The 55,842-nt window shown below is 67.6% G+C and carries 51 protein-coding genes, 2 tRNA genes and 5 pseudogenes (1 of these 58 only partly in view); 30 read left to right on the forward strand and 28 right to left on the reverse strand.

Translation table 11 applies throughout. From position 1 onward, the window contains the following. Positions 1-82 precede the first annotated feature (82 nt). The 9 genes from sciP (at position 83) to AC1DSO_RS08755 (ending at position 9,213) form a co-directional block, all read left to right on the forward strand. Complete coding sequence (gene sciP, locus AC1DSO_RS08715) at positions 83-364, forward strand: CtrA inhibitor SciP (protein ID WP_047410412.1); 282 nt, start codon at positions 83-85, stop codon at positions 362-364. Positions 365-633: 269 nt separating this feature from the next. Beyond that, positions 634-2,295, forward strand: a complete 1,662-nt coding sequence (fliF, locus tag AC1DSO_RS08720; RefSeq protein ID WP_477068454.1) for a flagellar basal-body MS-ring/collar protein FliF — start codon at positions 634-636, stop codon at positions 2,293-2,295. Then, positions 2,295-3,317, forward strand: a complete 1,023-nt coding sequence (gene fliG, locus AC1DSO_RS08725; RefSeq protein WP_477068455.1) for a flagellar motor switch protein FliG — start codon at positions 2,295-2,297, stop codon at positions 3,315-3,317. The genes fliF and fliG overlap by 1 nt, the downstream gene beginning before the upstream one ends. Positions 3,318-3,327: 10 nt before the next feature. Then, a complete protein-coding gene (locus tag AC1DSO_RS08730) occupies positions 3,328-3,963 on the forward strand; it encodes a FliH/SctL family protein (RefSeq protein ID WP_477068456.1) in 636 nt (211 codons plus the stop codon). A gap of 28 nt (positions 3,964-3,991) precedes the next feature. After that, positions 3,992-4,324: a flagellar motor switch protein FliN gene (gene fliN / locus AC1DSO_RS08735; RefSeq protein WP_477068457.1), complete on the forward strand. Its 333-nt coding sequence runs from the start codon at positions 3,992-3,994 to the stop codon at positions 4,322-4,324. A 29-nt stretch (positions 4,325-4,353) separates the two neighbouring features. Further along, positions 4,354-5,727 carry a sigma-54-dependent transcriptional regulator FlbD gene (flbD, locus tag AC1DSO_RS08740; protein WP_477068458.1) on the forward strand — a complete coding sequence of 458 codons (1,374 nt, stop codon included), beginning with the start codon at positions 4,354-4,356 and terminating at the stop codon, positions 5,725-5,727. Between the two features lie 134 nt (positions 5,728-5,861). Continuing rightward, positions 5,862-7,964, forward strand: coding sequence for a flagellar biosynthesis protein FlhA (gene flhA, locus AC1DSO_RS08745; protein ID WP_477068459.1), 2,103 nt, complete (start codon positions 5,862-5,864; stop codon positions 7,962-7,964). 168 nt (positions 7,965-8,132) lie between these two features. Beyond that, complete coding sequence (locus tag AC1DSO_RS08750; RefSeq protein ID WP_477068460.1) at positions 8,133-8,696, forward strand: hypothetical protein; 564 nt, start codon at positions 8,133-8,135, stop codon at positions 8,694-8,696. A gap of 100 nt (positions 8,697-8,796) precedes the next feature. Then, positions 8,797-9,213 carry a DUF4282 domain-containing protein gene (locus AC1DSO_RS08755; protein ID WP_162247195.1) on the forward strand — a complete coding sequence of 139 codons (417 nt, stop codon included), beginning with the start codon at positions 8,797-8,799 and terminating at the stop codon, positions 9,211-9,213. 2 nt (positions 9,214-9,215) lie between these two features. Here the strand turns inward: AC1DSO_RS08755 and AC1DSO_RS08760 are convergent, their stop codons facing one another. The 3 genes from AC1DSO_RS08760 to AC1DSO_RS08770 form a co-directional block, all read right to left on the reverse strand. After that, complete coding sequence (locus AC1DSO_RS08760; protein WP_477068461.1) at positions 9,216-9,662, reverse strand: MarR family winged helix-turn-helix transcriptional regulator; 447 nt, start codon at positions 9,660-9,662, stop codon at positions 9,216-9,218. Between the two features lie 11 nt (positions 9,663-9,673). Next, positions 9,674-10,090, reverse strand: coding sequence for an organic hydroperoxide resistance protein (locus tag AC1DSO_RS08765; RefSeq protein WP_047410442.1), 417 nt, complete (start codon positions 10,088-10,090; stop codon positions 9,674-9,676). Positions 10,091-10,316: 226 nt separating this feature from the next. After that, complete coding sequence (locus AC1DSO_RS08770) at positions 10,317-11,018, reverse strand: DnaJ domain-containing protein (protein WP_477068462.1); 702 nt, start codon at positions 11,016-11,018, stop codon at positions 10,317-10,319. Between the two features lie 93 nt (positions 11,019-11,111). On the opposite strand from AC1DSO_RS08770, the gene pdxH reads away from it, so the two are divergent. Beyond that, positions 11,112-11,792, forward strand: coding sequence for a pyridoxamine 5'-phosphate oxidase (gene pdxH / locus AC1DSO_RS08775; protein WP_477068463.1), 681 nt, complete (start codon positions 11,112-11,114; stop codon positions 11,790-11,792). A gap of 8 nt (positions 11,793-11,800) precedes the next feature. On the opposite strand, the gene AC1DSO_RS08780 is transcribed toward pdxH, so the two are convergent. From AC1DSO_RS08780 to AC1DSO_RS08800, 5 genes are all read right to left on the reverse strand, one after another. Continuing rightward, positions 11,801-12,274, reverse strand: coding sequence for a hypothetical protein (locus AC1DSO_RS08780; protein ID WP_477068464.1), 474 nt, complete (start codon positions 12,272-12,274; stop codon positions 11,801-11,803). A 10-nt stretch (positions 12,275-12,284) separates the two neighbouring features. After that, a complete protein-coding gene (locus tag AC1DSO_RS08785) occupies positions 12,285-12,650 on the reverse strand; it encodes a DUF6152 family protein (RefSeq protein WP_477068465.1) in 366 nt (121 codons plus the stop codon). A 65-nt stretch (positions 12,651-12,715) separates the two neighbouring features. Then, positions 12,716-13,702 (reverse strand): VOC family protein, encoded by a 987-nt coding sequence (locus tag AC1DSO_RS08790; protein WP_477068466.1) that lies wholly within the window; start codon positions 13,700-13,702, stop codon positions 12,716-12,718. 308 nt (positions 13,703-14,010) lie between these two features. Continuing rightward, complete coding sequence (locus AC1DSO_RS08795) at positions 14,011-15,732, reverse strand: hypothetical protein (protein ID WP_477068467.1); 1,722 nt, start codon at positions 15,730-15,732, stop codon at positions 14,011-14,013. Between the two features lie 1,044 nt (positions 15,733-16,776). Continuing rightward, the gene (locus AC1DSO_RS08800) at positions 16,777-17,397 is read right to left on the reverse strand and encodes a TetR/AcrR family transcriptional regulator (RefSeq protein ID WP_477068468.1); all 621 of its coding nucleotides are present in this window, start codon (positions 17,395-17,397) and stop codon (positions 16,777-16,779) included. Between the two features lie 144 nt (positions 17,398-17,541). Here AC1DSO_RS08800 and AC1DSO_RS08805 point away from each other — a divergent pair, with 144 nt between their 5' ends. After that, positions 17,542-19,041, forward strand: a complete 1,500-nt coding sequence (locus AC1DSO_RS08805; protein ID WP_477068469.1) for a bifunctional aminoglycoside phosphotransferase/ATP-binding protein — start codon at positions 17,542-17,544, stop codon at positions 19,039-19,041. A 7-nt stretch (positions 19,042-19,048) separates the two neighbouring features. Next, positions 19,049-19,132: pseudogene (locus AC1DSO_RS08810) on the forward strand (hypothetical protein); the annotation flags it as partial. Positions 19,133-19,191: 59 nt separating this feature from the next. On the opposite strand, the gene AC1DSO_RS08815 reads toward AC1DSO_RS08810, so the two are convergent. Continuing rightward, complete coding sequence (locus tag AC1DSO_RS08815; RefSeq protein ID WP_477068470.1) at positions 19,192-20,943, reverse strand: response regulator; 1,752 nt, start codon at positions 20,941-20,943, stop codon at positions 19,192-19,194. Between the two features lie 243 nt (positions 20,944-21,186). On the opposite strand from AC1DSO_RS08815, the gene AC1DSO_RS08820 reads away from it, so the two are divergent. Then, positions 21,187-24,066: a long-chain-fatty-acid--CoA ligase gene (locus AC1DSO_RS08820; RefSeq protein WP_477068471.1), complete on the forward strand. Its 2,880-nt coding sequence runs from the start codon at positions 21,187-21,189 to the stop codon at positions 24,064-24,066. Between the two features lie 109 nt (positions 24,067-24,175). On the opposite strand, the gene AC1DSO_RS08825 is transcribed toward AC1DSO_RS08820, so the two are convergent. Continuing rightward, positions 24,176-25,069: an MBL fold metallo-hydrolase gene (locus AC1DSO_RS08825; RefSeq protein WP_477068472.1), complete on the reverse strand. Its 894-nt coding sequence runs from the start codon at positions 25,067-25,069 to the stop codon at positions 24,176-24,178. A gap of 86 nt (positions 25,070-25,155) precedes the next feature. Here AC1DSO_RS08825 and AC1DSO_RS08830 point away from each other — a divergent pair, with 86 nt between their 5' ends. Continuing rightward, positions 25,156-25,302, forward strand: a complete 147-nt coding sequence (locus AC1DSO_RS08830) for a hypothetical protein (protein ID WP_477068473.1) — start codon at positions 25,156-25,158, stop codon at positions 25,300-25,302. Positions 25,303-25,304: 2 nt separating this feature from the next. Here the strand turns inward: AC1DSO_RS08830 and AC1DSO_RS08835 are convergent, their stop codons facing one another. After that, positions 25,305-25,712, reverse strand: a complete 408-nt coding sequence (locus AC1DSO_RS08835; RefSeq protein ID WP_477068474.1) for a TIGR01244 family sulfur transferase — start codon at positions 25,710-25,712, stop codon at positions 25,305-25,307. A gap of 599 nt (positions 25,713-26,311) precedes the next feature. Between AC1DSO_RS08835 and AC1DSO_RS08840 the strand changes: the two genes are divergently transcribed. Continuing rightward, a complete protein-coding gene (locus tag AC1DSO_RS08840) occupies positions 26,312-29,476 on the forward strand; it encodes a TonB-dependent receptor (RefSeq protein WP_477068475.1) in 3,165 nt (1,054 codons plus the stop codon). A gap of 384 nt (positions 29,477-29,860) precedes the next feature. Here AC1DSO_RS08840 and sppA read toward each other — a convergent pair whose 3' ends face one another. Then, positions 29,861-31,648, reverse strand: coding sequence for a signal peptide peptidase SppA (gene sppA, locus AC1DSO_RS08845; protein WP_477068476.1), 1,788 nt, complete (start codon positions 31,646-31,648; stop codon positions 29,861-29,863). Between the two features lie 173 nt (positions 31,649-31,821). Next, a tRNA-Pro gene (locus AC1DSO_RS08850) sits at positions 31,822-31,898 on the reverse strand. Between the two features lie 165 nt (positions 31,899-32,063). Between AC1DSO_RS08850 and AC1DSO_RS08855 the strand changes: the two genes are divergently transcribed. Next, positions 32,064-32,137, forward strand: a tRNA-Gln gene (locus tag AC1DSO_RS08855). Positions 32,138-32,701: 564 nt separating this feature from the next. Continuing rightward, entirely contained in the window at positions 32,702-33,133 is a 432-nt protein-coding gene (locus AC1DSO_RS08860; protein ID WP_047410480.1) for a MucR family transcriptional regulator, read from the forward strand. 69 nt (positions 33,134-33,202) lie between these two features. Here the strand turns inward: AC1DSO_RS08860 and AC1DSO_RS08865 are convergent, their stop codons facing one another. The 3 genes from AC1DSO_RS08865 to AC1DSO_RS08875 form a co-directional block, all read right to left on the reverse strand. Further along, positions 33,203-34,963 (reverse strand): ATP-binding protein, encoded by a 1,761-nt coding sequence (locus AC1DSO_RS08865; RefSeq protein WP_477068477.1) that lies wholly within the window; start codon positions 34,961-34,963, stop codon positions 33,203-33,205. Positions 34,964-35,093: 130 nt separating this feature from the next. Beyond that, on the reverse strand, positions 35,094-35,645 hold the full coding sequence (locus tag AC1DSO_RS08870) for an N-acetyltransferase family protein (protein ID WP_477068478.1): 552 nt from the start codon (positions 35,643-35,645) through the stop codon (positions 35,094-35,096). Next, positions 35,642-37,846: a S9 family peptidase gene (locus tag AC1DSO_RS08875; protein WP_477068479.1), complete on the reverse strand. Its 2,205-nt coding sequence runs from the start codon at positions 37,844-37,846 to the stop codon at positions 35,642-35,644. The genes AC1DSO_RS08870 and AC1DSO_RS08875 overlap by 4 nt, the downstream gene beginning before the upstream one ends. 35 nt (positions 37,847-37,881) lie before the next feature. Between AC1DSO_RS08875 and AC1DSO_RS08880 the strand changes: the two are divergent. Together AC1DSO_RS08880 and AC1DSO_RS08885 are read left to right on the forward strand one after the other, a co-directional pair. Further along, positions 37,882-38,828 (forward strand): annotated as a pseudogene (locus AC1DSO_RS08880) (trypsin-like serine peptidase). Between the two features lie 69 nt (positions 38,829-38,897). Next, positions 38,898-39,085 (forward strand): annotated as a pseudogene (locus AC1DSO_RS08885) (CsbD family protein); the annotation flags it as partial. Between the two features lie 173 nt (positions 39,086-39,258). Here AC1DSO_RS08885 and AC1DSO_RS08890 read toward each other — a convergent pair. Further along, positions 39,259-40,191, reverse strand: a complete 933-nt coding sequence (locus tag AC1DSO_RS08890) for an alpha/beta fold hydrolase (protein ID WP_477068480.1) — start codon at positions 40,189-40,191, stop codon at positions 39,259-39,261. Positions 40,192-40,313: 122 nt separating this feature from the next. On the opposite strand from AC1DSO_RS08890, the gene AC1DSO_RS08895 reads away from it, so the two are divergent. Then, complete coding sequence (locus tag AC1DSO_RS08895) at positions 40,314-41,120, forward strand: helix-turn-helix domain-containing protein (protein WP_477068481.1); 807 nt, start codon at positions 40,314-40,316, stop codon at positions 41,118-41,120. A 42-nt stretch (positions 41,121-41,162) separates the two neighbouring features. Here the strand turns inward: AC1DSO_RS08895 and AC1DSO_RS08900 are convergent, their stop codons facing one another. Both AC1DSO_RS08900 and AC1DSO_RS08905 read right to left on the reverse strand, forming a co-directional pair. After that, positions 41,163-41,636 (reverse strand): OsmC family protein, encoded by a 474-nt coding sequence (locus tag AC1DSO_RS08900; RefSeq protein ID WP_477068482.1) that lies wholly within the window; start codon positions 41,634-41,636, stop codon positions 41,163-41,165. Positions 41,637-41,651: 15 nt separating this feature from the next. Then, positions 41,652-41,969 carry a DUF1272 domain-containing protein gene (locus AC1DSO_RS08905; protein ID WP_477068483.1) on the reverse strand — a complete coding sequence of 106 codons (318 nt, stop codon included), beginning with the start codon at positions 41,967-41,969 and terminating at the stop codon, positions 41,652-41,654. 70 nt (positions 41,970-42,039) lie between these two features. On the opposite strand from AC1DSO_RS08905, the pseudogene AC1DSO_RS08910 reads away from it, so the two are divergent. Next, positions 42,040-42,146: pseudogene (locus AC1DSO_RS08910) on the forward strand (hypothetical protein); the annotation flags it as partial. 15 nt (positions 42,147-42,161) lie between these two features. Here AC1DSO_RS08910 and AC1DSO_RS08915 read toward each other — a convergent pair. From AC1DSO_RS08915 to AC1DSO_RS08940, 6 genes and pseudogenes are all read right to left on the reverse strand, one after another. After that, the gene (locus AC1DSO_RS08915; protein ID WP_477068484.1) at positions 42,162-42,611 is read right to left on the reverse strand and encodes a MaoC family dehydratase; all 450 of its coding nucleotides are present in this window, start codon (positions 42,609-42,611) and stop codon (positions 42,162-42,164) included. A 226-nt stretch (positions 42,612-42,837) separates the two neighbouring features. Continuing rightward, positions 42,838-44,169: an Nramp family divalent metal transporter gene (locus tag AC1DSO_RS08920; protein WP_477068485.1), complete on the reverse strand. Its 1,332-nt coding sequence runs from the start codon at positions 44,167-44,169 to the stop codon at positions 42,838-42,840. Positions 44,170-44,392: 223 nt separating this feature from the next. Further along, the gene (locus tag AC1DSO_RS08925; RefSeq protein ID WP_477068486.1) at positions 44,393-44,761 is read right to left on the reverse strand and encodes a DUF4180 domain-containing protein; all 369 of its coding nucleotides are present in this window, start codon (positions 44,759-44,761) and stop codon (positions 44,393-44,395) included. 41 nt (positions 44,762-44,802) lie between these two features. Further along, positions 44,803-46,341 (reverse strand): acyl-CoA synthetase, encoded by a 1,539-nt coding sequence (locus AC1DSO_RS08930; RefSeq protein ID WP_477068487.1) that lies wholly within the window; start codon positions 46,339-46,341, stop codon positions 44,803-44,805. A 17-nt stretch (positions 46,342-46,358) separates the two neighbouring features. Then, positions 46,359-46,461: pseudogene (locus tag AC1DSO_RS08935) on the reverse strand (hypothetical protein); the annotation flags it as partial. Between the two features lie 7 nt (positions 46,462-46,468). Next, positions 46,469-48,136: a GMC family oxidoreductase gene (locus AC1DSO_RS08940; protein WP_477068488.1), complete on the reverse strand. Its 1,668-nt coding sequence runs from the start codon at positions 48,134-48,136 to the stop codon at positions 46,469-46,471. A gap of 296 nt (positions 48,137-48,432) precedes the next feature. Here AC1DSO_RS08940 and AC1DSO_RS08945 point away from each other — a divergent pair, with 296 nt between their 5' ends. The 7 genes from AC1DSO_RS08945 to AC1DSO_RS08975 all read left to right on the forward strand — a co-directional run bounded on the left by AC1DSO_RS08945 (position 48,433) and on the right by AC1DSO_RS08975 (position 52,984). After that, positions 48,433-49,317, forward strand: coding sequence for a crotonase/enoyl-CoA hydratase family protein (locus AC1DSO_RS08945; protein ID WP_477068489.1), 885 nt, complete (start codon positions 48,433-48,435; stop codon positions 49,315-49,317). An 83-nt stretch (positions 49,318-49,400) separates the two neighbouring features. After that, positions 49,401-50,624, forward strand: coding sequence for a DUF2336 domain-containing protein (locus AC1DSO_RS08950; RefSeq protein WP_477068490.1), 1,224 nt, complete (start codon positions 49,401-49,403; stop codon positions 50,622-50,624). A 225-nt stretch (positions 50,625-50,849) separates the two neighbouring features. Then, on the forward strand, positions 50,850-51,269 hold the full coding sequence (locus tag AC1DSO_RS08955; protein ID WP_047410521.1) for a Ros/MucR family transcriptional regulator: 420 nt from the start codon (positions 50,850-50,852) through the stop codon (positions 51,267-51,269). A gap of 196 nt (positions 51,270-51,465) precedes the next feature. Then, positions 51,466-51,960, forward strand: a complete 495-nt coding sequence (mopJ, locus tag AC1DSO_RS08960; RefSeq protein WP_477068503.1) for a motility/cell cycle regulatory protein MopJ — start codon at positions 51,466-51,468, stop codon at positions 51,958-51,960. A 105-nt stretch (positions 51,961-52,065) separates the two neighbouring features. Continuing rightward, on the forward strand, positions 52,066-52,452 hold the full coding sequence (locus AC1DSO_RS08965; RefSeq protein ID WP_477068491.1) for a hypothetical protein: 387 nt from the start codon (positions 52,066-52,068) through the stop codon (positions 52,450-52,452). Continuing rightward, entirely contained in the window at positions 52,449-52,712 is a 264-nt protein-coding gene (locus tag AC1DSO_RS08970) for a DUF5985 family protein (protein WP_477068492.1), read from the forward strand. Before AC1DSO_RS08965 ends, AC1DSO_RS08970 begins: the two co-directional genes overlap by 4 nt. After that, the gene (locus tag AC1DSO_RS08975) at positions 52,709-52,984 is read left to right on the forward strand and encodes a DUF5985 family protein (RefSeq protein ID WP_477068493.1); all 276 of its coding nucleotides are present in this window, start codon (positions 52,709-52,711) and stop codon (positions 52,982-52,984) included. Before AC1DSO_RS08970 ends, AC1DSO_RS08975 begins: the two co-directional genes overlap by 4 nt. Here the strand turns inward: AC1DSO_RS08975 and AC1DSO_RS08980 are convergent. Genes AC1DSO_RS08980 through AC1DSO_RS08990 form a run of 3 tightly spaced genes read right to left on the reverse strand, consistent with a single transcriptional unit; the run spans position 52,981 to position 55,036 of the window. Then, the gene (locus tag AC1DSO_RS08980; protein WP_477068494.1) at positions 52,981-53,892 is read right to left on the reverse strand and encodes a ribokinase; all 912 of its coding nucleotides are present in this window, start codon (positions 53,890-53,892) and stop codon (positions 52,981-52,983) included. The two genes, AC1DSO_RS08975 and AC1DSO_RS08980, sit on opposite strands and share 4 nt — an antisense overlap. A gap of 29 nt (positions 53,893-53,921) precedes the next feature. Next, positions 53,922-54,722 carry a flagellar type III secretion system pore protein FliP gene (gene fliP / locus AC1DSO_RS08985; RefSeq protein WP_477068504.1) on the reverse strand — a complete coding sequence of 267 codons (801 nt, stop codon included), beginning with the start codon at positions 54,720-54,722 and terminating at the stop codon, positions 53,922-53,924. Next, positions 54,719-55,036, reverse strand: coding sequence for a flagellar biosynthetic protein FliO (locus tag AC1DSO_RS08990; RefSeq protein ID WP_477068495.1), 318 nt, complete (start codon positions 55,034-55,036; stop codon positions 54,719-54,721). Before AC1DSO_RS08990 ends, fliP begins: the two co-directional genes overlap by 4 nt. 116 nt (positions 55,037-55,152) lie before the next feature. On the opposite strand from AC1DSO_RS08990, the gene flgB reads away from it, so the two are divergent. Continuing rightward, complete coding sequence (gene flgB / locus AC1DSO_RS08995) at positions 55,153-55,596, forward strand: flagellar basal body rod protein FlgB (protein ID WP_477068505.1); 444 nt, start codon at positions 55,153-55,155, stop codon at positions 55,594-55,596. An 11-nt stretch (positions 55,597-55,607) separates the two neighbouring features. Beyond that, on the forward strand, positions 55,608-55,842 hold the 5' portion of the coding sequence (gene flgC / locus AC1DSO_RS09000; protein ID WP_477068496.1) for a flagellar basal body rod protein FlgC. 185 nt of this gene lie beyond the right edge of the window; 235 of the gene's 420 nt are visible here — the first part of the coding sequence; it begins with the start codon at positions 55,608-55,610; its stop codon lies off the right edge, out of view.

Here is a 55,842-nt window from a genome sequence, read left to right on the forward strand (position 1 = left end):
TTACTATTGGAATTAAGCCGCTGTTATTAGGCGGCGCCTATAGTGGCCTTCAACAGTGATGGTTGTGGAAAGGCGTAAAGCCATGTTGCAGCAGCAGCGCACGAACAGCCGGGGTGAGAAGTACGTGATCGGTCCGACCGGCGCGCCTCTAACTCTCTCCGATTTGCCGCCTCCGGAAACCCAGCGTTGGGTGATCCGGCGCAAGGCAGAGGTCGTCGCCGCCGTCCGCGGGGGTCTCCTCTCGCTCGACGAGGCGTGCGATCGCTACAAGCTGACCAACGAGGAATTCCTCGCCTGGCAGCAGTCGATCGACCGGCACGGCCTGGCGGGTCTGCGCACGACGCGGATTCAGCAGTACCGTTAAAGGTCGCGTTTTGAAGGGTGCGTTAATGTGACCGCCCCTCATCGCGCCTAAAAACCCCGCGGGCCTTGCGCCAAAAGGGGTTGAAGACGTTCAGCGGCCGCGCCCGAAAGGGCGCGGCCGCGACGTTTTGGCGCCATCGGAAGCCCCTCCGACGGCCAAATATAAACGCCTCGTTTACCTTGAACTGGGTAAATCCTGCCTACCGACGGACGGTTTTCGTTCGGACGTCGGGCGTCCCTCCGGGGGCGTTGAGCAGGGGATGGGGCTTCGTGGAAAGCTTTCTAGGTTCAATTCAGCGTTTCGGCGTCGGGCGCTTGGCCGCGATGCTCGGCGTCGGCGCCGGTGTCGTCGCCGTGCTGGTGGCGCTGGTCATGTTCATGGGCAGGGAGCCCAATGAGCTGCTCTATTCGAACCTGGACCTGAAGGAAGCCTCGGAAGTCACTGCGGCGCTCGACCAGGCCGGCATCAAGTACGAAGCCAAGGGCGACGGCTCGACGATCATGGTGGCGCGCGACAAGGTCGCCAGCGCCCGCCTGATGGTCGCCGGCAAGGGCCTCGTGAGCTCGGGCTCGATCGGCTACGAAATCTTCGACGGCAACAACGCGCTGGGTCAGACCGACTTCGTCCAGCAGCTGAACCGTCAACGCGCCCTGCAGGGCGAGCTGGAACGCACCATCAAGGCCATGCAGGGCGTCAACAGCGTCCGCGTCCACCTGGTGCTGCCCAAGCGCCAGCTGTTCGAGGAGGACGCCGAGCAGCCGTCGGCCGCCGTCACCATCGGCGTCGGGGCCCGCGAGCCGGCTACCGACATGGTCCGCGCCATCCAGAACCTGGTGTCCTCGTCGGTCCCGAACATGAAGGCCGAGAAGGTCGCGGTCATCGACCAGCACGGCAAGACCCTGTCGGCCCCCAGCGACGAGAGCCTGGCTGGCAAGGAAGCCGCCGACCGCCGCACCGAGGCCGAGGCCCGCATCGCCAAGACCGTCAAGGACATGATCGAAGGCGTCCTCGGTCCCGGCAAGGCGAGGGTCAACGTCACCGCCGACCTGGACCTGAACCGCGTCACCACCCAGGAAGAGCGCTTCGACCCCGACGGCCAGGTGATCCGTTCGGAAAGCACCAACGAAGCCGGCAACAGCGAGACCAAGAACGACGACACCTCGGGTGTCACCGCGGCGGCCAACGTGCCCGGCGGCCAGGGCGCCAACGGCTTCCAGCAGCTGGGCTCGCGCTCGAACCAGAACGAGAGCGTCACCAACTACGAGATCTCCAAGTCGGTGAAGACCACGATCCAGGAGCCGGGCACGATCAAGAAGGTCGCCGTGGCCGTCGCCATCGACGGGATCACCGCGCCCGCCGGCAAGGACGGCAAGCCGGGCGCCTATACCCCGCGCACCGCCGAGGAGATCGCGCAGATCGAGGAACTGGTGAAGACCGCCGTCGGCTTCGACGCCGCCCGCGGCGACCAGGTCAAGGTCACCAACATCAAGTTCCCGCAGCCCGAAGACCAAGGCCTGGAAAAGCAGGGCCTGCTGGCCGGCTTCGACAAGAACGACATCATGCGCTTCGCCGAACTGGGGATCCTGGGCGTCGTGGCCCTGCTGGTCATGCTGTTCGCGGTCCGCCCGTTCATCAAGAACCTGTCCGCCCCGGCCCCCGGCCAGATGGCCCTGGCCGGCCCCACGGGGCAGACGGTCACCCGCCTGGTCACCCTGTCGGACGGCACCCAGCAGCAGGTCGTGGTCGATCAGACCGGCGAGCCGATGGCGATCGCCGGCCCGATGGGCAGCGACATCGACCAGCGCATCGACATCGCCAAGATCGAGGGTCAGGTTAAGGCCTCGTCGATCAAGCGCGTCTCCGAGTTCGTCGAGAAGCATCCCGACGAGTCGGTCGCGATCCTCCGTAACTGGCTGCACGAGTCGAACTGATGGCCATGAAAGCCGCCGTCAACGACGTGAAGAACCTGTCGGGGCCCGAAAAGGCCGCGATTGTTCTGCTCGCCCTCGGCGAGGATCACACCAAGATCTGGGAAGCCCTGGACGACGAGGAGATCAAGGAAGTCTCCCAGGCCATGGCCGGCCTGGGCACGGTGTCCGCCTCCGTCGTGGAAGAGCTGCTGGTCGAGTTCGTCTCGGGCATGAGCTCGACGGGCGCGATCATGGGCTCGTACGAACAGACCCAGCGCCTGCTGGCGGCGTTCATGCCGCAGGAGAAGGTCGACGCCCTGATGGAAGAGATCCGCGGTCCGGCGGGTCGAACCATGTGGGACAAGCTCGGCAACGTGAACGAGGCCGTGCTCGCCAACTATCTGAAGAACGAATACCCGCAGACCGTCGCGGTGGTGCTGTCGAAGGTGAAGAGCGATCACGCCGCCCGCGTGCTGGCCTGCCTGCCGGAAGACTTCGCCCTGGAATGCGTCACCCGCATGCTGCGGATGGAGCCGGTGCAGCGCGAGATCCTCGACAAGATCGAGATGACCCTGCGCACCGAATTCATGTCGAACCTGGCGCGCACGTCCAAGCGCGACAGCCACGAGATGATGGCCGAGATCTTCAACAACTTCGACCGCCAAACCGAGGCCCGCTTCATCGCCGCGCTGGAAGAGCGCAATCGCGAGGCCGCCGAGCGGATCCGCGCCCTGATGTTCGTGTTCGAGGATCTGGCCAAGCTGGACCCGGGCGGCATCCAGACCCTGCTGCGCGGCACCAGCAAGGAACAGCTGGCCCTGGCCCTGAAGGGCGCCTCGGACAAGCTGCGCGACCTGTTCTTCTCGAACATGTCGGAACGCGCCGCCAAGATCATGCGCGAGGACATGGAAAGCATGGGCCCCGTGCGCCTGAAGGACGTCGACGCCGCCCAGGTGGGCATGGTGCAGGTCGCCAAGGATCTGGCCGCCAAGGGCGAGATCATGCTGGCCGGCTCCGGCGGCGACGACGAGCTGATCTACTGAGGCGGATGGCATGAACGACACCCCTCACCGCAGATTTGGCTTCGACACGGTCTTCGACGACCGCGGCGGTTCCTACACGCCGCCGAAGGTGAAGAAGAACTTCACCCTCGAGGAGGTCGAGGCGGCCAAGGCCCAGGCCTACCAGGACGGCGAGCGCTCGGCCGTGGCCCGCGCCGAGCAGGAGGCCGCCCAGGCCCTGGGCGAAGTCGCCCACGCCGTGCAGCAGGCGTTCGAGACCCTGACTCACGTCGCCCACGAACACCGCGAAGGCTCGGCCATGCTGGCCCTGGCCTGCGGCCGCAAGATCGCCGACGCGGCCCTGACCCATTTCCCCGAGGCCCCGGTCACGGCGGCCCTCGAGGCCCTGGCCCGCGAGGTCGAGGCCCAACCGCGCATCTTCGTCCGGGTCTCGCCCGAGCTGGAGGAGCGCACCCAGCAGGCGCTGGAGCACGTGGCGGTTCAGATCGGCTTCCAAGGCCAGATCGTCGCCCGCGCCGACGGCGCTATGGCCCCCGCGGCCTTCACTTTCGACTGGGGCGAGGGCCGCGCGGCCTTCGACCCGGAAGGCGCCGCTCAGCGCGTCGCCGAAGCGCTGGAAGCGGCGATCGCCGCCGAAGGCCTCCACGCCGAACCCCTGTTCACTTAGCAAGATTACCCAGCGAAGGCTGACTAAGATGGCCGAAGACAATCTCCCGCTCGACGAATTCGGAAGCGCCATGCTGGCCTCCGAACTGCCGGTCGAGCTCAGCGACAAGACCGCCTCTGACCTGGCCCCCGTCTTCGACGTGCCGGTCAACATCTCGGCGGTGCTGGGGCGCGCCCACATGTCGGTGGCGCAGCTGCTGCAGCTTTCGCAGGGGTCGATCCTGGAGCTGGACCGCAAGGTCGGCGAGGCCATCGACATCTACGTCAACAACCGCCTGGTCGCCCGGGGCGAGGTCGTCGTCGTCGACGAACGCCTGGGCGTGACCATGACGGAAATCATCAAGGACGGCGACCAGGGCTAAGCCCTGCCGTCCGTGAGGGAGAGTAGAACATGCGGCTTCTGGTCGTCGGAAAACTGAACGGGCAGCTCTCGGTCGCCGTGAAGATGGCGATGAATGCTGGGGCAAAGGTCTCGCACGTCGAAACGACGGAGCAGGCGACCAACGCGCTGCGCGCGGGGCAGGGCGCCGACCTCTTGATGGTCGACTACGCGCTGGACATCGCCGGCCTGATCGCGGCCAACGAGGCCGAGCGGATGCGGGTGCCGGTGGTGGCCTGCGGCGTCGACGCCGACCCGATGCGCGCGGCCGCCGCCATCAAGGCCGGGGCCAAGGAATTCATCCCGCTGCCGCCGGACGCCGAGCTGATCGCCGCCGTCCTGGCCGCCGTCACCGACGACGAAAAGCCGATGGTCGTCCGCGACCCGGCCATGGAGTCGGTGATCAAGCTGGCCGACCAGGTCGCCCCGTCCGACGCCTCGATCCTGATCACCGGCGAAAGCGGTTCGGGTAAGGAGGTCATGGCCCGCTACGTCCACGGCAAATCGCGCCGGGCCAAGGCGCCGTTCATCTCGGTCAACTGCGCCGCCATCCCCGAGAACCTGCTGGAAAGCGAGCTGTTCGGCCACGAGAAGGGCGCCTTCACCGGCGCCATGGCCCGCCGCATCGGCAAGTTCGAGGAAGCCGACGGCGGCACCCTGCTGCTGGACGAAATCAGCGAAATGGACGTCCGCCTGCAGGCCAAGCTGCTGCGCGCCATCCAGGAACGCGAGATCGACCGCGTCGGCGGCTCCAAGCCGGTCAAGGTCAACATCCGCATCCTGGCCACCAGCAACCGCGACCTCGCCCAGTCCGTGAAGGACGGCGTGTTCCGCGAAGACCTGCTCTACCGCCTGAACGTCGTGAACCTGCGCCTGCCGCCGCTGCGCGAGCGTCCGGGCGACGTGTTCAGCCTGTGCGAGTTCTTCGTCAAGAAGTACTCGGCCGCCAATGGCGTGGCGGAAAAGCCGATCTCGGCCGAGGCCAAGCGTCGCCTGATCGCCCACCGCTGGCCCGGCAACGTCCGCGAGCTGGAAAACGCCATGCACCGCGCGGTGCTGCTGTCGACCGGTCCGGAGATCGAGGAGTTCGCCATCCGCCTGCCCGACGGCCAGCAGCTGGCCCCCGCGCCGGCGCCGGACGTCGCGGTGGCCCGCGGCGCCCAGATGGCCGCCGACGCCGTCTCGCGCACCTTCGTCGGCTCGACCGTCGCCGAGGTCGAGCAGCAGCTGATCATCGACACCCTGGAGCACTGCCTGGGCAACCGCACCCACGCCGCCAACATCCTGGGCATCTCGATCCGCACGTTGCGCAACAAGCTGAAGGAATATTCGGACGCCGGCGTCCCGGTGCCGCCGCCGCAAGGGGGCATCGGCGCGGCCGCTTAAGGTCGGTCAACATGTCGCGGCGCCGCGACCATCCGTCCGGCGCCGAACATGGCTAATTTTGGTTAAGGAGATGGCGGCGGGCCGCAAATCGCTTCAAGCGCTGGTCTAGCTCCATCCACGGTTCAAGGTTCCGAATGGCCGACGCCGCCGCCCCGACCGCCAGATCCATGCCCAGCGCCAAGTCGCTGCTGGACGGATTCCTGCGCGGCGAAATGGGCCTGGCCCTGGGCGTGGTCGGCATCATCGTCCTGCTGATCCTGCCCGTCCCGCCGGTCCTGCTGGACCTGCTGCTGGCGATCTCGCTGACGGGGTCGGTGCTGATCCTGATGACGGCGGTGCTGATCAAGAAGCCGCTGGAATTCACCTCGTTCCCGACCGTCCTGCTGGTCGCGACCCTGTATCGCCTGGGCCTGAACGTCGCCTCGACCCGCCTGATCCTCGGCCACGGCCAGGAAGGCACCGGCGGGGCCGGCGCGGTCATCGAGGCCTTCGGTCACCTGATGATGCAGGGCAACTTCGTCATCGGGGTGATCATCTTCATCATCCTGGTGGTGGTGAACTTCATGGTCGTCACCAAGGGTTCGGGCCGGATCGCCGAAGTGGCGGCCCGCTTCACCCTGGACTCCATGCCCGGCAAGCAGATGGCGATCGACGCCGACCTGTCGACGGGCCTGATCGACCAGGAAAGCGCCAAGATCCGCCGCAAGGAGCTGGAGCAGGAAAGCACGTTCTTCGGGGCCATGGACGGCGCCAGCAAGTTCGTGAAGGGCGACGCGATCGCCGGCCTGATCATCACCGGCATCAACATCGTCGGCGGCATCATCATCGGTGTCGTGCAGCACAAGATCCCGATCGGCGAGGCCGCGTCCTCGTACACGATCATGACCATCGGCGACGGCCTGGTCAGCCAGATCCCGGCCCTGGTCATCTCGATCGCCGCCGGCATGGTCGTCTCCAAGGCCGGCGTCGAAGGCTCGGCCGACAAGGCCCTGGTCACCCAGCTGGCCATGAACCCGGCCGCCCTGGGCATGGTCTCGGCCTCGTCCGGCGTCATCGCCCTGATCCCGGGCATGCCGATCATCCCGTTCGCGGCCCTGTCGCTGGGCGCGGGGGCCCTGGCCTACAAGCGCATCCAGGACGCCAAGAAACCCAAGCCCATCGATCCGTCCCTGCTGGAATCGGCGGCCCCGGCCGAGGCCGAGGAAGAGCCGATCAGCGCCTCGCTGGCCATCGACGACGTCAAGATCGAGCTGGGCTACGGCCTGCTGACCCTGATCAACGACCTGGACGGCCGCAAGCTGACCGACCAGATCCGCGCCCTGCGCAAGACCCTGGCCGGTGAGTTCGGCTTCGTCATGCCGCCGGTGCGGATCCTCGACAACATGCGCCTGGCCAACCAGGGCTACGCCATCCGCATCAAGGAAATGGAAGCCGGGGCCGGCGAGGTGCGCCTGGGCTGCCTGATGGCCATGGACCCGCGCGGCGGCCAGGTCGAGCTGCCCGGCGAGCACGTGCGCGAGCCCGCCTTCGGCCTGCCGGCCACCTGGATCGCCGACGACCTGCGCGAGGAAGCCACCTTCCGCGGCTATACGGTCGTCGACCCGGCCACGGTGCTGACCACGCACCTGACCGAGATCCTCAAGGAGAACATGGCCGATCTGCTGTCGTACTCCGAGGTCCAGAAGCTCCTGAAGGAGCTGCCCGAGACGCAGCGCAAGCTGGTCGACGATCTGATCCCGGGCACCGCCACGGCCACCACGGTCCAGCGCGTGCTGCAGTCGCTGCTGCGCGAGCGGGTCTCGATCCGCGACCTGCCGCAGATCCTGGAAGGCATCGGCGAGGCCGCTCCGCACACCGCCTCGGTCACCCAGCTGGTCGAGCAGGTCCGCGCCCGCCTGGCCCGCCAGCTGTGCTGGGCCAACCGCGGCGACGACGGCGCCCTGCCGATCATCACCCTGTCGGCCGAATGGGAGCAGGCCTTCGCCGAAGCCCTGATCGGTCCCGGCGACGACAAGCAGCTGGCCCTGCCGCCCTCGCGCCTGCAGGACTTCATCCGCGGGGTCCGCGACGCCTTCGAGCGCGCCGCCTTGGCCGGCGAGGCCGCCGTGCTGCTGACCAGCCCCGGCGTGCGCCCCTATGTCCGCTCGATCATCGAGCGCTTCCGCGGCCAGACCGTGGTGATGAGCCAGAACGAGATCCACCCCCGCGCCCGTTTGAAGACGGTGGGAATGGTCTAAAGAGCGCGGCCCTAGAGGCGGCCGCAGCGATCGGGCCGACCGCCATTTTTGTCGTCGCCGTCACATAAAACCCGCGCCGATCGCGACATGCGTCGACTCTCCGACGGAACCGTCACGGCAAGGTCACGTTGTTTCCGCCGGGAGGGGCCCCGACGGAGAGTAACAGAGATGACCCATAAGCTTGCCCTGCTCGCCGCCGCCGCGTCCCTGACGTTTGCCGGCGCCGCCTTCGCACAGAGCACCAATTCGGCCGGCCACGCCTCGCCCAGCGCGGCGTCGGCTCCAGGCCAGACGATGGCGTCGGCTCCAGGCCAGACGATGACGGCGCCCGGTCTATCGACCGCTCCGGGCCAGTCGACGACCACGCCCGGCGCGACGCCCGCCGATCCGGCCACGCCGGCGAATCCTGGCGTGAGCCCGGCCCAGCCGGCGACCCCGGCCACGCCGCCCTCGGCCAGCACCGCCGATAGCGCCGCCACCCCCAGCTCGGCCAATGTCGCCAGCTTCAAGACGGGCTCGTCCGTGAAGGACGCCCAAGGCGTCGCCGTGGGCCAGATCACCGGCACCAGCACGGGCGCCGACGGCTCGACCAACGTCATCGTCACCAACGGCGGCGTGAAGTTCGCCCTGCCGGCCAACAGCCTCAGCGCTGGGGCGGACGGCAGCGTCTCGACCACGGCCACCAAGGCCCAGATCGACGCGACGGTCGCGGGCGCCAAGCCGCAACAATAAGGTCTACGCACAAGACGTTACGACCGCGAGCCCGCTCGGCATTGCCGAGCGGGCTCGTCACTGATAGCGATGGCCCCATAAGCGGGCGTTTTTCGCCGACTTGGGGTTCCGTATGCCTCCGGCCAATAAGACCAAGCGTGGGTCCAACTCACTGCTGTGGGATTTGCTGACGTTCGATCGCCTGGTCACCGGGCCGGTGATTCACTTCATCTATTGGGCAGGCCTTGGGGTCGTGGCCCTGTTCGGCTTTTCCGTGGTCGGCGCCGCCGTCGGCCTGGCCCTGAAGGAGCCCGGCGTCGGCTCGCTGCTGCTGGCCTTCCCGGTGCTGATCGCCGGCCTGCTGGTCGCCGGAGCGCTGGTGCTGCTGTGGCGCGCCTTCTGCGAGTTCTACGTCGCCATCTTCCGGATCAGCGAGGACCTGCGGGCCCTGCGCCAGACCAGCGACGCCGACCACGCCGTCTTCCGCGCCCGGCAGACGCCGCCGCCGCAAGGCCAACCGCCCCGGCAGCAGGTCTAGCTTTATTTCGCGAGCGTCTTGAGGCGCTCGCGCAGCGTCCCCACCGCTTCCAGCGGCATGTCGAGGGCGCAGAGCAGCTTTTCGGGAATCGTCACGGCCTGATCGCGCAAGGCTTGGCCCTTGTCGGTCAGGGCCACGATGACCCGCCGCTCGTCGTCCGGATCGCGGCGGCGCTCGACCAGGCCGCCAGCTTCCAGGCGCTTGAGCAGCGGGGTCAGGGTGCTGGAGTCGAGATCCAGGGCGTCGCCCAGGGCCCCGACGGTCCGGGGGCTGGCCTCCCACAGCACCAGCATGGCCAGGTACTGCGGATAGGTCAGGCCCAGGGCGTCCAGCATCGGCCGATACAGCCGCGTCATCCGATTGGCCGCGCCGTAGAGGGCGAAGCACAGCTGGTTGTCCAGGCGCAGGGCCTCGGGCGGACGATCGGACGACGCGGGTTTCTGGCTCATCGCACTACTGATTAGGCCGCCTTGACGGTGATGGCCACGTCGACATTGCCGCGCGTGGCGTTGGAATAGGGGCAGACCTGGTGGGCGGTGGCGACCAAGGCCTCGGCGTCGGCTTGCGACAGGCCCTGGGTCTCGACCTCCAGCGCGACTTCGAGCTTGAAGCCGACCTCCTGGGTGGCGAGGCCGACCTGGCCGGTCACGGTCGAGCCCGTCAGGGCGATCTTCTGGGTACGGGCGACGTGGGCCATGGCGCTCTGGAAACAGGCGGCGTAGCCGGCGGCGAACAGTTGCTCGGGATTGGTCCCGGTCTCCTTGCCGCCGAGCGCCTTGGGCATCGACAGCTGCACGTCCAGCAGGCCGTCCTCGCTGCGGGCGTGGCCGTCACGGCCGCCGACGACGGTGGCGCGGGTGGTGTAGAGGGTGGTCATCGGAGAGGTCCTTGGCTTGAATGATGTGAACGATTTAATCGCGCACGATTTAATATCAAGAGCGGCGGGGTGAAAAAGATCGCGCGCGATTGAGTTTTATGCTTCTCCCCCGCGATGCGGGGGAGGTGGCCCGGAGGGCCGGAGGGGGCAAGCTGGCCGCTGGCCGCGCTAGCCCCCTCAGTCGCTCCGCGACAGCTCCCCCGCTCGCGGGGGAGCATCTTAAAAGTTAAGCCGCCCAGGCCGCCGCGAAGCGCTTCAGCAGGGACCGCGCCGGGCTTTCGGCGCCGGCTTCGGCGGCTTCCAGGCGCAGGAACAGGTCGCCGGCCTTGTGGGCGGCGCGGGCCGGCAGGCCCTGGCCGGGCAGGCGGACCAGGCCGCGGGCGGCGGCCTTGGTCGAGATCCAGGCCGGGCGGGGGCCCAGCGGGGTGTCGGCGTCGACCCGGCCGCCCTCGGCCAGGACGCGCGGGTCGACCTTGCCGGTCAGCCAGATGTCGTCGCCGCGCACCAGGGCGCCGTCCTGCGACCGCAGGCGGACCTCGAACGTCACGCCCTCGACGCGGACCTTGTCGCCCTCGCGCAGGCCGGCCGGCAGCTTCAGCCGCAGGCGGCGGCCGTCGATGGCCAGGTCCTCGGCGCCGCCGGCCACGGCCGTGGCGATGTCGATCTCCAGGAAGACGCGGTCCACGACCGGGATGGCGTTGGTCACGGCCGGCGGGAAGGTCGTCGGCTGGAACGGGTGGTCCTGCAGCAGGCGATAGGCCGCCAACACGTCGCGGAACAGGGCCGCGTCGCCGGTCGGGCGGTCCGGGTGGGCCCGCTTGGCGGCTTCGCGATAGGCGGTGCGCAGCTCGCGCTCGTCCGCGTCCGGCGCCACGCCCAGCAGGGCGCGGGCGGCCGAAAGGGTCAGGGCGGAGGCGCGGGCAGTCATGCGGCGACCCTGGCGCGGGGATGGTCAACGGCGCGTTAAGTTAAGACTTTCGCGGATGTGGCCCCTCGCGCGCTGGCGGCCTATATCAGGCGCATGAGCGCCGACCCGACCCTGATCCCCGCCTCGCCCAGCGAGGACGACTATGTCCGCCAGGTGACCGAGGCGACGCCGCCGGCCCTGCTGTCGGAGGAGGATCCGTTCGCCCTGTTCGCCGAATGGCTGGAGGAGGCGGGCAAGAAAGAGCCCAGCGACCCCAACGCCATGGCCGTCTCGACCGTCGACGCCGACGGCATGCCGGACTCGCGGATGGTGCTGCTGAAGGGCTTCGATCCGCGCGGCTTCGTCTTCTACACCAATACCCACAGCGCCAAGGGCCGCGAGCTGGCGGGCCAGCCCAAGGCGGCGCTGCTGTTCCATTGGAAGTCGCTGCGCCGTCAGGTGCGGATTCGCGGCGTGGTCGAGCCGGTCACCCAGGCCGAGGCCGACGCCTATTTCGCCAGCCGCGCGCGGCACAGCCAGCTGGGGGCCTGGGCCAGCGACCAGTCGGCGCCGCTGCCCGACCGTCTGGCCCTGGAAAAGCGGGTCGCCGAGATGGGCCTGAAGTTTGGCCTGGGCAAGGTGCCGCGCCCGCCGCACTGGTCGGGCTATCGCGTTGCCCCGGTCAGCATCGAGTTCTGGCGCGACCGCCCGTTCCGCCTGCACGAGCGGCTGGTGTTCGATCGCGCAGGAAAGGGTACGGGCGGCGGCTGGACGACCAAGCGGCTGTTCCCGTGAGCGTGCGCTCAGGCGTAGGCGATCAGCCGGCCCAGGGCGCCGACCACCAGCCAAAGGGCCAGGGACGCGGCGGCCATCGCCCGCGCGGCCGGCGGCGGCTCGCCGCCCCAGCGGTCGAGGCGTCGGCCCCAGGCGCGTCGGAAAACCACGGCGTTGGTCACGGCCAGCGCGATTAGCGCCAGCTTCCAGCGGAACAGCGGCGAGGCCGCCAGCGCCTTGGCGTCGGCCGCGAACATCGTGAAGCCGCTGGGCAGCATCAGGATCAGCCCCGTCACCGCGAGCGGCGTCAGGGCCCGTGACAGCGGCGCGACCGGGATCATCCGGAACAGGCCCGCCACCCTCAGGTCGAGCACGCCGATGCCGCCGACCAGCAGCAACAGGCCCAGCAGGTGCGCCAGGTTGGCGGCCGGATAGGCATAGGCCGATCCTCGCGCCCAGGCGCCGAACGGCGAGGCCTGCAGCGCGGCGATGGCGTCGGCCAACGGCCCCAATCTAGCGCAGCTCGACGGTCTTGCCGTCGACCGTGACCCGCTCGATGCGCATCTCGGCCACGCCGTCCTTGCGCGGATAGCCTTCCAGGGTCACGGCCTTGCCGGGCGCGAGCATGGCCTGGGTGAGGCCGCGCGCCTCCATCCGCGCCACCGGGGCCAGGACCACGTCCCAGACCTTGCCCTGGTAGCGCACCTTGGCGCCGCCGTGGGGATTGCCCCACGAGACGTCGGTCACGGGCGCGGTGACCTTGATGACCTTCTCGGGGTCGTAGGAGCTCCAGCCGTGATGGGCCAGCGCCAAGCCGGGGGTAAGGCTGGAGAGGGCGATGGCGACGACGGCCGCCGCCATGGGCAAGGGCTTGAACATGGTCTCACCTCTGTCTGTCCCCGACGCCCCAGAGGGCCACGAAGGCGAGGCGAGCTCAAGGGGCCTCAGCGGACCGCCGCGCCTCCACACGGATTCGCGCCGGCCTTCGGCGCGGCGTGGAACTCGATCAGCATGCCCAGGTCGCCTTGCGTCGGGGCCAGGAACGCCTCGCCCGACAGGCCGGCATAGCGGGTCAGCTTGCGCTCGTAGCCGCGCTCGACCCAGCGCTGGGCGCGGCCGAGGTCGGCGGCGGCCAGGCTGACGCCCAGGATGCGCGGGCCCAGCGCCAGCGCATCCGCCGCCGCGCCCGGGCCGTCCGGGGCCAGGGTCACCAGGGCGGTCGGCCCGACCGGCACGCAGTAGCCCTTGGCGCCCAGCGCCGGCAGGCTGACCGGGACCGCGCCGCCGTGGCCCATGCGCTCCAGCGCCTTGCGGTCGGCCTCGGGATCGCTCGACACCAGCCAGATCGCCGACAGGGCGCGCGCGCTGTTGGGATGCTCGCGCGTCACCCTCCAGTCGTCCTTATTGGCCGGGTCGGCCTGGTCCGGCGCATAGGCGGGATTGTAGTCGATGTAGAAGGTGTTGCTGGACAGCGGAGCCTTGTCGAAGGCGAACAGGCGCCAGCCGGGCTTACTGCTGTCGGGGCCTGCGAACATCTGAGTGACCGGATAGCCCAGGCCCTTCAGCGAGGCCTGGACCGCGCCGACATTCGACGAGCGGAAGCCGAAGGTGCGCGCGCCGGGCTGTTCCTTCAGGGCGATCCGATCGTCCTTCATGCCCGGGTCGTAGTCGGGATTGGCGCTGGTGACGCCCAGCAGTTCGATGAAGCTGGTGTCGGAAAAGCGGATGTAGCGGTTGGCGACCCCGCCGGGATTGCGCCCGGCGCGCACCTGGAACCCCAGCTTCACGGCCATGATCGCGGTCGCCTCGTCGATGCCGCGCCCCCACAGCAGCACGTGGTCGAGCCGGGTCGTGGGTGCGACCGGCGCGGCGGTCGCCGGCGCCGCCGCCGACAGGGCCAGCATCAGGCCGATGGTCAGAAAGGATTTCACGCGAGGTCTCCCACGGCTAGATCGCCGCGCCGGCAAGCTAGGGCGTGGCGTGAACGCGGATCAATGACCTGGGAGGTCATTGGCGGTGTGCTGTGACGCTGAAGGAGCCGCGGGATCGAGTGCTGTTTCCCGACGACCCGCGCACCTACCGATAGTCTCCGTGTGGCGCCGAATAGCGGACAGGCGGACCGGCAGAGAAGGGTGGTTAGCAGACGTTTCGAACAGACCTCAGGGTTAGATTGCTGATACCCGTTCACTCGTGCATGTCCGCTGCGTGGGAGAGCGGCTTGAAAGAATGCGAAATATGATCAGCGGCTCAGGCGTCGGATCCGCTTTTTTGAAAACTCGGCGTTGGTTCTACAGGTTTCGTAGCGTCCGCCGCCGTCGCCCTTCGGACTTGCCCTCATGCAATCTTCGGAGTGGGCTATAGCTAAGCGGTAGTAGGGCTTGGCGTTGAGGTCGTTATTCTCGTTATAAATGCCGATCGTCATATAGATGTAGCCAAGCCGCCAGTTTGCACGAGCTCTAAGGTCGGGGTGATCCTTCTCGTTGAAAATCTCCAAGGCTGCGACTAGTCTTTTGGACGCTTCGATGAGATCGTCCAGGTGTCCGGTTTTAGCCAAAAGGCCGGCGAAGCCATTTTGTTCGTTGGCCCAGTCCAGCGGATAGGCTTGTCGGCTGATGATTGTCTCGGATTCGCGGATGGCATCGAGCGCGCTTTGAAGCGTCGCCGGATCTTCACTCGCTTTTTCGACTAGATCGTCGGCCAACGTCTTTTTGACCTTCGCCCAGCCAACTGGATCGTCAAGGCGAAGTCTATCCTGATCAATCGATCTTAGAAGGGTCAATCGCTCCTCAGTCGTTGGCTCGCCGTTCCATTGCGACCGGGTTTGGTAAGCGGCATGGAGGCTCATCGTGACATTGAACCAAGTCTTGCTTTCGGCTTCAGGGTCCAACCTATCGCGCGTGTCCTTCAAGATTTCGACCGCGCGTATGCGAGAGCCTTCCGCGTCCTTCCGTCCCGATCCCACCATTCGCAAGGCATCGCCGAGGCTTTGCCGGGTCTCCAGCCAATACAGGCGTTGGGAAGGGCTGATATAGGTCAGAGCGCCTTCGAGGGCAGTGACGGCATTGGCGGCATTGGTTTGATCTGCGCCGCCATCCATCCAGGCGAGGATCATGTAGATCGAAGCCAACTTAATCTCTGCTCGCACCCACTGTTCCTGATCCCCCGTCTCAATCGGGGCAAATTGTGAGCGGCGATAATATTTCAACGCCTCAGTCGCGTACTGGCCCGGATAGCGGAAAGCGAGGCCCTTATAGGCGTCGCCGATCTGCAGGTCTGTCTCGCGCCGTTGATAAATGGACGCATCCGGCGAACCTTCAACGCTCCGCAATATCTCTAGCGCTTCGGCGTAGGCGTCGAACCCACCCTTGGCTTGCGCGTAGCGATTGAGCTGCTGGCCCTGAGCTAGGGCATAGTAAATTTTATACGCCTTGGACGGCGCGCGGGCGGCGGCGACACCGTAAAAATGCGCGGCCTGCTGAAAATCACCCTCGGCGCTGGTTAACTGCGCCTGCAAGCTGGCTGACAAGGCCGCCTTGTTCAGCGCATCCACGGCGCGCGTGTCAGAGATCTCAAAGGCGCGTGCGAGTGTCGATTTGGCTTTAGGCAGGTCGCCCGCCAACGCCGCTGCCTCTGCAGCCTTCCAAAGTTCAGCGACATCCGCGCTGACTTCGGCCTTTGACCGGTCCAACTCGAGACGAAACGCTTTCAGCTCTTTGAGGCTGTCGTCGAGCGCGCCCAGAATGCGCGCGACGTCCGGGCGCCCGTTGGCGCGAAAGGTGACGCCGAGGGTGGCGGCGATGGCGAGCAGGGCCTGCCGGTACTGGCGGTCCGATTGCGTCAGCCGGTCAATTTTGACAACAAAGCTGTCCCAGTCAGCCACCGTTATGCCGGCGCTGATGACGTCCCGGGGCGCCTCTTGAGACTGGGCAGGCGAATGGACAAGCGCTGCTAGCAGCGCCATCGCGACAGCGCGGGAGGCTAGCCGCATCGCACCAGTTCCGTGGCGGTTCCCGTACTGCTGGTGATGGTCATTCGATAGGGCTCTGGCCGAAACTCCCAGCGAGACCCGGCCTTCTCCTTCGGCGTGAGTGTCTGGGAGACCACGACGCCTTTGGACACGTACACAACACGTCCTTCGGAGGTTGCGGACTCATCGACGGCGGTAAGGGCCGTTGAGCCGTCGCCCTGGGCTTTGACGACGTAGTTGAAGGCGTGCTTGCAGCCCGGCGGGCCCCATCTCCCAGCGATGCTATTGATGAGCACCGCCTCATTGACCTTTCGGTCGTCCAAAGGCGGGGCTTGCGGCGGGGTGGTTAGCCGATGACGGATGCAGAAATCCTGCAGCAGATCCGGGGCGCAGACGGTCTCTCGAAGACCCCCGACGTCAGCGACGAATCCCACGCCCGTTATCAATACCGATAAAGCGCCCCCAACAGCGGCCCAGCGGCCGCCCGACGTCCCCATGCCCAAAGCGTTCCCCCGAATGCTTACGTGATTGGTGTCTCACGCAACACAATCTGAAGGCGCGACGGTTTTCAATGCAATTTTACCAATCCGATTGGTCGACGGTTTTCTCGCTCGCAGGGCTAGCGTCGATGAGGGCGCTAAAACCTCATCGGATGTGGCCCCGCGCACGACCTAATTTGAAGGAGCCCAGGTTCGTGTCTGCAGGCAGACGAGACTTTGGCGGCCGTTTGGCATCTGACCAGCCGCTACCGCCTTGGAGAGATGGGTCCGGTATATCTGCTCAGCGGCCTACCTGAAGGTCCGACTTGGGTCGTTGGGCGACTTTGACCCTGTCCCTAATCCGACCTCCCCGGCGAAAGCCGGGGTCCAGATCGAACCCACTGTCGCCTACGCCCCGGGTCGGCTTTCGATCGCGAACACCCAGACCGCTCAGGCTGAATCTGGGCCCCGGCTTTCGCCGGGGAGGTCGGAGGAAGAGTGCTGGGGCGAACCGCGCGAACGTTCGCGAATAGGCCCGCTCGCGGATCGGACGTCGATCTCACCGCGCCCCGTAGCGCGCCAGGAAGGTCTCCACCGCGTCCTCGGCGATGGCCCTTATCGGCCGCCTGGGTTGGACGTCGTCACCGGCCGCCAGGCCCAGGACCAGGGTCACGTGGTCCAGCATGCCCAACAACTGGCCGGCGGCCCACGAGGGTTTCTCGACCTTGAGCTCGCCGGTCTTGACCAGGTCGTTGATCACCGAGATCGCTGCGCCCCCAAGCTCGTCACGGGCGCTCTGCAGGAAGTATTCGGCGACGTCCTCGAAGCGGCGGCGCTCGGCCGTGACCATGCGGAACATGGCCCGGGTGTCGGGACGCGAGAAGAAGGTGGCGTAGGCCACGGCCAGGGCGGTCAGCCGCGTACGGGCGTCGCCCTTGGTCCGCACGGCCTCGCGCACCGGGGCGGCGATGCCGCTGACCGTCTCCAGCACGATGGCCTTGAACAGGTCGGCCTTGCTGGGGAAGTAGGCGTACAGCGTCGCCGTCGAGACCCCGGCCGCGCGCGCCACAACCTCCATGCCGGCGTCGGCGTAGCCTTGTCGCAAGAACAGGTTCCTGGCCGAGCCGAGGATTTCCTCGCGCTTGTGCCCCGATCGCTTCAGACCTGCGCCGACAAGCATGTGAGACTCGCACTGTTAGGCTTCGATGCAATCTAGCCGCGAAAATGGACCCTAAGCAAGGGTTGCGCGAGAGGACTCGTCTGCTGGTTTCGGCTATGCAGCCCCGGCGCCGATTTTCGCGCGGGCACTGATGGGATCGAAGGCGTGATCAAGGACGCGGAAGCCGCGCGCGAGCAGGAAGTGGCCGCCTGGTTCGAAGGCCGGGCCGAGAGCACGATCGAGACCTCGTGCGCCCGGGTCTTCCTGATCGGCGGCTCGGCCTTCAAGGTGAAGCGGCCGGTCGACTTCGGCTTTCTGGACTATTCGACCCTGGAGCTGCGCCGCTGGGCGCTGGAGCGCGAGCTGACCTTCAATCGCGCCGCCGCCCCGGACATCTATCGCGAGGTGCGCTGCCTGACGCGCGCGACCGACGGCGGCCTGGAGCTCGAGGGTTCGGGCGAGATCGTCGAGTACCTGCTGGAGATGCGCCGCTTCGACCAGAACGGGGTGCTGGCCACCCAGCCCTGGGCGATCGACGACGCGCTGGAGGATTCGCTGGGCCGCACGGTGGCCCGCTTCCACGCCGGCGCGGCCCTGCGCCCGCAGGGCGGCGGGGTCTCGGCCCTGGGCTACACGATCCGCTCAAACGCCAACTTGCTGCGCGGCCTGTCGGGACGGCTGGGCAAGCAGGCGGTCGAACGCCTGGTGCACGAGACCGACATCGCCCTGGAACGCCTGGGCCCCCTGCTGGACGGCCGCGCCAAGGACGGCTTCGCCCGCCACTGCCACGGCGACCTGCACCTCGGAAACATCCTGATCGAGAACGGTCAGCCGATCCTGTTCGACTGCATCGAGTTCAACGACACCCTGTCGGACATCGACGTGCAGTACGACCTGGCCTTCCTGCTGATGGACCTGGACTTCCGCCGTCGCCGCGACGCGGCCGGCCGGGTGCTGAACGCCTATCTGGACGAGGCCGCCCGCACGTTCGGCGAAGGGCTGTGGACCGGCCTGGCCGCCCTGCCGCTGATGCTCAGCGTCCGCGCCGCCGTGCGCACCCACGTCTGGGCCTATACCGGCGACGACGAGGCCGCGCGGGCCTATCTTGCCACCGCCCTGGAGCACCTGGCGCCGCGCCCGGTCAGCCTGGTGGCGGCCGGCGGCCTGTCGGGCTCGGGCAAGTCGACCTTCTCGCGGGTCTGCGCCCCCGGTCTGGGCTCGGCCCCCGGCGCGGTGGTCCTGCGCACCGACGAGATCCGCAAGCGCCTGTGGGGCGTCCCCTCGCTGCAGCGCCTGCCGCGCGAGGCCTATACGCCGGAGATGAGCACGCGGGTCTACGACCAGCTGTTCGGCGACGCGACCTTGTGCCTGAAGGCCGGCCGCTCGGTGGTGCTGGACGCGGTGTTCCTCAAGCCCGAGGAGCGCGCCCGGGCCGAGGCGCTGGCGGGCAGTGTCGACGTCGCCTTCCAGGGCGTCTGGCTGGAGGCCCCGCCCGAGGTGCTGCGCGCCCGCGTCGCCGCCCGCGTCAACGACGCCTCGGACGCCGACGTGGCGGTGCTGGAAAGCCAACTGGCCCGCGACACCGGCGAGATCGCCTGGCGCAAGGTCGACACGGTCAGCGCGTTCGAGGACGAGGCCCGGGCCCTGGCGGACGCGATGGGGTAGGGACTGTAAGCGCCCCCTCCGTCACGATGCGTATCCGCATCGCGCCACCTCCCCCGTTTCACGGGTGAGGAGGAAACCCACCTCCCCTGCGTAGCGGGGGAGGAGGCGCGGCGCCGATAGGCGACGTGACGGAGGGGGCGCTCTACGGTCTCAAGCCGCCTGCAGCCCCTCGTCGGGGGGCTCGGGGTTCACCGCGCGGATGATGGCGGTGATCAGGTCGATCGGCTTGACCGGCTTGCCCAGGTGGTCGTCGAAGCCCAGGCCCAGGAACCGCTCGCGGTCGCCGGCCATGGCCGAGGCGGTCAGGGCGATGACCGGCAGGCCCGGATCGCCGGCCCGGCCGGCGCGGATGGCCGCCAGGGCGGTGATGCCGTCCATTACCGGCATGTTGATGTCCATCAGCACGCAGTCGTAGTGCTCCTGCGACATCGCCTCGAGCGCCTCCTGGCCGTTCTCGACCACGGTCAGGGCCACGCCGGCCGGCTCCAGCATGGTGCGCACCACCAGTTGGTTGACGGCGTTGTCCTCGGCCATCAGCACATGGATCTGGCCAAGCGCCTCGTCGTCGACCTCTGGTTCGGGCTTGGTCGGCGCCAGCGCCAACGGCGCGCGGATGCTCAGCACGAAACAGGCGCCGACAGCGCTGGGCGCCAGCACCAGGTCGCCGCCCAGCTGGCGGGCCACGGCGCGCGAGATGGCCAGGCCCAGCCCGGCGCCGCCATAGCCGCGCGAGATGGTCTCGTCGGCCTGGGTGAAGCTGTCGAACACCCGGTCGGCCGCCTCGGCCGGCACGCCGGGACCGGTGTCGGACACGGCGAAGCGGATCAAGCGCTCGCCGTCCGCCGGCTCCGCGGCGACCGAGACGCTCACCTCGCCCCGCGCCGTGAACTTGACCGCGTTGGAGACGAGGTTGGTCAGCACCTGGCGGATACGCAGCGGGTCGGCCGCGATACAGGCGGGGACCTCGTCGTCGAAGCGGACGACCAGCGACAGGCCCTTGGCCTGGGCCGCGGCGCGCCAGGCGTCGACCACGTCGGCGACGACGTCGCGCGGATCGACCGGCTCCGGCGTCAGCTCGACCTTGCCGGCCTCGACCCGCGACAGGTCCAGCACGTCGTTGAGCAGCCGCATCAGGCTGTCGCCCGACTTGATCATCAGCTCCACCTGCTGGCGCTGTCCCGGCGCGAGGTCGGAACGCTCGAGCGCGTGGGCCATGCCCAGCAGGCCGTTCATTGGCGTGCGCAGTTCGTGACCGGCGACGGCGACGAAGGTCGACTTGGCGCGGGCGGCGGCCAGGGCGCGTTCGCGTTCCTCGCGCAGGCCCCGGGTCAGCTCGTCCATGCGCTGGGCCGCGGCGCGGTTGCGCAAGGCCACGTTGACGGTGACGCCGATCAGCAGCACCAGCGACCAGCGGGTGGCCTGGGTCACGGGGTCGGAACCCGCCAGGAAGAAGAAGGGAAAGATGATCAGGCACAGCACCGGGGCCATGCCGCTGATGATCAGCAGGGCCAGGGGCTGGTGGCGATATTGCTGGGTGAAGACCAGCTGGCCGCACCAGATGGCGACGGCCGCGATCTTCAGCTTGTCCGACCCTTGGGTCCACAGCAGCGCCGCCAGCACCGCCCAGCTGCCGTTGACGGGGATGGCGGCCAGCATGAACGCCGCCCGCTCGTGATGCTTGCCCGGACGGCCGCGCCCGAAGGTCCGCGTCGCCAGGAACGCCAGGCCCTCGGCGGTGAGAAAGCTGGCCAGCCAGGCGAGGGCGATCGCATAGCCCAGCCCCAGGCCGACCACCGCGGCGCCCAGGCAGCCGGAGATGATGCGCGAGGGCCCCAGCCGCCGGATGTCGGCCGCGACCTCGTCCAGCCGCTCGTCGGCCAGTGTCTCCGCCAGCCAGCTCAAGAAGCGCTCTCCCAGCGAGCGAACCGCGTTCGCCCAGACGATGACTATCCCGCGATCGCAACCAAGAGTCTCTGAAGGCGACCTGCGACCGATTAACGCGGATCGTCGGCTAGTCGACCAACGTGTTCGCGCCCTCTCTAGTTCGCGCCTGGAGGGCTGCGCGTTGCGTGCGGCGCCGCGCACCGGTAGCCTTGCCTGAACAACGATAAGCGAAAACGACAAGCCACCGGGAGAGCGTGTTCGATGCAGGGGCTGATGCAGCATGGGGCGCTGACCCTCGACAAGATCATCGACCATGCCGCCCAATGGCATGGTGGCCGCGAGGTGGTCAGCCGTTCGGTCGAGGGGCCGATCGTGCGCACGACCTACGCCCAGATCCACGAGCGGGCCAAGCGCGTCTCCAACGCCCTGCTGGCCCTGGGGATCAAGCCCGGCGATCGGGTCGGGACCCTGGCCTGGAACACCGGCCGCCACATGGAGGCCTGGTACGGCATCATGGGCATCGGGGCTGTGTGCCACACCCTGAACCCGCGCCTGTTCCCCGAGCAGATCGCCTGGATCGCCGACCACGCCGGCGACCGGGTGATCTTCACCGACCTGACCTTCCTGCCGATCCTCCAAGCGGTCCTGCCGCGCCTGCCGCATGTCGAGCAGGTGGTGGTGTTCACCGATCGTGAGCATATGCCGGCCGAGTTTCCGCTGGCCGGCGAGGCGCCGCACTTCAAGGGCCTGCTGGCCTATGAGGACCTGATCGAGCAGCACCACGCCGACTGCGCCTGGGGCGGGTTCGACGAGGGTACGGCCGCGGGCCTGTGCTACACCTCGGGCACGACCGGCGATCCCAAGGGCGTGCTGTATTCGCACCGCTCGAACTTCCTGCACACCTTCATCACCTTGCAGCCCGACGTGATGGGCCTGTCGCAGAACGACGTGGTCCTGCCGGTGGTGCCGATGTTCCACGCCAATGCGTGGGGCGTGGCGTTCTCGGCTCCGGGGACCGGCGCCAAGATGGTGATGCCGGGCGCCAGGATGGACGGCGCCTCGATCTATGAATTGCTGGATACCGAGGGCGTGACCTTCTCGGCCGCCGTGCCCACCGTCTGGCAGATGCTGCTGCAGCACCTGAAGAGCACCGGCGCCAAGCTGCCGACCCTGAAGAAGGTGGTGATCGGCGGGGCGGCCTGTCCCGAGAGCATCATCCGCGCCTTCCAGGAGGATTACGACGTCGAGGTGGTCCACGCCTGGGGGATGACCGAGACCTCGCCCGTCGGGACGCTGTCGGTGATGACCGACGAGCTGGCCAAGCTGCCCTACGACCAGCAGATGCCGTATCGCCTGAAGCAGGGCCGGCCGCCGCTGGGCGTCGAGCTGTGCCTGACTGACGACGAGGGCAAGCTGCTGCCGCACGACGGCCACGCCTTCGGCCACCTGAAGATCCGGGGTCCGATCATCGCCGCCGAGTACTTCCGGGGCGCGGGCGGCAAGATCCTGGACGACGACGGCTTCTTCGACACCGGCGACATCGCCACGATCGACGACCACGGCTTCATGCAGATCACCGACCGCGCCAAGGACGTGGTGAAATCCGGTGGCGAGTGGATCAGCACGATCGAGATCGAGAACATCGCCGTCGGCCATCCCAAGGTCGCCCTGGCCGCGGTGGTCGGCGCGGCCCATCCCAAGTGGGACGAGCGTCCGGTGCTGCTGATCAAGCTGAAGGACGGCGAGACGGCCACGAAAGAGGAGTTCATCGACTACCTCCAGGGCAAGATCGCCAAGTGGTGGATGCCCGACGACGTGCTGTTCGTCGACGAGATCCCGCTGGGGGCGACCGGCAAGATCGACAAGAAGCTGATCCGCAAGCGCCTGGCCGACGAGGGCTACAAGCTGCCGGAGACGCCGGTGCAGCCGACCCCGGCCCCCGAGCCGGCCGTGGCCCTCGAGACCGTGGCCCCGACCCTGGCGGCCGCCGACGGGGCTCATGCCTCGGTGATCTACGCGCCGGACCCGCCACAGGAGGTCGAGCCCAAGCCTGAAGACCTGGAGGCCCAGCCCCTTTCGGCTACGGACACGATCATCGCCGAAGCCGCCGCGATCGCCGCCGCTGGGGCGCTAGCCAAGTCCGCCGAGCCGGCGCCCGAGGCCGAAGCCACCATCATCGCGTCGCCGCCCATCCCGCCACAGCCCGAGCCGCCGCTGCGCCTGCACGAACCGTCCAAGGCCGAGCCGGCGACGATCAAGCCGGTAACGGGTGAGACCTCCGAGCCCTTGCCGTTCGCCATGCCCATCACGCCGGGCAAGCGCGGCAAGGCGAAGGCCGCGAAGAGCTCCGGCAAGGCCTCGGGCAAGCCGCCGGCCTGGGCTCGACTTTATCTGGACCTGGCGATCTTGGTCGCCTTGGCGCCCGCCATCCTGGCCGGCGGCGGCGCGCTGGGCGTCAAGCTGGGCTTGATCGGCCTGCCGCTGGGCTACACGGCCATGACCCTGGACTGGGCGCCGAAGCTGGCCTTCGTCAGTGTCGCCACCAGCCTGCTGGGCTTGGTCATCGGCCTGGTCGGCGGCTTCGCCCGCCTATGGAAGGCGGCGGCCCTGGCCCTGGTGATCACGGCCGCCACCTTCGCGGTGATGTACGGGGCCAAGGCGCTGGTGGGCCAGTCGCCGCCCATCCACGACGTCTCGACCGACTGGAAGACGCCGCTGGCGTTCTCGGACGCGGCCATGGCGGCGCGCGGCGGTTCGGCCGAACAGGTCGATGACGATCCCAGCCTACCGGTCGGCTCGGCCGCCTATGCGGGCCGGCGCCTGGCCGAGATCAATGCCGAGACCTGTCCGGCGGCCCGTCCCCTGGTCAGCGCGCGCGCGCCGGGCGACGCCTATGAAGCGGTGAAGGCGGCGGTGATGGCCTCGGGCATGACCCTGGTCACCGACGATCCGGTGGACGGGCGCCTGGAAGCCACGGCCCGCAGCTTCTGGTACGGACTGACCGACGACCTGATCGTGCGGGTGCGCCCCGACGCCGAGGGCTCGCGCCTGGACATGCGCTCGATCGGCCGCGACGCGGGCCCCGACCAGGGCCGCAACTGCGCGCGGATCGGCGAGCTGATCAAGGCGGTGAGGGGGTAGGCCAAACTGTCATCCCGGGCGTAGCGCAGCGAAGACCCGGGACCGCAACAAACTCAGAGCTTCCGGCGGTCCCGGCTCGGCGCGCTTCGCGCTTGGCCGGGATGACAGGTTATTTGAGCCGATACGCCGTATCGATCCCCGGCGCCCCCTCCGCCACGACCCGCCCTTCCCGGACCAGCTGGATCATGTGGGCCAGCACCGAGTGGGCGGCGGCCGGGTGCAGGCGGGGGTCCACGGCGGCGTAGAGGCTGGGCACCATGGCCTTGATGGTCGTGAAGCCCGCGCCAAGGGCCTCCAGGATCTGGGCCTCGCGCGCCCGGCGGTGGGCGATATAGGCGTCGACGAACGGCGCGACCTGGCGCACCGGGGCGCCGTGGGTCGGCCACAGGGTGTCGAAGTTCCGCGCCCGCACCTTTTCCAGGCTGGCGAAGTAGTCGCCCATGTCGCCGTCGGGCGGCGTGATCACCGTGGTCGACCAGCCCATGATGTGGTCGCCGCTGAACAGGGCGTTTTCTTCCCGCAGCGCGAAACAGACGTGGTTGGAGGTGTGGCCGGGCGTGGTCACCGCCTCCAACGTCCAGCCGGGACCCGACAGCACGTCGCCGTCGGCGAGCTCGACGTGGGGCCGGAAGCGGCCGTCGGCGCCTTCCTCCAGGCCTGGAGACGCGGCCTCGCAACGGTCCGGCGGCGCCGCCCGGCCATAGACCTTGGCGCCGAACGCCTCGGCCAGGGGGTGGGCGAGGGGAGAGTGGTCCAGGTGATGGTGGGTGACCAGCACGTGGGTCACCCGTTCGCCGTCCAGGGCGTTCTTCAGCGCCTCGAAATGCTCGGGCTGGTCCGGACCCGGGTCGATCACCGCCACCTCGCCCCGACCGACGATGTAGACGCCGGTGCCGGTATAGGTGAACGGGCCCGGATTGCGGGCGATCACCCGCCGGATCAACGGCGAGACCCGATCGCGGCGCCCGTATTCGAAGTCCAGCTCGCGGACGAAGGGGATCATCGGAACGCTCCTTCCCGGATTGGTGGCCGCCGCGTACGGCGCCGGTCTTGCGCTGGAGCCCTCCAGTAACCCTGGAAGGACTGGCCATGACGGCGGACGCGGCGATTTTTGTCTCGAAACGGCTCCAGCGCGCGGCCTTCGCCATCCTGTGTATCATTCTGGCCCAGTTCGTCCTGGCCAGCTGCCAGGCCGAACCCACACCGATGGCGGCCCGCGAGTCGGTCGCCTTTTAAGCCTAGCCGGGCAGCACGCCCGATAAGTCGTAGCCCGCTTCACGGCCCTGGTTGACCAGGGTCTCGCGATCCTCGCCCGCCAACGCCTGGCCGATCGACCAGGTGATGATCGAGCGCGTGCCCGAGCGGCAGAAGGCCAGGACCGGCCCATTCGCCGCCTCGACCGCGGCGCGCACGGCGTCGACCTGGTCCTGGGTCGGTCCACCGCGCACCGGCACATGCAGATAGTCCAGGCCCGCCGCCCGCGCCGCCGCCTCGATCGCCGCGCCGGACGGCTGGCTGGGGTCCTCGCCATCGGGGCGGTTGTTGATCACCAGCACGAATCCCTCGGCCGCGGCCCGGGCCATGTCGGCCTCGGTGACCTGCGGGCTGACGGAGAGGGAGTCGGTGACGCGTCGGAAATCGCTCATGGGTTCGCCGGAACAAGATTGCGCGGCGCACGCCGCCGCCGCCGCATCTTCGCGACCGGCGGGCGCCTAGGCAATGGTCACTGCTGTCTATGCGCGTGCGCGCGAAACGAGCTTTGCTGAAAGGAATGTGCCCGTTTCACGCCAAAGATTAAAAAACTTTTATTCTTGCCGCGTTGGTCGTGGAACGAATTAGCGGTTGTCAACCAGGTCTGGGTATGTTGTCGCAAAGAATTCTTCGAAATACGAATTCCGAAAACAGCGTTCTGATTAGGCGAAATTACCCCGAAAAAACAAGTGCGTGATCAATATCATCCACGCTTTTGCGTGGGCGGAGTATCTACAGTGAGCGCTGATCTTTCGAAAAGCGGCGACCCTGTGGCGATTTTGCGACAGGGAGTGGCGATGTGGATTACAAATTTGCAATGACAATTGACCCTCGGTGGCGCGCCCCCCTAACGTCGCCCTAACCGGGGAAATGTTTCCGGGACACCAGTGATCTCGTGGCGCCGTTAGGCGGATTTCCGCTCCAGGTCGGACAAAGTTTCTAGAGGGGTTTTTGTCCGGTCTGCCGCCCAGCGCCACGCTCAGAGGGGATTTTTATGAGCAACCATTCCACCAAGGGTAGCGCGCGCGCGCGTCTGCTAACATCGACGCTGCTCGCGGGTCTCGCGATCGCGGCGCCGATCGCGGTCACGACGATCGCGACCACGATCCCGACCATGGCTTTGGCGCAGGACTATACGAGCGGCACGCTGAACGGCCGCGTCCTGGACTCGGCCGGCGCTCCCGTCGCCGGCGCGGCGGTGACCGTCAAGTCGCAGCAGACGGGCGTTACGCAGAACTCGACGACCGACGGCAACGGCGCCTTCCGCGCGCCGCTGATCCCGACCGGCGCCTATACGGTGACGGTCTCGAAGGACGGCTTCCAGCCCAGCAACAACGCCGGCCTCGCGGTCCGCGCTGGCGGTGAGTCGAACTACACCTTCACCATGGCCGCGACCGGCGAGGTGTCCGAGGTGGTGATCACGGCCACGGCTCGGCCGGAGCTGGACTTCTCGCAAACCACGACCGGCCTGGCCGTGGACGTCGAACAACTCGTGAAGTCGGTCCCGGTGGTTCGCAGCGCCCAGGGTCTGGCCCTGCTCGCGCCCGGCGCGATCCAAGGCGCGGCTGGCAACTATGCGGGCCAAGTCGCCGTCGGCGGCGCCTCGGTGTCGGAGAATGCCTTCTTCATCAACGGCCTGAACATCACCAACTTCAACACCTACCTCGGCGGCGCGAACGTGCCGTTCGACTTCTACAAGACGTTTGAAGTGAAGACCGGCGGCTATCCCGCCGAGTTCGGCCGCGCGACCGGCGGTGTCATCACGGCCACGACCAAGTCGGGCACCAACGATTTCATGTTCGCCGTTCACGGCAACTATGAGCCGAACAAGTGGCGGTCCGACCAGAAGGACAGCTACCTGAACGCGGGCAACCACCTGAAGCGCAGCTCCAAGGACCTGATCTTCGAAGCCGGCGGCCCGATCATCAAGGACCACCTGTTCCTCTATGCGATGACGCAACTGCGCAGCCTGGAAACCAACCCGACCGCGGCCACCCGCTCGACCGCCGCCACCACGGCTAGAGAGACGGCGAACCCGAACGGCGCCGAGAACCTCACCGTCGACAATTCGGGCCAGGCTTTCTACGGGGCCAAGCTCGACGCCTATCTCACGTCGCGTCAGCACCTGGAAGCCACCTACTTCCGCACCAACGACGTCACCAAGCGYCGCGTCTACGGCTACAACCAGTTCACCGATAAGGTCGGCACCCTGAAGTCGGGCTCGAACTTCCCGACGGGCGGCGAGAACTTCGTGTTCAAGTACACGGGCTCGTTCACCGACTGGTTCACCCTGTCGGCCGCCTACGGCCGCAACCAGGACAACCTTGCGGTCCTGCCGCTGAACACCACCGACCCGCTCGTGCAAGACCAACGCAGCGGCACCGCGTCGACGATCAGCCAACAGTCGGTCTCGGCCATCCAGCAGCCCTACAAGACCAAGCGCAACTTCTATCGCGTCGACGCCGACCTCTATTTCGATCTCGTGGGCACGCACCACATCCGGGGCGGCTACGACCACGAAGACGACTATCTGACCCACTTCTCGAAATACACCGGCAACGCATCGTACCTCTACAAGACCGCGGTCGCGGGTAACGCCCTCGGCCTCGCCGCAGGGACGCAGTTCATCGAAGCCCGTACCTTCATCTCGGGCGGCAACTTCGACGGCGAGAACAAGGCTTGGTACGTCCAGGATTCCTGGACGCCCGTTCGTGGCCTGACGTTCAACCTCGGGGTTCGCAGCGACAGCTTCAAGCAGGCGGGTTCGAACGGCGTCATCTTCGCCAACCTGAAGAACAACATCGCCCCGCGCATCGGCGTCACCTGGGATCCCACCGGCGAAGGTCGCGACAAGCTGTTCGTGAACTACGGCAAGTACTTCCTGCCGATCGCCGGCAACACGGCCTACCGCCAGGCGGCGGGCACCTACGACTTCACCTCGCGCTACTACAATACCGCGGGTTATACGCCGAACCCGACGACCGGTCTGCCGACCGGCGGGCTCGGAACCCAACTCGTCGGCTACACGGGCGCTCGCGCCTGTATCGCCGGCGGCGCCTCGGCCGCGGGCGTGATCGGCTGTACCTACCAGAACGATGGTTCGTTCTACGCCGCCGACCAGCAGCACAGCAAAGAGCTGAAGGCGACGGAAGAAGACGAGTACATCATCGGCTACAGCCACAAGTTCGATAACCTGTGGACCGTCGGCGTGAGCTTGACCTATCGGAACCTGCTCGAGGGCGCCGACGACGTGGCCATCGACTACGCCGTGCGCGCCTACTGCAAGCAAAAGGGTCTTTCCCTGGCGCCGGGCGGCGGCTGCGACAACTACGACGGTACGCTGAACGACTACGCGATCATCAACCCGGGCTCGGCCGCGACCGTTCGCCTGCAGAACCCGCTGTCCTCGACGGGCACCGATCTGCCGACGATCACCTTCACGGCCGATCAGCTCGGCTACCCGAAGGCCAAGCGTGAATACACCGCGCTCGACTTCACCTTCGATCGCGCCTTCGACGGGAAGTGGGGCTTCCACGGCACCTACACCCTGTCGGAGCTGAAGGGGAACTACGAAGGCTCGTCGTACAGCGACTACGCCAGCGGCCAGGCGGACTCGGGCATCACCCTGCAATTCGACACGCCCACCCTGGTCGAAGGCGCCTACGGCCTGCTGCCGAACCACCACGCCCACGTCTTCAAGGGCTATGGTTCGTACCAGCTGTTCGAGGGCCTGCTGCTCGGCGCCAGCGGCACGATCATCTCGCCCCGCCGGGTGGGCTGCATCGGCTACGACCCGAACGACCCGATCCTGGAAAACAACTACGGTCCGTCGTTCGCCCACTACTGCGGTGGGAAACTGGTGCCGCAAGGCAAGGGCGTCAGCACGCCTTGGACGAGCTCGATCGACGCCTCGCTGCGCTACACAGTGCCGAAGTTCGTCCCCTACCAGGGCGACCTTGTCCTGCGCGTAGACGTCTTCAACGTCTTCAACTCGCGCAAGGCGGTGAACGTCCAGAACGTCGCCGAGAACGGCACCGTGCTCTACACGGCGCCCGCCTCCGGCAGCCCCCTCTCGGCGAGCCGCACCCCGGTGTTCGGCCAGCCGATCACCTTCCAGACGCCGCGTTATGTTCGCGTCGGCTTCGACCTGACCTTCTAAGAAGCGACGGACTAGACCTGAAGATGGCGGCGGGCTCCGAAAGGGGCCCGCCGTTTTCTTTTGGGCGGACATTCGAAACCCCTCTCTCTGAGAGAGAGGGGGGGTGAGAGGTTATAATCTTGCCGAATGAAGCTCCGACCAAGTCTGCGTTCGGTCTTGTCGCCACAGCGAAGGCTTAAATTCGCCCGTCTGCATGCCTGCTGAAGGCGCTGGGTTCTTTCCGGTGAGGGTGAAACCTCTCACCCTCCCACCGCCTGCGGCGGCGGGCCCCTCCCTCTCTCTATGAGAGAGGGGTTTTGCGTACGCTCTCCACCCCAGAACCAGACGCGAAAAAGGCCGCCCGGCGAACCGGGCGGCCTTCGTCGTTTCGAGACCGCTACGGGTCTAGCGCAGCGGCGTATCCGCCAGCACCGAAGCGCCGCCCGGGGCCGCGCGCAGGCGGGCATGCGCCATCTCGTCCAGGATCGCCTGCGAGCGCGGATCGCCCAGCACCCAGGCGGCGGCCGCCAGGGTCTTGGCCGAGGTCTCGCTGACGCCCAGGAAGCGCTCGAACGCTTCGAACGGCGACTTGCCGCCGTCCATCCGCTTCAGGCGGACGTCGCCGTCCAGCTTGGCCAGGGCCTTGGCCTTGTCGACGGCCTGGTAGAAGCCGCCCAGCTCGTCGACCAGGCCCAGCTGCTTGGCCTGCTCGCCGGTCCAGACGCGGCCCTTGGCGATCTCGCGCACCCGCTCGGGCGGCAGCTTGCGCCCCTCGGCCACGCGGCTGATGAAGCCGGCATAGATGCGGTCCATCCAGCCGGCGAACTTGGCGCGCTGGTCCGGCGTGAAGCCCTCGGCCGAGCCGAAGGCCTCGGAATAGGCGCCGCCGACGTGCAGGTCCTTGGTGTCGACGCCGAAGCGCGACAGGGCGCCGCCCAGGGCGAACTTGCCGCCATAGACGCCGATCGACCCGGTCAGGGTCGAGGGCTGGGCGACGATCGCATTGGCCTGGCTGGAGATCCAGTAGCCGCCCGAGGCCGCGTAGGTGCCCATGCTGACCACGACGGGCTTGCCGGCCGCCTTGGCGTTCTTCATGGCCGCCAGGATCTGTTCGGAGGCCGTGTCCGAGCCGCCAGGCGAGGAGACCCGGAAGACGATCGCCTTGACGTCCTTGTCCTCGGTCGCGTCGCGGAAGGCCTTGGCCACGTCGTCGGAATAGACGTTGCTGTCGCCGCCGAACGGGCCGCCGCCGCCGCCCGCGCCGGTGACGATCGCGCCCTCGGCCCCGATCACGGCGATGGCCGGGCCGGTCTTCACCGTCGGCGGCTTGGAGCGGCTGGCATAGTCGTCGAAGTCGACCAGCTTGGCGCCCTTGCCCGCCTTGTCGAGGGCGAAGGCCTGGATGTCGCTGACCTGGCCGACCTTGTCGATCAGGCCCTTGGCCTGCGCCTCCTGGGCGCTGTAGGGGCCGTCTTCCATGGTCTTGGTCAGCAGGGCCGGGTCCTTGTGGCGGTCGACGGCGGCGCTGGTCAGGGCCGTGCGATAGACCGAGCCCATCCACGACAGCGTCGATTCCCGGTGGGCCGGAGTGTAGTCGCTATAGAGGTACGGGTTCACCGCGTTCTTGTACTCGTAGCGCTGCTCGTACTCGGCCTTGACGCCGTACTTGTCGAAGAAGCGCTTGAAGAACATCGACTCCGACGAGACGCCGACGGCCTGGAAGCTCGAATCGGGCTGCATCCAGAACTCGCTGGTCGCCGCGCCCAGCATGTAGGTCGAGGTGATCATGCCCGAGGGATAGAGCCCCTGACTGTGGGCGTAGATTGGCTTTTTGCCGACTTCGCGGAAGTGCTTGAAGGCCAGGCGCAGCTCGTCGGCGGCGGCCGGGGCGACGCCGCCCTCGGGCAGGCGCACCAGGATCGCCTCGACCTTGTCGTCCTTCTCGGCGCGACGCAGCGTCTCGATGATCGACATCACCGAGTCGCCGCCGCCGCCGCTGAGGGCCGCGAACGGGCTCTTGGGCGCCTGGTCCGACAGGCCGCCGCGCAGGTCCAGCTGCAGCACGGTGTGGGTGGGAACGGGCGCGGGCCGCGCGGCGCCGGCGGCCATCACGATCAGCAGGAAAGGCACTCCGACCACGAACAACAAAAGGCCGACGAAGACGCCGGCGACGGTCAGGAAGAACTGCTTCATCGGAGGTCCTGCTTGCGAAAACGCCGACAAGCTAACCGCTGTTCTGGTTGCGACCAAATGAAGAGCGCGCAACGAAACGGGTCTTGGCCGGCGCACAGGCCAAACGCCGCTTTCGCGGCGTTTAAGCTTCTGTTTCTTGGCAGGTTTCCCGCTTCTGGCTAGCGGGGGAGAAATGGTCGGAGTGGCAGGATTCGAACCTGCGACCCCTGCGTCCCGAACGCAGTGCTCTACCAGACTGAGCCACACTCCGACTTGGAGGCCGGCCTTATAGGAGGGCGTTCCGGAGGGCGCAAGCGCCTTTTTCGCGGTTCGTGTGACGGCTGGAAAAAACTTCTGAAAAGTCCCGTTGCATCCGTCCGACTCGTGCGCTATCTCCACCGCCTCGCCGGGCCCTGACGGGTCTCGCCGTTCCTGCTGGGGAATGGTGTAATGGTAACACTGCGGTTTTTGGTACCGTCATTCTAGGTTCGAGTCCTAGTTCCCCAGCCACTTCTCCCCGCCAATAGTCCGCTCTTCTTGCCGCCGCCAGGATATCCGGGGAGCTCGACGAGCATGATCGCCCCGCGCGGGATCCGTCGCGCTTTCTCGATACCGCGGTCTGGTCGGTCAAGCTTGATCGGATGACCAGTCATATGGTCACGAACCGCCCCCGATCCCGGCCTGGTGACGATCGAACATTCCGGCTGATAGGTGCAGATGCGCAATTGTCGAGTCGCCAAGGCGACGGGTGAAGACGACAGGCGTGTCCGTGGTCTTTCGTGCCGCCGCCAGCTGGTCGCGCGCCGGTATTTGTCCGGTAAAGCCTCCGATGGTCTCAAGTCGAGTTCGCAGTTGCGAGATAGAGCAGCGCACGCAAGGGTTTAGCTTCCGGTTTCGCGTTCAAGAACGACGTTGTCATCCGTATAGTTGACGAAAATTCGCCTCGTTGAACCCGCTGGTCGATAGTCGATTGTTACGAGAATTCACGAAGTCAGATGAGAATCTGGCCTCGAACTACTTGTGTTTCTGATGCTAGGGTGTATTTGCGGATAAAAGGGGAATGGAGTTATAATCGTGGAAGACAAAGCTACCCTGATCGAGCTTACGGCTGAAATCGTGGCCAACTATGTGGCCAATAACGTCACGCCAGTTTCGGAACTTCCGGCGTTGATCCGCGCTACGCATGACGCTCTGGCTGGTATTGGCGCGCCGCCCGCGCCGACCGTCGAAGCCGTAAGCAAGGCGACGCCGGCTCAAATCCGCAAGAGCATCACACCAGAGGCCCTGATCAGCTTCGAGGACGGCAAGCCGTACAAGACGCTGAAGCGCCACCTGACCACCCACGGCATGACCGTGGCCGAGTACAAGGCCAAGTGGGGCCTGCCGAACGACTATCCCACGACCGCGCCCGCCTATAGCGAAGCGCGCTCGAAGATGGCCAAGGCCCTGGGCCTGGGCCAGGGTGGTCGCAAGGGCAAGGCGGCGCCGCGCGGCCGCAAGGGCTGATCGGCTTCCAAAGCCTTCCAGACACGGAAAAGGGGACGCGGCGGGCGTCCCCTTTTTTATTGCCTGAAGCTAAGCCGCGCCGCGCGCTTCCGCCTCGCCTTCGCCGTCCAGCGACAGCACCTTGGCCAGGGCCTCGACCAGGCGCGGAATCTCGACCGGTTTGGCCACGAGGGCGTCCATGCCGGCCTCGGCATAGAGCGTCCGCTCGTGGGTCAGGACGCTGGCGGTGACGGCGATGATCGGGGTGCGGGGGCGGCCCGTGCGGCGCTCGCCTTCGCGGATCGCCTGGCTGGCCTGAACGCCGTCCATGACCGGCATATGCACGTCCATCAGGATGGCGTCCCAGCGGTCCTTCTCCCACATGGCCACGGCGTCGCGTCCGTCGACCGCGAAATGGCCGTCGACGCCCAGATGGCTCAGCAGGGTCAGCAGCACTGCGCGGTTGGTCTGGTTGTCGTCGACCACCAGGACCTTCGGCGCGGCCATGTCGTCGATCTCGGCCGGCGCGATGTCCAGGACGGGGGCGGCCGGCGCGGCGGCGACCTGGGGCATGGGAATGGTGATCGAGAAGCAGGCGCCGCCTTGGTCGGGGGCCGAGAAGCCGATGGTTCCTTCCATCAGCTCGACCAGCGTCTTGCAGATGGCCAGGCCCAGGCCCGAACCGCCGGCCCGGCGGGTGCTGGAGCTGTCCAGCTGGGCGAACTTGGTGAAGAGGCGGTCGCGCTGGTCTTCCGGGATGCCGACGCCGGTGTCGACGACCCGCGCCGACAGCGTTCGGTCGTCGCCCTCGATGATGATCCGGACTGAGCCGGCCTCGGTGAACTTCACGGCGTTGGAGATCAGGTTCGACAGCACCTGGCGCAGGCGCTCGGCGTCGCCGAGGCGCCAGCCGGCCGCCTCGGGGGCGATCTCCAGGCTGAACTCCAGGTCCTTGTCGCGGGCCAGACCGCCATAGAGCTGGCGCAGGGCGTCGAGCTGAGCGTTCAGGTCGAACGGCGCGGCGACGATCTCCATCTTGCCCGCCTCGATCTTGGAGATGTCGAGGATGGCGTTGATGACGCTGAGCAGCGACTGGCCCGAGGCGCTGATCGTGTCGAGCCGCCGGCGCTGATCGGCGTCCAGCGCGCCCGTACCCATGATCTGGGCCATGCCGAGCACACCGTTCAGCGGGGTGCGGATCTCGTGGCTCATGGTGGCCAGGAACTCGGTCTTGGCTCGATTGGCGGTCTCGGCGGCCAGGGCCAGGTCCTGGGCGGCGGTCTTGAGGCGGCGGTTCTCGGCCAGCTCATGCGCCAGCTCGGCGTTCAAGGCCTCACTGGCCAGGCGCGCGCGGACCTCGCGACCGACCACGCCGCGCATCAGGGCCGACATGCCGACCGCCGAGAAGGTGGCGGCGAAGCCCACGAACATGAACTGGTCGATGGTCTCCCGCGAGGCGTGGCGAGCGACCCAGGCCAGGCTGGCGATGGCGGCGGCCACACTGACCAGCGACACTCGCCGGCTGGGAGCCGAGGTCGCGAAGACCAGGGCCATCAGCACGAAATAGACCAGCTTCTGCGGTTCGAAATGCAGGGTCTGGTAGGCCAGGACATTGCTCAGGAACAGGGCGTTCATGCCCAGGACCACCGCCTCGAGCGGCCGACCCATGATGTGGCCGCGTCGTACGGCGATCCAGCTCCAGAACGCGTAGAGCGCCGAAGCCGCCGCCAGGCCTTCCAGCACCACCAGCGCCAGGCGCTGCTCGTAGAACGGGTGGGATAGACTGATCAGAACATAGTAAATCGCCGCGGCGATCAGGTAGCCGCGGGCGATCGGCACGTAGGCCTGCATCAGCGCGACCCTCGTCCGCTGGCGCTCATCAGTCTTCGAAACCGCCAAGACCTGTCCCCGACTTTCCTCAGCTGAGTAGTCTAGGGGTGGGTTGGTTAAGCCTTGTTTCGGAGGGACAAAATTTTACAATTCAAACGCCGCTGAGACTCATCCCGGGCGCGTCGGGAGGGGTGTCGCCGCCGCCGTTCAGCGAGCGCTGCATCCAGACCAGATCGACCCAGCGGCCGAACTTGTGGCCCATGGCTGGGAAGACGCCTTTCTTTTCAAAGCCCAGCGACGCGTGCAGGCCGATCGAGGCGGTGTTGCCGCTGTCGCCGATCACCGCGCATATCTGGCGCAGACCCAGGTCCTCGCAGGCCCGGATCAGCGCCGCCAGCAGGGCCTTGCCGACGCCGGCCCCGACCGCCTTGGGCGAGACATAGACGCTGTCCTCGACCGTGTAGCGATAGGCCGCCCGCAGGCGGAACGGGCCGGCATAGCAATAGCCGACCACCTCGCCGTCCAGCTCGGCCACCAGATAGGGCAGGCCGCGATCCAGGAAGGCCGCCCGGCGACGGCCCATCTCGGCCTCGTCCGGCGGGATTTCCTCGAAGGTGCCCAGGCCGTTCAGCACGTTCCAGGCGTAGATGCCGGCGATCGCCGGCACGTCGGCGTCGGTGGACGCCCTGATCAACAGACTCACGCCTTGGTCCAGCCCTGTTCCACCGCCCACACCGCGAAGGCGTAGTCCAAGGCGATCTCCTTGAGGAAGTCAAAGCGTCCCGACGCGCCGCCGTGGCCGGCGTCCATGTTGATCTTCAACAGCACAGGTTTGCCGCTGGTGGTGTGGTCGCGCAGCTTGGCCGCCCATTTCTCGGGCTCCCAATAGGTGACGCGCGGGTCCGACAGGCCGCCGGTGGCCAGCACCGCCGGATAGGGCTTGGCCGCCACGTTGTCGTACGGCGAGTAGCTGGCGATGTAGTCGTAGGCCTCCTTGTCCTCCAGCGGATTGCCCCATTCGGGCCATTCGGGCGGGGTCAGGGGCAGGGTGGTGTCGCTCATGGTGTTGACCACGTCGACGAACGGCACGGCGGCGATGATCCCGGCGAACAGGTCCGGCCGCATGTTGGAGATGGCGCCCATCAAGAGGCCGCCGGCCGAGCCGCCATAGGCCACGGTGTTGGCCGGCTTGCCGTAGCCGGCCGCGTGCAGGTGCTCGGCGCAGGCGATGAAGTCGGTGAAGGTGTTCTTCTTCTTGAACTTCTTGCCGTCCAGGAACCAGCCCCAGCCCTTTTCCGAGCCGCCGCGCGGGCAGGCCGTGGCCCAGATCCAGCCGCGGTCGACCAGGGATAGGTTCCGGATCGAGAAGCTGGGCTCCATGGCGATGCCGTAGCTGCCATAGCCGTACAGCAGCAGCGGGGCCGAGCCGTCCAGCTTGGTCCCCTTCTTCATCAGGATGAAGATCGGCACGTCGGTCCCGTCCGAGGCCTTGGCGTTCAGGCGGCGGGTCTCGTACCGGGCCGGGTCGTGGCCCGAGGGGATCTCCTGCGTCTTGCGCAACGTCCGCTGGCGCGAGCCCATGTCGTAGTCGAACCACTGCCGGGGCGTGGTCATCGAGTTGTAGACGAAGCGCAGGGTGTCGGTGTCGTACTCGTAGCCGCCTTCAAGGCTCAGCGCGTAGGCGGCCTCGTCGAAGCCGATCGTGTGCTCCTCGCCGTTTACAGCCGTGACGACCGCCTGGTTCAGGGCGTCGACCTTCTCCAGCCGCACGAACCAGCGCTTGAAGGCCATGCTCCCGGAGATCAGGCGGCCGGGCTGGTGGGCGATCCAGTCCTTCCAGTGAGCCTTGCCGGTGGCGGTCTCGGGGCAGGCAGCCAGCTTCCAGTCGACCGCGCCGTCGGCGTTGGTGCGGACCACGAAGTGGTCGTTCCAGTGCTCGACCTCGTAGCGCAGCCCGACCTCGCGGGGATGGAAGACGACCGGCGCGGCGGTCGGGGTCGCGGCCGGGATCAGCAGGGCCTCGCTGGTCTCCTGGTTGCCGCACGAGATGACGACGAACTTTTCCGACGACGTGACGCCGACGCCGATGAAGAAGCCCTCGTCGGGCTCGTCATAGATCAGCGCGTCGTCCTGGGCCGTTCCGCGCGCCGGGCGGCGATAGATCTTGGCCGGGCGGCCGTTGTCGTCGCGGAAGGTCCAGTACAGCCACTGGCTGTCGGGTGAGAAGCAGAAGTCGCCGGTGGTGCTCTCGACCGGGCTTTCCAGCACCTTGCCAGAGGCGAGGTCCTTCACCTGGACGCGGTAGACCTCCGAGCCCTGCTCGTCGACGGCCCAGGCGTAAAGCTTGTGGTCCGGCGAGTGGCTGGCCGCCCCGACCTGGTAAAAAGCCTTGCCTTTCGACTCGGCTTCCTCGTTCAGCAGAATCTCCTCGGGCCCGCCGCCCATTCCCGCTTTGGGGGCGGCTTTCCGAGCATGGATCGGGTGCTGCGCGCCCTTCTCGAAGCGGGTGTAGTACTCGAACGGGCCGTCCTTGGCGGGCACCGAGGCGTCATCCTCCTTGATGCGACCTTTCATCTCTTCGAACATCCGCGCCTGCAGCGCTTCGGTCGGGGCCAGCATCGCCTTGGTATAGGCGTTCTCGGCGGTCAGGTGCTCCTTGACGTCGGCCTTGATCAGGCTGGGGTCGCGCAGGACCTTTTGCCAATTGTCGTCCTTCATCCAGGCATAGTCGTCGGTCCGGGTGCGACCCAGCTGTTCGATGGTCTTGGGGACCTTTCGCGCGACCGGGGGAGCAGGGCGAGCGGCGTCTGGGGACATGGCGGTTCCGAAAGCTATTCCAGGGAGGACTGCGGGGGATGACGTAAGCGTCGCGGCGGCGCGCGTCATCATCTGTCGCCGGTTCATGGCCAGAATTTTCCCCAACAAGCTCTAACGCGCGACTGCGGCAGAACGACAACTTGCGGTGCGAGATTCCTGTGGTCAAACTCTCTCAATAGTCGGGCGACTAGCAGTAGCTAAGCGTAACAAGGGGGCGTCAATGCCGTTGGATCTGTCCGTCGACCTGATCAAGGCGACGGTCCAGCTTGAGCAGCCGTTGGGTGACGGGTCTCGGACCGTCGGCACCGGCTTTCTCATTTCCGATCCGACCCCGGACGGCAAGCCGCGGACCATCCTGATCACCGCCGCCCACGTGTTCGAGAAGATGCCCTCGATGTCGGCCAAGATCGGCTATCGCATCCAGGGCGCCGAAGGCGTCTGGCGCTACGATCCCGAGACCTTGAAGATCCGCGACGGCGACCATCCGCTGTGGGTCAAGCACCCGACCCGCGACGTCGCGGCCATGGTGGTCGAGGCGCCCGAGGAGTTCGTCAAGGCGGCCATCCCGATCAACTACCTGGCCCAGGACGACACCTTCAACAAGTTCAACCTCGGCCCCGGCGACGAGATGATGGCGCTGGGTTTCCCGCGCGGTCTGGCCGCCAATCCGGCCGGCTTCCCGATCCTGCGCTCGGGCCGCGTGGCCTCGTACCCGCTGGCCCCGGCGACCAACTTCCCGACCTTCCTGATGGATTTCTCGGTGTTCCCCGGCAACTCGGGCGGACCGGTGTTCATGGCCGAGGGCGCGCGTCGCCGGCCGGGCGCCAGCGAAAGCCAGGAGGTCCAGTTCGTGGCCGGCCTGCTGACCCAGCAGGTCGAGCTGTCGGGCGAGCGCCTCGAGATCGGCATCGTCACCCACGCCAAGTTCATCCGCGAGACCCTGGCCATTCTGGACAAGGTCCCCGGCGCGACCGTGACCCAGGCCAAGGTCTCCAAGCCTGAACCGACCATGCCGGGCGCGACGCCGGCGGCGGCGGTTTCAGCCATGGCGATGGGCGCCTCCCACTAGGGGTTTTTCGGAACGAGAGGTCCGCCGCGCCCGTTCTTGTTGGGACTTCAACACCAACAGGAGCGAGTTATGAGCACCAATCGTGTCGAAGGCGCTATCGACAAGGGCGCCGGCGCCGTCAAGGAAGCCGTCGGCAAGGCCACCGACAACGAACGCCTCGAAGCCGAGGGCGCGGCCCAGAAGGCCAAGGGCGACGTGCAGAACAAGGTCGGCAAGGTCCAGGACAAGATCGGCGACGCGATCAAGCACTGACCGCCGGCCCAAGACTGACGAAGCGGCCGCCGGAGCGATCCGGCGGCCGTTTTGCCGTTAAAACTGTCATCCCGGCCAAGCGCGTAGCGCGCCGAGCCGGGACCGCCGCAAGCGCTGAGTTTGTGGCGGTCCCGGCTCTCCGCTTCGCTGCGGCCGGGATGACACGCATTTTGAGGGATCAGCTCTTGGCAAAGGCCAAGATATCCCCGTTCAGCCGCTCGATATGGGTGAACATCAGCCCGTGGGGCCCGCCTTCATAGACGATCAGCTCGGCGTTCGGGGCCAGGGCCGCATAGCGCCGGCCGCTGGTCTCCAGCGGGGTCGAGGCGTCCTTGTCGCCCTGGATCACCAGCACCGGGACCGGCACGTTCGGGATCTCGGGGCGAAGGTCGGCGGTGGTGGCGGCGCGGTTGCACTCGACCAGGGCCTTGGTCGTGGTCCCCAGCATCAGGCCGCGCACCCAGTCGACCATCTCGGCCGAGGTGTCCGGCGTCACGAACGGGCGGGCGTTCTCCTCCAGCCAGCGCGGATAGTCGCGCATCAGTACGTGCGTGCGGAACTGCTCGAACATCTCGGGCGGCAGGCCGGTCGGGTTGTCGGCCTTGCGGGCGGGGCAGGGGTCCAGCGGGGCCAGGAACAGCACCTTSCCGATCCGCGCGCCGCCATGGCGGCTTAAGTAGCGGACGATCTCGCCGCCGGCCATCGAATGGCCGACCAGCACCACGTCGCGCAGATCCAGCTGCTCCAGCACCGCGGCCAGGTCGTCGGCCAGGGTGTCGTAGTCATAGCCCCTCCACGGCGCGTCCGAGCGGCCGTGGCCGCGCCGGTCGTACGCGACGCAGCGCAGGCCCTCCTCGGACAGGGCGGCGGCCTGATAGGCCCAGCACTCCGACGGCAGTCCCCAGCCGGCCAGAAACACCACCGGCCGGCCCTCGCCCCAGTCGCGGTGGTAGAGGCGGGTCCCGTCACGGGCGACGATCGAGGCTAGGCGTTTCGGAGCCTGAGCGAGCTTGGGCGCGGCGGTCGCCGGCAGGCTGGCGACGATGGCCCCGATGCCGGTCATCACGGTGATCGCGCGGCGGCGGGGCAGGGGAGCGAGGGCGGCGGTCATGGCGGTCTCCGGCGAGGTGTCGCTCGTCGTTCGAGCCTCGCCAGGATCTGGCCGGTCACGCCGGCCGTCGATTACGCGGCAGGTAATGGCGGAGCCGCGCGGCTGGCCCTAGCTTCCGGATCATGAACACCGTGACCACCCCCGCCCCGACCAAGGTCCCCACGATTGGCGAGCGCCTGCGCGACTGGCGCCAGAAGCGCCGACTGAGCCAGCTGGACCTGGCGCTCGACGCCGAGATCTCGACCCGTCACCTGTCGTTCCTGGAGACCGGCCGCGCCGCGCCCAGCCGCGACATGGTCCTGCGCCTGGCCGAGTGCCTGGAGGTTCCCTTGCGCGAACGCAACGCCCTGATGCTGGCCGCCGGCTACGCGCCGGTCTTTCCCGACCGGTCGTTCGAGGACCCGGGCCTGGCTGCCGTCCGCGCCGCGGTCGAGGCGGTGCTGCACGCCCACATGCCGTTCCCGGCCCTGGCCATCGACCGCCGCTGGATCATGCTGGCCAGCAACGCCGCCCTTGCGCCGCTGCTGGAGGGCGTGTCGCCGAAGCTGCTGGAGGGGCCGGTCAACGTGTTGCGGATCAGCCTGCATCCCGACGGCGTCGCCCCGCGCATCGCCAACCTGGCCGAATGGCGCGGCCACATCCTCTCGCGCCTGCGCCGACAGCTGGCCGACAGCGGCGACGCCGAGCTGGCCGACCTGATCAAGGAGCTGTCGGCCTATCCCGGCGGCGAGGCTCATCCCCGGGCCGGCGAAGGCCTGATCGCCGCGCCGCTGCGGCTGAAGACGCCGGGCGGGGAGCTGTCGTTCCTGTCCGCCACCATGACCTTCGGCTCGCCCCTGGACGTCATGGTCTCGGAGCTGGCGATCGAGACCTTCCTGCCGGCGGACGCGGCGACGGCGGCGGCCCTACACGCTTTTGCTGGCGCGTGACAGGCGCCGAAACCGGCGTCCACTTTCGGCTGCCACGCTTGCTCAGTCGACCTCTTCGTAGGTCGCCGCGTAGTCGACCGGGAAGTTCACCGAGCGGGCGATGAAGCAGACCTTGTGGATCTCGTGGTGGATGGCGTCGGCCTTGGCCAGGTCCGCGCCGCGCTGGACCCGGATGTGCGGCTTCAAGGTCGCGCTCAGGAAGCGGCCGGCGCCGTCGGGCGTGCTTTCGCCCACGCCGATCGGCTGGTCCTGATAGCCGCGTACGACGATCCCGGCGTTCGAGGCCAGGTGCAGGTACCACAGCATGTGGCAGGCGCTCAGCGACGACAGCAGCAGGTCCTCGGGATTGTGCAGGGTCGGGTCGCCGCCCAGCAGCGGGTCGTTGGAGCATCTTAAGATCGATTTTCCCGGGGTGGCGATGTTCCAGGTGCGGTCATAGCCGCGATAGGTGCGCGTGCCTTCGCCCCGGTCGCCGGTCCACTCGATCAGGCAGGTGTAGTCGTGCTGCTTGGCCATCTATCGCTCCTCGCTTCACCGGTCCTGGGGCGGGACATCCTTCAGTCGCGCGGTCATGGCGGCGATCTGGTCTCGACTCCAGCGCGTGTACTTGCGGACGTCGCTGGCCGGATGGAAGCCCAGGCCGAGTGAAATATGCGGATGGTGGTAGGCTTGCCGCGGTCGGATCGGGCGAGGCGCGAAGCCGCCGCCGCAGGTCGGGCAGACGTTTTGCAGCACGGTCTCGGCGCAGTCGGCGCAGTAGGTGCACTCGTAGCTGCAGATCCGGGCGTTCGGCGCGTGCGGGGCCAGGTCGACGTCGCAGAGTTCGCAGTTGGGGCGGAGCTGGAGCATGGGGTTCGCGTAGCGCGTCCGGTGCTCGGCGAAAATGACGGGAAGTCCTCGTTTACTGCCAACCCCTCCGTGTCATCCCGGCCGCGGCGAAGCGGAGAGCCGGGACCCAGGGGCAACCGCACTGCGCTTGGCCCCTGGGTCCCGGGTCGGCCTACGGCCGCCCGGGATGACACGTGAAAGGAGGCGGTGCGCTCAAGCCCCGTAGATCACCGAGATGGTCTCGGCCACGCACGCGGGGCGTTCCTCGCCCTCGATCTCGATGGTGCACTCGTTCTTCATCTGCAGGCCGCCGGCCTTTGGCTCCACCGAGACCAGCTTCTGGCGCATGCGCACGCGCTTGCCGACCCGGACCATGCCGGTGAAGCGGACCTTGTCGCAGCCGTAGTTGATGCCGCGCGTGACGCCGGTGACGCGCAGGATGCCCGCGCCCAGCATCGGGATCAGCGACAGGGTGAGGAAGCCGTGCGCGATCGGGCCGCCGATCTCGCGGGTGGCGCGCTCGACGTCGACATGGATCCACTGGTGGTCGCCGGTGGCTTCGGCGAACAGGTTGACGCGCTCCTGGGTGACCTCGACCCAGTCGGAGACCCCGATCTCCTGGCCGACCAGGCCGGCGATGTCGGCATAGGCGACTTCCTTCATGGCGTTTCTCTCCCCACTCACTCTTGGCAAACAGTTGTTTGGATTGGTGGCATGGGGGGCGGGCGAGGGCAAGGTCGCATACCCTCTTCGCCCGACCTTCCCGGCGAAGGCCGGGATCCAGATTCAGCCTGAGCCTTTGGGGTGTTCGCGCCCAGCGCCGAGAGTTACGCTCTCTGCTTCGTGGGTTCGATCTGGGCCCCGGCTTTCGCCGGGGAGGTCGGAAATTCTAGGAAAAGGTCGAAACCACCAGCCAGACGTTCGCCGCCGAAATCACCACGAACAGGAACCAGGCCACGACCTTCGTGACCCAGCCGTTGGCGAACGGTCCCATCAGGCCCTTGTCGTCGGTGAAGCGCAGCAGCGGCCAGATGGCGAACGGCAGCTGGGCGCTCAGCACCACCTGGGTCAGGACCAGCAGCTTGCCGACCGAATGCTCGCCCATCGTCAACACCCCGATCAGGGCCGGGACGATGGCCAGGCCCCGGGTGATCAGCCGCCGCTGCCAGCAGGGGATCTTCAGGTCGAGAAAGCCCTCCAGGATCACCTGGCCGGCGATGGTGCCGGTGAAGGTCGAGCTCTGGCCTGAGGCGAACAGGGCGATGGCGAACAGCGCGCCGGCCAGCACCCCGCCGGTGACGGGCGCCAGCAGCTGGTGCGCCTCCTCGATGCCCGCCACTTCTGTCAGGCCGGAGCGGTGGAAGGCCGAGGCGGCCAGGATCAGGATGGCGGCGTTGATGAACAGGGCCAGGAACAGCGACACGACGGTGTCGATGGTCGAGAGGCGGATGGCGGCCCGCTTGCCGGGCTCGTCGGCCGGGGTCACCCGCGTCTGCACGATCGACGAGTGCAGATAGAGGTTATGCGGCATGATCGTCGCGCCCAGGATGCCGATCGCCAGATAGAGGGCGTTGCCCTGCTGCAGGGCGCTCAACGACGGCACGAGCCCGCGCGCCACGTCCGCGGCGTTCGGCGGGGCCAGAATCAGCTGGACCAGGAAACAGGCCCCGACCGTCAGGATCAGGCCCAGGATGATCGCCTCCAGCTGCCGGAAGCCCTTGCCCTTCAGGCCCAGCACGATGACCGTGTCCAGGGCGGTCAGCAGCACGCCGACCCAGAGCGGTATGCCCAGCAGCAGCTTGAAGGCCAGGGCGCTGCCCAGCACCTCGGCGATGTCGCAGGCGATGATGGCCAGCTCGGCCAGCAGCCATTGTATTCGGACCGCGCGCGGCCCGAACCGCTCGCGCGACATCCGGGCCAGGTCCTTGCCGGTGACCAGGCCCAGCCGCATGGCCAGGGTCTGCAGCACGATGGCGGCCAGGCTGGACAGCACGACGACGAACAGCAGGCTGGTTCCGTAGCGCGACCCCGCCTCGATGTCGGTCGCCCAGTTGCCGGGATCCATGTAGCCGACGCTGACCAGCAGGCCGGGGCCCGCCACCCGCAGCATCCGCTTCCAGGTCGGCATGCCGTCCGGAACGGTGACGGCGCCGCGCACCTCGGCCGGGCAGAACGGCGCGGTGGCGGTTTTGGGCAGACGGTCGAGCAGGGCGGCGAGCATACGGCCAAGGTGGCGAGTGTCGGCCCCGTTGTCAGCCCCGGCGCCGCGAAGTTGAGCGCCGTTGATCAACCCGTAGGCGAAGCACGATGATTTCGCGCTGCCGCGTCCTGGTTCCGGAACGTTCGCGTCGTCCAGCCTTTCCCGGGAAGCTCGCCCCGCGTCTCCCCGATCCCAGGCGAGCCCGCAAATCCCAGCGGCGGCCCCGGCGACAGCGGCGCCGGGGCTAGCGGGACGCTCCGGACAGCCGCGCTTCCAACTCGGTCCGATCCTTCACGAACCAGACCTGCCGGCCTTGGTTCGACTCGTGGACGAAGTCGCGCAGGCTGCGGCTGGCTTCGGTTCGGGCCGAGATGTCGCCGACGAAGGCCAGGCGGATGCGATAGTTGGTGAACTTCTGGACCACCTCGCCGGCGATGCGGGTGGAAAGGTCCAGGAAGCCTTCGGCGAGGCGCGTGACCGGCGCCGCCACCAGGTCGGCCTCGACGCCCCAGGCCTCGCCCAGCAGGTCGCCTACGGTGGTCGCGTCCAGAGGCGCGCCGTCGGCGGCGACGAACAGGACCTTGATTCCGGCGATGGTGGCGATCTCGGTCATGGCGGCCAGATAGGGCGCGCCCCTGAATCCCGCAATCGCGGTTAGACGATGCGGCTCTCGCGCTTGCCCCAATAGGCGTCGCGGATCAGCCGCTTGTAGAGCTTGCCGGTCGGATGCCTCGGCAGCTCGACCATGAAGTCGATCCGCCGCGGCGCCTTCACATGGCTGAGATTGGCGCGGGCGAAGGCCATCAGTTCGGCGGCCAGGGCGGTCTGGTCGTCGGTGTGGTCCATCGGCTGGATCACCGCCACCACCTGTTCGCCCATCTCGTCGCACGGCGCGCCGACCACGGCGGCGTCGGCGACCTTGGGGTGGGTGATCAGCAGGTTCTCGATCTCCTGCGGATAGATGTTCACCCCGCCCGAGATGATCATGAAGCTCTTGCGGTCGGTCAGGTAGAGATAGCCGTCCTCGTCGGCCCAGCCGACATCGCCCAAGGTCGTCCAGCCGTGCTTGTTGTAGCTCTCGGCGGTCTTCTCAGGGGCGTTGTGGTAGTTCACGGCCGGGCCATTGGCGAAATAGACCGCGCCCTCGCTACGTGGGGGCAGCGGGTCGCCGGCCTCGTCGCAGATCCGCAGCTCGCCCAGCACGGCCTGGCCGACGCTGCCCTTGCGCGCGAGCCAGTTGTCGGAATTGATCCAGCAGAAGCCGTTGCCCTCGGTGCCGGCGTAGTACTCGTAGATCACCGGCCCCCACCAGGCGATCATCTGCTCCTTGACCGGGACGGGGCAGGGGGCGGCGGCGTGGACGGCCGACCGCATCGACGAGACGTCATACCGGGCGCGCACCGCCTCAGGCAGTTTCAGCATCCGCACGAAATGGGTCGGGACGAACTGGCCGCAGTTGATCTGGCGCTCCTGGATCAGGGCCAGCGCCGCCTCGGGCTCGAACTTCTCCATCACCACCACCGTGCCGCCCAGCTTGTGGACGGTCATGCACCAGCGCAGCGGGGCGGCGTGGTACAGCGGCGCCGGCGAGAGATAGATGCTGTCGCCCGAGAAGCCGAACAGGCCCTGGGCGATCGCCTGCAAGGCGTTGGGCGCGTCGATCGGCCCGCCGCCCAGAACCGGCTTGACGCCCTTGGGCCGACCGGTGGTGCCGGACGAATAGAGCATGTCCGAGCCGGCGGTCTCGTCGGCGATCGGCGTGGTCGGCTCGCGGGCGCGGGCGTCCTCGTAGCTTTTGTAGGCGCCGTGCGGCCCGCCGACGGCGAATAGGGTGAGATCCGGGACCAGCCGGGCGACCTCGTCGATCAGCGGGCCCATGGCCGTCGAGGTGACGAACACCTTGGCCCCGCAGTCCTTCAGGATGTACTCGACCTCGCCGGCCGTCAGCTTGGTCGAGATGCAGACGAAGTAGAGGCCCGCCCGCTGCGCCGCCCAGGCGACCTCGAACAGGCGGGCGTTGTTCTCCATCAGCATGGCGATGACCTCGCCGGCGAACAGACCCAGCGACCGGAACAGATGCGCCCCCTGGTTCGATCGCGCGTCCAGCTGGGCGTAGGTGACCACCTCGCCCGAGCCGGCCATCACATAGGCGGGCTTGTCCGGTTGGGTCTGGGCGTGGCGGTAGGGGTGCATGATGGGGCCTCTTCTTCTCATTTGTCATCCCGGACGGCCGAAGGCCGATCCGGGACCGCCGGAAGCGCGGAGCTTGCCGCGGTCCCGGCTCTCCGCTGCGCTACGGCCGGGATGACAGGAAAGGGTGCTAGGCGGCGGCCATTTCCCGCGCCGCCGCGCGGATCATGTCGCTGGCCTTCTCGGCGATCATGATCGTGGGGGCGTTGGTGTTGCCTGAGACCAGGCGTGGCATGACCGAGGCGTCGACCACCCGCAGGCCGTCGATCCCGCGCACCCGCAGCTGGGCGTCGACCACGGCCATCGGACCCTGGCCCATCTGGCAGGTGCCGACGGGGTGATAGATGGTCGAACCGCTGAGGCGGGCATAGGCCAGCAGCTGTTCGTCGGTGGCGAACGCGCCGCCGGGATTGAGCTCGCTCTCGACATAGGGCGACAGTGCAGGCGCCGCGCCGATCTTGCGGGCCCACTTGAGGCCGGCCACCGCCACCTCCTGGTCTAGCGGGTCGGCCAGATAGTTGGCGAAGATGGTCGGATAGGTCGACGGATCGGCCGACTTGATCCGCACATGGCCCCGGCTTTCGGGGCGCAGCTGGCAGGGGGCGATAGTCAGGCCGGGGGCGTCCTCCAGCACCATCTTCTGCTCGTTGTTCAGCTTGGCCAGGTCCATGGTCGCGGGCAGGATGTGGAACTGGATGTCCGGCCCCGCCAAATCCGGACGAGATTTACAGAAGGCGGCGATGTGGGCGGCCGACAGGGTCAGCAAGCCCTTGCGCTGGAACAGGTAGCGCAGCGCCTCGCTGGCCAGGCGCCCGCCCTTAGACTGCTCGTTGACCGAGACGACGCCGGGCTTCAGCCGATAGCGCACGCTCATCACATAGTGGTCCTGCAGGTTCTCGCCGACACCCGGCAGGTCGGCCACGACGTCGACCCCATAGCGGCGCAGAAGGTCCCCGTCGCCGACGCCCGACAGTTGCAGCAGCTGCGGCGAGTTGATCGCCCCGCCGGCCAGGATCACCTCGCCCCGCGCCTTGGCGACGCGCTTGGCGCCGTTCTGGGTGAATTCGACGCCGACCGCGCGCTTGCCCTCGAACAGGATCTTGCCGGCCAGGGCGTTGGTCTCGACCTGGAGGTTCGGCCGGGTCATGGCCGGGTGCAGATAGGCCACCGCCGCCGAGCAGCGCTGGCCGTTCTTGACGGTCAGCTGGTAGTAGGTCGCGCCCTCCTGGGCCGAGCCGTTGACGTCGTCGTTGCGCGGGATGCCGGCCTGCTCGCAGGCCTCGATCACCGCGTCCGACACGGGGTGCTTGGTGGTGACGTCCGAGACGTTTAGCGGACCGCCCGTGGCGTGCCAGTCGCAATCGCCGCGCTCCTGGTGCTCGGCGCGGCGGAAGTAGGGAGCGACGTCGTCCCAGCCCCAGCCCTCGCAACCCAGCTGCCGCCAGCCGTCATAGTCGGCGTGCTGGCCGCGGATGTAGAGCAGGCCGTTGATCGAGGACGAACCGCCCAGCACCTTGCCGCGCGGCCAGACGTGGGTGCGGCCGCCGGTGCCGGGGTCCGGCTCGGTGGTGTAGAGCCAGTTGACCTTGGGATCCTTCAAGGTCGACGAATAGCCGACCGGGATGTGGATCATCAGGTTCGAGGCGAACTGTCCGAGGTTCTTGGACGGGCGGTCGTCGCCGCCGGCCTCCAGCAGCAGGACCTTGAAGCGTCCGCCTTCCGACAGCCGCGCGGCCAGCACGCAGCCGGCCGAACCGGCGCCGACGATCACATAGTCGGCCTCGAGGGTCCCGGTCATCGCTCTCTCCCTTTTGCCGTCCGCGTGTGCCCCGCGTTATCGGCGTTCAGTTGAGAGGATGCGCCCAGGTTTCCAGATCGCGCAAGGCGCCGTTGCGGAGAGGTGAACTTCCTTCTCCCCTTGCGGGAGAAGGTGGCCGCGAAGCGGACGGATGAGGGGTTGAAAGTCCTGTCCGGAGCGGCCTGTGCGACCCTTCATCCGTCGCCTGACGGCGACACCTTCTCCCGCAAGGGGAGAAGGGATGTTGCGCCTGATTCATACGCATGTTTGATTGCTCGTGAGGAGAATCCCAACCCATGTCGCAACCCACCTTCGAGACCCTGCTGTACACCGTCGAGGACGGGGTCGCGACGGTCACCCTGAACCGGCCGGAGCGGATGAACGCCTTCACCGCCCGGATGATGAAGGACCTGATCGAGGTGTTCGACCTCACCGACGCCGACGACGCGGTGAAGGTGGTGATCATCACCGGCGCGGGACGGGCGTTCTGCGCGGGGGCCGACCTGGGCGCCGGCGGGGCAACCTTCGACCGCACCTCGCCCCAGGCTCTGGAGCGCGAGGAGGGCAAGGTCGGCGACGTCTATCGCGACGGCGGCGGCCGCGTGGTCCTGCGGATGTTCGACAGCCTGAAACCGATCATCGGCGCGATCAACGGCGCGGCCGTCGGGGTTGGCGTCACCATGCAGCTGCCGATGGACATCCGCATGGCCTCGACCGAGGCCAAGTTCGGCTTCGTCTTCGCCCGCCGCGGCATCAATCCCGAGGCGGCCTCGTCCTGGTTCCTGTCGCGGCTGGTCGGTCTGCAGACGGCGCTGGAGTGGTGCTACACCGGCCGCGTGTTCCCGGCCCAGGAAGCGCTGGACAAGGGCCTCGTCCGCTCGCTGCACGCCCCCGAGGACCTGCTGCCCGCCGCCCGCGCCCTGGCGCGTGAGATCGCCGACAACACCGCCCCGGTCTCGGTCGCCCTGACCCGCCAGCTGCTGTGGCGCATGGCCGGCGCGGCCCACCCGATGGAGGCGCATAAGGCCGACAGCCGCGCCATCCAGTCGCGCGGTTCGTCCGGTGACGCCAAGGAGGGCGTGACCTCGTTCCTGGAGAAGCGCGCGCCGGTCTATCCGAACAAGGTCTCGACCGACTTGCCGGACATCTGGCCGGAGTGGGAAGAGCCGGCGTTTCGGTGAGGACGGCTTAGCGCCCCCTCTCGGGCGCTTTGCCGCGCCAACCGCTCATCACCCGTTAAGCACGTCATGCTCTTGTCGATCCGATGAGCGAAGCCGCGCTGACATCGTCGTTCGGAGAGCCCGAGGCCCCCAGGCCCGCGCCGCGCTCGCGCACGACCCTGCTCAAGCGCCTGGCCGACGTGGTCTGCCTGCCAACCAGCCGGATCAACGCGTTCGAGCGGTCGATGACCGCCGACCTGCTGGTCGAGATGCTGCGCGACGCCAATGTCATCGAGCGCGAGAAGGTCGCCCGGCGCCTGGCCATGCTCAACGAGATGCCCGGCGTGCTGGTCCGCCTGTTGCTGCGCGACGAACTGCCGGTGGCGCGCGCCTTGCTGGTCGACGCCGAGAAACTGTCGGACGCCGACCTGATCAGCTGCCTCTACCACGCCACGATGGAGCACCGCCGCCTGATCGCCCAAAGGCGCGGCGTCAGCGAGGTGGTGGCCGACGCCCTGATCGACATGGGCGAGTCGCCGGTGATCGAGGCCCTGCTGCGCAACGAACTGGTCAAGATCAGCCACCAGGGCGTCGAGAACATCGTCGCCGCGACGCGCGACGCCCAATACCTGATCCCGATGCTGCTGCGCCGCGCCGAGCTGCGGCCCAGCCACGCCTATGTGATGTTCTGGTGGGCCGACGCCGAGGCGCGGCGGACCATCCTCCAGCGCTTCGCGGTGTCGCGCGAGATCCTGCAGGACGCGGTCGCCGACGTCTTCGCCCTGGCCTCGGCCGAGGGCTGGCAGGACCCGCTGTCACGCAAGGCCCTGCAGTTCATCGAGCGCCGCCAGCGCAACCGCGCCGCCATCGCCAAGAGCCCGTACGACAGCCTGGACGCGGCGGTCGCCGCCGGCGAGGCCGGCCTCACGCGCGAGATCTGCGAGGAGATATCCTATCTCTCGGGACTGAAGCCGATGACCGGCGCCAAGATCTTCACCGATCCCGGCGGCGAGCCCCTGGCCATCCTCTGCAAGGCCACCGGCCTGCCGCGCGCGGCGCTCCGCTCGTTGTGGCGCGGCCTGCGCCGGCAGGAGGTCGACCGCAGCGGGGCCGTTGACCACGCGCTGGAACGGGTGCTGCGCGTCTATGACGCCATCGCCGTCGATCGGGCCCAGACGGTGCTGCGCTACTGGAACTGGTCGCTGACCTCGGCCCTGACCCCGGCCCTGCTGAAGGCCATCCGTGAGGGCGACGAGGCCGCCGTCGACGAATACTCGGCGCCGCAGCGCGCGGCGATGTTGGCGCTGTCCCGCGATTTCGGGCGCTAACGCCCGAATATCGTTGGTCTGCCACTCCGGCTGCTTGTGTGGTTCAGGAACTCAACCGGACTTACTCATTTTGTGACCGGTTGAGCCAAAGGCCTGAACACTGGTCTATTACGGATAATCTCTTGGCGAGATCGTATTGCCGGCCGTCGGCAATCTTTGTATGCAGCCCTCGACTGGTTCGGGAATCAGCCGGATCAACAAAAAGTTGGCGTCGAGCGAGGCCTTATGGAAGATCAATCCGACCTGATCGAGATGACGGCGGGCATCGTCTCCGCCTATGTCGGCAACAACGTGGTCTCGACCGCGGACCTGCCGGCCTTGATCAAGCAAGTCCACGCCGCCTTGGCCACCGTCGGGTCTCCGGCCGCCGAGCCGGCGCCGGCGCCGAAGGAGCCGGCCGTGCCGGTCAAGCGCTCGATCACGCCGGACTATCTGATCTGCCTCGAGGACGGTCGGAAGTTCAAATCGCTGAAGCGTCACCTGCGCACCAAGTACGATCTGACCCCCGAGGACTACCGTTCGAAGTGGGGTCTGCCCAAGGATTACCCGATGGTGGCGCCGAACTACGCCGAGGCGCGTTCGAACCTCGCCAAGCAGATGGGCCTCGGCCAAGGCGGCCGCAAACCGGCCCGCAAGGCGAAATAGCCGAGTCGGAACAAAAGCTTGGCCGTAACCGGCCGAAAATAACGCAGCGCCCGTCGTCCAGTTTTGGACGGCGGGCGTTTCTCTTGGTGGTTGACTCATCTCGGGAATCTTGTCGCGCGACATGTTTTTCACTTGCCGCCGATTCGTTCCTTAAGCGATAGTGAATCGAAGTGATTCCAATAGCTTGTTAAGGACTCTGAAGATGTCCGCGCAATTGAGCGCATCGGCCTCGGCGGCCCGCGCTCATCAGGAGATGTTCGCCTACTGGGCGTCCCTCCGTCGGGGGGCTAGCCTTCCCGCGCGCGTCGACCTGCATCCCTCGAGCATGAAACGGCTACTGCCGACGGTGTCGTTGATCGACGTCGTCAACGCGCCGCGCGACTACCGCCTGCGCCTGGCCGGCACCGGTCTCTACGGCGTCTACGGTCGCGAGATCACCGGCCGCATGATCGGCGACGTCTACAACACCGCCGCCTTCGACTATTGGCGCAAGGAGCTGGACAAGGTGGTCGACGAGCGCCGTCCCGGCGTCGGCGTCCACAGCCTGGCCTGGCGCGGCGCCCCGCACACCTCGATCCTGTGGCTGCGCCTGCCGCTGGCCAGCAACGGCAAGGACGTCGACATGATCCTCGGCTACGACGCCGTGGTCGGCTCGCAAGCCGAGGGCTTCTCGGGCATCCGCGCGGCCTGATCCGGGCGAAGCCCGTCCCGACCGAGAAAACGCTACAGCTCAGCTTGCTCGCCCGGGCTCGCCCCTTAAAGTCGCCGCCTTCCGAGGGGCTGCTTTCGAGATCGTGTGACCGGGGATCCAGACGTCCTGAGCTTCATCCGCGAACACATCCGTTCGGTGTGGGCGCTCGAACTGCTGTTGAAGCTGAAGGCCGATCCCGAGCGCTGCTGGACGGCCGACGAACTGGTCGAGGCCATGCGCGCCAGTCACGCCCTGGTGGACGACAATCTGGCGGCCCTGATGAGCGCCGGCCTGGTCGTCCCCGACGATCTCGGCTGCTTCCGCTACCGTCCCGCCGCCCCGGCCTTGGCGACGCTGTGCGACGAGCTGGAAGAGACCTATCGCGTGCGCCCGGTCACGGTGATCCGCTGGATCTCGGCCCCGGTGGCGCGCCTGAAGTCGCTGGCCGACGCGTTCAAGTTCTCAGGCAAGCCCAAGGGAGGGGACAAGTGACGCCCGCTGTCGTCTACGGCCTCTGCCTGCTGGCCAGCCTGCTGTGCGCCGGCTTGCTAGCCCGCGCCTGGGCCAAGGCCCGCACCCGTCTGCTGCTCTGGACCGCCGTCTCGTTCGGCTTCCTGGCGCTGAACAATCTGCTGCTGGTCGTCGATCTCGTCCTGTTGCCCCATCAGGCGCTGTGGTGGCCGCGCCAGGCCGCCCTGGCCGCGGCGATCGGCGTGCTGATCTACGCCTTCATCTGGGAGGTGGACCAATGAGCCCCTTGGAGGGACTGGTCGCCGGCGGCCTGGCCGCGGGCTTCCTGGTGCTGGCGGCGTTCTTCCTGCGCTTCTGGGGGCGAACGCGCGAGGGACTGTTCCTGGTCTTCTCGGCGGCCTTCGCCCTGATGGCGCTGAACCAGGCGCTGCCGGTGATCCTGGGCATCCCCCAGGAGGAGCGCGGCGGCATCTACCTGATCCGGCTGGTCGCCTTCCTGCTGATCATCGTGGCGGTGGTCGGCAAGAACCTGAAGCGGGATCCGGAAGGCTAGCTCTCCAGAAACACCTCGACCTCGCGGCGCGACGGCATCGACGGCGCGGCGCCGGCCTTCTGCACCGAGAGGGCGGCGGCGGCGTTGGCCATCTCGACGGCTTCGCGCAGGTCGATGTTGCTGGCCAGGGCCGCGGCCAGGGCGCCGCAGAAGCAGTCGCCGGCCCCGACGGTGTCGATCGCCTTGACCTTCTTGCCTTCGATCAGGAAGGCCTCGTCGCGGCGCACGGCGGCGACGCCGGCCGAGCCCAGGGTGACGATGATGATCTGGTCCGGGCGGCTCATCAGCTTGCGGGCGGCGATCGAGACCTCTTCCAGGCGCACGGGCTCGCGGTCCAGCTTGGCGTAGGTCGCCAGCTCGGTCTGGTTCAGGATCAGGATGTCGGTCAGCGGGAACAGGGCCGCGCCCTGGGGCAGGGCGGGGGCGGCATTCAGCACGCGCAGGGCGCCCTTGGACGCGCCGGTGCGGAACAGGGCCTCGATGGCGGTGGGCGGGGTCTCCAGCTGGCAGAGCAGCACGCGTTGGCCCTCCAGGGGAGTCGCCAAGACCTGCTGCGGGGTGACCAGGGCGTTGGCGCCGGCGGTGACCACGATCATGTTCTCGGCGCTGGCGGCGACCCAGACGTGGGCCTGGCCGGTGGCCACGCCCTCCAGCTCCATGACGTCGGCCACCTGCACGCCGTAGCCGGCCAGTTTGGTCTTCAGGTTGCGGCCGCTTTCGTCGACGCCGACCGCGCCCATCAGGCGGGTGGGGGCGCCCATGCGCGCGGCGGCGACCGCCTGGTTGGCGCCCTTGCCGCCGAGGAACAGCTCCAGCGACCGGCCGGCCACGGTTTCACCCGGGCGAGGCAGGTCGTCCACCCGCGCCACGGCGTCCAGATTGATCGAGCCGAGAACGAAAACAGTCATGGTCTTGGTCTTCTAGGTCTTCTTGTTGGCTATCCGCCGCCCCCGCGCTGGAAGCTCTCGACGAGACTTCCGGCCACGAGTCGCCACCCGTCCACTAGCACGAAGAAGATCAGCTTGAACGGGAGACTGATCGTCGCTGGCGGCAACATCATCATGCCCATGCTCATCAGCACGCTGGCGACGACCAGGTCGATGACCAGGAACGGGATGAACAGCAGGAAGCCGATCTCGAAGGCGCGCTTCAGTTCCGAGATCATGAAGGCCGGGGTGACGACCTGCAGCGGGGTGTCCTGGGCGGTCTTGGGCTGCGGGATCTTCGACAGGCGGACGAACAGGGCCAGGTCGTCGCGGTCGACCTGGCGCAGCATGAAGCCCTTGACCGGGCCGCCGGCGGCCTCGAAGGCCTCGGGCAGCTCCATCTGGTGGTCCAGCAGCGGCTTGATGCCGGCGTCGTAGGACTTCTCGAACGTCGGACCCATGACGATGGCGGTCAGGAATAGAGCCAGGCTGATGATCACCGGGTTCGGCGGGCTCTGCTGCACGCCGATGGCGGTGCGCAGCAGGCCCAGCACCACCACGATCCGCACGAACGAGGTGGTCATGATCACGATCGACGGGGCCAGCGACAGCACCGTCATCAGGCCGACCAGCTGCACCACCCGATCGGTCAGGCCTGCGCCCGTGCCCAGGTTGATGTTCACGGCCGACTGGGCCATGGCCGCGGCCGGCATCACCGCGAAGGCGATCGCCGCCAGCGCCGAGATGATCGCGGCGCGGCGCAGGTCCTCGGCCTTGGCGCCGGTCACCGATTTGATCAGGTCGCGCATCAGGCCACGGGCTCCGGTGTGGAAACGGTGGGGGCGAGGGCGGGCTTGGCGAGCCCGGGCTGGGGAATCCAGTCCAGCAGCTTGCCGTCGCCCAGCAGCACCATGCGCTCCTCGCCGTCCAGGCTGACGACCACGAGGCGGCGGGTTGGGTCGAGCGCCAGGCTCTCGACGATCTTCAGCCGGCGGTCCTGGCGCGCGGCGATCAGCCGGCCCACGGCGTCTGGGCCGAACTTGCGCAAGGCCCAGGCGGCCAGGCCGATCAGGCCCAGGGTGACCGCCAGCGCCGCCAGGGCGCGGATGAATTCGATGACGTCCATGGGGCGAAAGGGCCGCCTAAGCGAGACAAGATGGCGCAGGGCGAATGCCCCACATACCCTGGTGTGCCTGACGCTTCTTAATGCCGGATTAACCCTGTTTCTTCACCATGATCGCCATGGGTCCGGACGACATTCCCCTCTTTGGCATGCTCAAGAGCCGCCTCGGTTATCTGACCGAGCGCCAGAAGGTCGTCGCCCAGAACGTCGCCAACGCCGACACGCCGGGTTATCGTCCCAGCGACCTGAAGCCCTACAGCTTCCAGGCCTCGCTGATGAACCAGGCGTCCGGCGCGGTCTATCGCGGCGGGCCCAGCGCGCCGACCTCGAACGTCCAGATGATGGCGACCTCGACGGCGCACATGGCCCCCTCGAACGCTCCCAGCGCCTGGCGGGCGACCTCGGGCGCCGATTCGGAGACCACCCTCGACGGCAACGCGGTCTCGCTCGAGGACCAGATGCTCAAGATGACCGACGCGCGGATGAACTACGACGCGGCGATCACCTTCTACCAGAAGTCCATGAACATGCTGCGCATGGCCGCGCGCAAGCCGAACGGCTGAGGATTTAGGCGATGCCCGAGATCAAATCCAACTCGCTGGCGACCATGGCCGTGGCCTCGTCGGCCCTTCGCGCCCAGCAGGGCCGCATGCGGGTCATCGCCGAGAACCTGGCCAACGCCAATTCGACCGCGCGCACCGCCGGCGGCGACCCCTACCGTCGCCAGGTCCCGGTGTTCCAGCCGACCAAGGTAGCGGGCGGCGAGGGCGTGCAGATGCTGCGCGTCGATCCCGACCAGAGCGAGTTCA

It is taken from the genome of Caulobacter sp. P4_E5 (genome assembly GCF_056401555.1).

Coding starts and splice junctions, on each gene's coding strand:
- AC1DSO_RS08825 (WP_477068472.1), bottom strand. CDS start 25,069: ATGATCCCCTTCGTCCGCGAGCTGGACTTCGAATACGGGCGCCGCGAT.
- flbD (WP_477068458.1), top strand. CDS start 4,354: ATGCGGCTTCTGGTCGTCGGAAAACTGAACGGGCAGCTCTCGGTCGCC.
- AC1DSO_RS08830 (WP_477068473.1), top strand. CDS start 25,156: ATGACGGCGGACGCGGCGATTTTTGTCTCGAAACGGCTCCAGCGCGCG.
- AC1DSO_RS08980 (WP_477068494.1), bottom strand. CDS start 53,892: ATGACTGTTTTCGTTCTCGGCTCGATCAATCTGGACGCCGTGGCGCGG.
- fliN (WP_477068457.1), top strand. CDS start 3,992: ATGGCCGAAGACAATCTCCCGCTCGACGAATTCGGAAGCGCCATGCTG.
- AC1DSO_RS08895 (WP_477068481.1), top strand. CDS start 40,314: ATGAACACCGTGACCACCCCCGCCCCGACCAAGGTCCCCACGATTGGC.
- flhA (WP_477068459.1), top strand. CDS start 5,862: ATGGCCGACGCCGCCGCCCCGACCGCCAGATCCATGCCCAGCGCCAAG.
- AC1DSO_RS08925 (WP_477068486.1), bottom strand. CDS start 44,761: ATGACCGAGATCGCCACCATCGCCGGAATCAAGGTCCTGTTCGTCGCC.
- AC1DSO_RS08940 (WP_477068488.1), bottom strand. CDS start 48,136: ATGACCGGGACCCTCGAGGCCGACTATGTGATCGTCGGCGCCGGTTCG.
- AC1DSO_RS08920 (WP_477068485.1), bottom strand. CDS start 44,169: ATGCTCGCCGCCCTGCTCGACCGTCTGCCCAAAACCGCCACCGCGCCG.
- AC1DSO_RS08835 (WP_477068474.1), bottom strand. CDS start 25,712: ATGAGCGATTTCCGACGCGTCACCGACTCCCTCTCCGTCAGCCCGCAG.
- fliG (WP_477068455.1), top strand. CDS start 2,295: ATGGCCATGAAAGCCGCCGTCAACGACGTGAAGAACCTGTCGGGGCCC.
- AC1DSO_RS08955 (WP_047410521.1), top strand. CDS start 50,850: ATGGAAGATCAATCCGACCTGATCGAGATGACGGCGGGCATCGTCTCC.
- AC1DSO_RS08915 (WP_477068484.1), bottom strand. CDS start 42,611: ATGAAGGAAGTCGCCTATGCCGACATCGCCGGCCTGGTCGGCCAGGAG.
- AC1DSO_RS08750 (WP_477068460.1), top strand. CDS start 8,133: ATGACCCATAAGCTTGCCCTGCTCGCCGCCGCCGCGTCCCTGACGTTT.
- AC1DSO_RS08770 (WP_477068462.1), bottom strand. CDS start 11,018: ATGACTGCCCGCGCCTCCGCCCTGACCCTTTCGGCCGCCCGCGCCCTG.
- AC1DSO_RS08945 (WP_477068489.1), top strand. CDS start 48,433: ATGTCGCAACCCACCTTCGAGACCCTGCTGTACACCGTCGAGGACGGG.
- AC1DSO_RS08875 (WP_477068479.1), bottom strand. CDS start 37,846: ATGAACCGGCGACAGATGATGACGCGCGCCGCCGCGACGCTTACGTCA.
- AC1DSO_RS08765 (WP_047410442.1), bottom strand. CDS start 10,090: ATGACCACCCTCTACACCACCCGCGCCACCGTCGTCGGCGGCCGTGAC.
- AC1DSO_RS08950 (WP_477068490.1), top strand. CDS start 49,401: ATGAGCGAAGCCGCGCTGACATCGTCGTTCGGAGAGCCCGAGGCCCCC.
- pdxH (WP_477068463.1), top strand. CDS start 11,112: ATGAGCGCCGACCCGACCCTGATCCCCGCCTCGCCCAGCGAGGACGAC.
- AC1DSO_RS08795 (WP_477068467.1), bottom strand. CDS start 15,732: ATGGCGCTGCTAGCAGCGCTTGTCCATTCGCCTGCCCAGTCTCAAGAG.
- AC1DSO_RS08730 (WP_477068456.1), top strand. CDS start 3,328: ATGAACGACACCCCTCACCGCAGATTTGGCTTCGACACGGTCTTCGAC.
- AC1DSO_RS08990 (WP_477068495.1), bottom strand. CDS start 55,036: ATGGACGTCATCGAATTCATCCGCGCCCTGGCGGCGCTGGCGGTCACC.
- sciP (WP_047410412.1), top strand. CDS start 83: ATGTTGCAGCAGCAGCGCACGAACAGCCGGGGTGAGAAGTACGTGATC.
- sppA (WP_477068476.1), bottom strand. CDS start 31,648: ATGAAGCAGTTCTTCCTGACCGTCGCCGGCGTCTTCGTCGGCCTTTTG.
- flgB (WP_477068505.1), top strand. CDS start 55,153: ATGGGTCCGGACGACATTCCCCTCTTTGGCATGCTCAAGAGCCGCCTC.
- AC1DSO_RS08900 (WP_477068482.1), bottom strand. CDS start 41,636: ATGGCCAAGCAGCACGACTACACCTGCCTGATCGAGTGGACCGGCGAC.
- AC1DSO_RS08820 (WP_477068471.1), top strand. CDS start 21,187: ATGCAGGGGCTGATGCAGCATGGGGCGCTGACCCTCGACAAGATCATC.
- AC1DSO_RS08785 (WP_477068465.1), bottom strand. CDS start 12,650: ATGTTCAAGCCCTTGCCCATGGCGGCGGCCGTCGTCGCCATCGCCCTC.
- AC1DSO_RS08975 (WP_477068493.1), top strand. CDS start 52,709: ATGAGCCCCTTGGAGGGACTGGTCGCCGGCGGCCTGGCCGCGGGCTTC.
- AC1DSO_RS08760 (WP_477068461.1), bottom strand. CDS start 9,662: ATGAGCCAGAAACCCGCGTCGTCCGATCGTCCGCCCGAGGCCCTGCGC.
- AC1DSO_RS08800 (WP_477068468.1), bottom strand. CDS start 17,397: ATGCTTGTCGGCGCAGGTCTGAAGCGATCGGGGCACAAGCGCGAGGAA.
- AC1DSO_RS08930 (WP_477068487.1), bottom strand. CDS start 46,341: ATGCACCCCTACCGCCACGCCCAGACCCAACCGGACAAGCCCGCCTAT.
- AC1DSO_RS08905 (WP_477068483.1), bottom strand. CDS start 41,969: ATGCTCCAGCTCCGCCCCAACTGCGAACTCTGCGACGTCGACCTGGCC.
- AC1DSO_RS08865 (WP_477068477.1), bottom strand. CDS start 34,963: ATGCAGGCCTACGTGCCGATCGCCCGCGGCTACCTGATCGCCGCGGCG.